General features: G+C 66.1%; 56 protein-coding genes and 1 tRNA gene (2 of these 57 running past the window's edge). 28 read left to right on the top strand and 29 right to left on the bottom strand.

Annotated features, from left to right (window positions below; translation table 11 throughout):
* Both AZ34_RS07375 and AZ34_RS07370 read right to left on the bottom strand, forming a co-directional pair.
* Nucleotides 1-1887: the 5' portion of an FAD-binding monooxygenase gene (locus AZ34_RS07375; RefSeq protein ID WP_035606554.1), read on the bottom strand. The gene continues 39 nt to the left of window position 1, outside the view; 1887 of the gene's 1926 nt are visible here — the first part of the coding sequence; the start codon lies at nt 1885-1887; the stop codon falls past the left edge of the window.
* A gap of 189 nt (nt 1888-2076) precedes the next feature.
* Nucleotides 2077-2544 carry a MarR family winged helix-turn-helix transcriptional regulator gene (locus AZ34_RS07370; RefSeq protein WP_231495484.1) on the bottom strand — a complete coding sequence of 156 codons (468 nt, stop codon included), beginning with the start codon at nt 2542-2544 and terminating at the stop codon, nt 2077-2079.
* Between the two features lie 180 nt (nt 2545-2724).
* On the opposite strand from AZ34_RS07370, the gene AZ34_RS07365 reads away from it, so the two are divergent.
* The 3 genes from AZ34_RS07365 to AZ34_RS07355 are packed head-to-tail and all read left to right on the top strand — an operon-like array spanning nt 2725 to nt 5880.
* Nucleotides 2725-4419 (top strand): DNA-3-methyladenine glycosylase 2 family protein, encoded by a 1695-nt coding sequence (locus AZ34_RS07365; protein ID WP_231495483.1) that lies wholly within the window; start codon nt 2725-2727, stop codon nt 4417-4419.
* Nucleotides 4416-5000, top strand: coding sequence for a methylated-DNA--[protein]-cysteine S-methyltransferase (locus AZ34_RS07360; RefSeq protein ID WP_035606548.1), 585 nt, complete (start codon nt 4416-4418; stop codon nt 4998-5000). The genes AZ34_RS07365 and AZ34_RS07360 overlap by 4 nt, the downstream gene beginning before the upstream one ends.
* Nucleotides 4987-5880, top strand: coding sequence for a DMT family transporter (locus AZ34_RS07355; protein WP_035606544.1), 894 nt, complete (start codon nt 4987-4989; stop codon nt 5878-5880). Before AZ34_RS07360 ends, AZ34_RS07355 begins: the two co-directional genes overlap by 14 nt.
* A 42-nt stretch (nt 5881-5922) precedes the next feature.
* On the opposite strand, the gene AZ34_RS07350 is transcribed toward AZ34_RS07355, so the two are convergent.
* From AZ34_RS07350 to cysS, 13 genes are all read right to left on the bottom strand, one after another.
* Nucleotides 5923-7281, bottom strand: a complete 1359-nt coding sequence (locus AZ34_RS07350; RefSeq protein ID WP_051509603.1) for an HsdM family class I SAM-dependent methyltransferase — start codon at nt 7279-7281, stop codon at nt 5923-5925.
* Nucleotides 7282-7296: 15 nt separating this feature from the next.
* Entirely contained in the window at nt 7297-7401 is a 105-nt protein-coding gene (locus tag AZ34_RS18665) for a type I restriction-modification system subunit M N-terminal domain-containing protein (RefSeq protein WP_231495482.1), read from the bottom strand.
* Entirely contained in the window at nt 7398-8066 is a 669-nt protein-coding gene (locus AZ34_RS07345) for a hypothetical protein (protein ID WP_051509602.1), read from the bottom strand. The genes AZ34_RS18665 and AZ34_RS07345 overlap by 4 nt, the downstream gene beginning before the upstream one ends.
* 13 nt (nt 8067-8079) lie before the next feature.
* Nucleotides 8080-8763, bottom strand: a complete 684-nt coding sequence (locus AZ34_RS07340; protein WP_035606538.1) for a hypothetical protein — start codon at nt 8761-8763, stop codon at nt 8080-8082.
* A 110-nt stretch (nt 8764-8873) separates the two neighbouring features.
* On the bottom strand, nt 8874-9737 hold the full coding sequence (locus AZ34_RS07335) for a GIY-YIG nuclease family protein (protein ID WP_035606536.1): 864 nt from the start codon (nt 9735-9737) through the stop codon (nt 8874-8876).
* Entirely contained in the window at nt 9734-10750 is a 1017-nt protein-coding gene (locus AZ34_RS07330) for a hypothetical protein (RefSeq protein WP_155831742.1), read from the bottom strand. Before AZ34_RS07330 ends, AZ34_RS07335 begins: the two co-directional genes overlap by 4 nt.
* 2 nt (nt 10751-10752) lie before the next feature.
* Nucleotides 10753-11094, bottom strand: coding sequence for a hypothetical protein (locus AZ34_RS07325; RefSeq protein WP_035606531.1), 342 nt, complete (start codon nt 11092-11094; stop codon nt 10753-10755).
* A gap of 85 nt (nt 11095-11179) precedes the next feature.
* Nucleotides 11180-11273, bottom strand: a tRNA-Ser gene (locus tag AZ34_RS07320).
* Nucleotides 11274-11345: 72 nt separating this feature from the next.
* The gene (locus tag AZ34_RS07315; RefSeq protein ID WP_035606528.1) at nt 11346-12614 is read right to left on the bottom strand and encodes an aspartate kinase; all 1269 of its coding nucleotides are present in this window, start codon (nt 12612-12614) and stop codon (nt 11346-11348) included.
* A gap of 118 nt (nt 12615-12732) precedes the next feature.
* Nucleotides 12733-13776, bottom strand: a complete 1044-nt coding sequence (tilS, locus tag AZ34_RS07310; protein WP_051509600.1) for a tRNA lysidine(34) synthetase TilS — start codon at nt 13774-13776, stop codon at nt 12733-12735.
* On the bottom strand, nt 13742-14716 hold the full coding sequence (locus AZ34_RS07305) for an acetyl-CoA carboxylase carboxyltransferase subunit alpha (protein WP_035606525.1): 975 nt from the start codon (nt 14714-14716) through the stop codon (nt 13742-13744). Before AZ34_RS07305 ends, tilS begins: the two co-directional genes overlap by 35 nt.
* A gap of 131 nt (nt 14717-14847) precedes the next feature.
* Nucleotides 14848-15579: a DNA-3-methyladenine glycosylase family protein gene (locus tag AZ34_RS07300; protein WP_231495481.1), complete on the bottom strand. Its 732-nt coding sequence runs from the start codon at nt 15577-15579 to the stop codon at nt 14848-14850.
* Nucleotides 15576-16985 carry a cysteine--tRNA ligase gene (gene cysS, locus AZ34_RS07295; protein WP_035606522.1) on the bottom strand — a complete coding sequence of 470 codons (1410 nt, stop codon included), beginning with the start codon at nt 16983-16985 and terminating at the stop codon, nt 15576-15578. The genes AZ34_RS07300 and cysS overlap by 4 nt, the downstream gene beginning before the upstream one ends.
* A 179-nt stretch (nt 16986-17164) precedes the next feature.
* On the opposite strand from cysS, the gene AZ34_RS07290 reads away from it, so the two are divergent.
* The 6 genes from AZ34_RS07290 (at nt 17165) to AZ34_RS07265 (ending at nt 22847) form a co-directional block, all read left to right on the top strand.
* Nucleotides 17165-17764: a tetratricopeptide repeat protein gene (locus AZ34_RS07290; protein WP_035606519.1), complete on the top strand. Its 600-nt coding sequence runs from the start codon at nt 17165-17167 to the stop codon at nt 17762-17764.
* Nucleotides 17765-17797: 33 nt separating this feature from the next.
* Entirely contained in the window at nt 17798-19072 is a 1275-nt protein-coding gene (locus AZ34_RS07285; RefSeq protein ID WP_081767121.1) for a tetratricopeptide repeat protein, read from the top strand.
* Between the two features lie 31 nt (nt 19073-19103).
* Complete coding sequence (locus tag AZ34_RS07280) at nt 19104-20435, top strand: L,D-transpeptidase family protein (protein ID WP_035606516.1); 1332 nt, start codon at nt 19104-19106, stop codon at nt 20433-20435.
* Nucleotides 20436-20581: 146 nt separating this feature from the next.
* Complete coding sequence (locus AZ34_RS07275; RefSeq protein ID WP_035611132.1) at nt 20582-21088, top strand: peptidylprolyl isomerase; 507 nt, start codon at nt 20582-20584, stop codon at nt 21086-21088.
* 6 nt (nt 21089-21094) lie between these two features.
* The gene (locus AZ34_RS07270; RefSeq protein ID WP_035606513.1) at nt 21095-22003 is read left to right on the top strand and encodes a UDP-2,3-diacylglucosamine diphosphatase; all 909 of its coding nucleotides are present in this window, start codon (nt 21095-21097) and stop codon (nt 22001-22003) included.
* 1 nt (nt 22004) lies between these two features.
* Entirely contained in the window at nt 22005-22847 is an 843-nt protein-coding gene (locus tag AZ34_RS07265; RefSeq protein WP_035606510.1) for a zinc-dependent peptidase, read from the top strand.
* 59 nt (nt 22848-22906) lie between these two features.
* On the opposite strand, the gene AZ34_RS07260 is transcribed toward AZ34_RS07265, so the two are convergent.
* Complete coding sequence (locus AZ34_RS07260) at nt 22907-23872, bottom strand: LysR family transcriptional regulator (RefSeq protein WP_035606507.1); 966 nt, start codon at nt 23870-23872, stop codon at nt 22907-22909.
* 97 nt (nt 23873-23969) lie between these two features.
* Here AZ34_RS07260 and AZ34_RS07255 point away from each other — a divergent pair, with 97 nt between their 5' ends.
* Complete coding sequence (locus AZ34_RS07255; protein ID WP_035606504.1) at nt 23970-25187, top strand: MFS transporter; 1218 nt, start codon at nt 23970-23972, stop codon at nt 25185-25187.
* 81 nt (nt 25188-25268) lie between these two features.
* Here the strand turns inward: AZ34_RS07255 and AZ34_RS07250 are convergent, their stop codons facing one another.
* The 3 genes from AZ34_RS07250 to AZ34_RS07240 form a co-directional block, all read right to left on the bottom strand.
* Entirely contained in the window at nt 25269-27014 is a 1746-nt protein-coding gene (locus AZ34_RS07250) for a GspE/PulE family protein (RefSeq protein WP_197026511.1), read from the bottom strand.
* Nucleotides 27007-27231, bottom strand: coding sequence for a hypothetical protein (locus tag AZ34_RS18660; protein ID WP_231495479.1), 225 nt, complete (start codon nt 27229-27231; stop codon nt 27007-27009). The genes AZ34_RS07250 and AZ34_RS18660 overlap by 8 nt, the downstream gene beginning before the upstream one ends.
* A 141-nt stretch (nt 27232-27372) precedes the next feature.
* Entirely contained in the window at nt 27373-29736 is a 2364-nt protein-coding gene (locus AZ34_RS07240; protein ID WP_081767119.1) for a DUF349 domain-containing protein, read from the bottom strand.
* A gap of 713 nt (nt 29737-30449) precedes the next feature.
* Between AZ34_RS07240 and AZ34_RS07235 the strand changes: the two genes are divergently transcribed.
* The 3 genes from AZ34_RS07235 (at nt 30450) to nrdR (ending at nt 33465) form a co-directional block, all read left to right on the top strand.
* A complete protein-coding gene (locus tag AZ34_RS07235; protein ID WP_035606498.1) occupies nt 30450-31283 on the top strand; it encodes a lytic transglycosylase domain-containing protein in 834 nt (277 codons plus the stop codon).
* 277 nt (nt 31284-31560) lie between these two features.
* Entirely contained in the window at nt 31561-32805 is a 1245-nt protein-coding gene (gene glyA / locus AZ34_RS07230; RefSeq protein ID WP_035606494.1) for a serine hydroxymethyltransferase, read from the top strand.
* A gap of 210 nt (nt 32806-33015) precedes the next feature.
* Complete coding sequence (gene nrdR / locus AZ34_RS07225; protein ID WP_035606490.1) at nt 33016-33465, top strand: transcriptional regulator NrdR; 450 nt, start codon at nt 33016-33018, stop codon at nt 33463-33465.
* Between the two features lie 43 nt (nt 33466-33508).
* On the opposite strand, the gene AZ34_RS07220 is transcribed toward nrdR, so the two are convergent.
* The 5 genes from AZ34_RS07220 to AZ34_RS17575 all read right to left on the bottom strand — a co-directional run bounded on the left by AZ34_RS07220 (nt 33509) and on the right by AZ34_RS17575 (nt 36838).
* Complete coding sequence (locus AZ34_RS07220) at nt 33509-33994, bottom strand: type IV pilin protein (RefSeq protein ID WP_081767312.1); 486 nt, start codon at nt 33992-33994, stop codon at nt 33509-33511.
* A 39-nt stretch (nt 33995-34033) separates the two neighbouring features.
* Nucleotides 34034-34669, bottom strand: a complete 636-nt coding sequence (locus AZ34_RS07215; protein ID WP_035606487.1) for a hypothetical protein — start codon at nt 34667-34669, stop codon at nt 34034-34036.
* 86 nt (nt 34670-34755) lie between these two features.
* Nucleotides 34756-35706, bottom strand: a complete 951-nt coding sequence (locus AZ34_RS07210; RefSeq protein WP_231495478.1) for a PilW family protein — start codon at nt 35704-35706, stop codon at nt 34756-34758.
* Nucleotides 35679-36347 carry a prepilin-type N-terminal cleavage/methylation domain-containing protein gene (locus AZ34_RS07205; RefSeq protein ID WP_081767117.1) on the bottom strand — a complete coding sequence of 223 codons (669 nt, stop codon included), beginning with the start codon at nt 36345-36347 and terminating at the stop codon, nt 35679-35681. The genes AZ34_RS07210 and AZ34_RS07205 overlap by 28 nt, the downstream gene beginning before the upstream one ends.
* Entirely contained in the window at nt 36338-36838 is a 501-nt protein-coding gene (locus tag AZ34_RS17575; RefSeq protein ID WP_051509596.1) for a GspH/FimT family protein, read from the bottom strand. The genes AZ34_RS07205 and AZ34_RS17575 overlap by 10 nt, the downstream gene beginning before the upstream one ends.
* A gap of 253 nt (nt 36839-37091) precedes the next feature.
* Between AZ34_RS17575 and ribD the strand changes: the two genes are divergently transcribed.
* Both ribD and mgrA read left to right on the top strand, forming a co-directional pair.
* Nucleotides 37092-38225: a bifunctional diaminohydroxyphosphoribosylaminopyrimidine deaminase/5-amino-6-(5-phosphoribosylamino)uracil reductase RibD gene (gene ribD, locus AZ34_RS07195; protein ID WP_035606478.1), complete on the top strand. Its 1134-nt coding sequence runs from the start codon at nt 37092-37094 to the stop codon at nt 38223-38225.
* Between the two features lie 86 nt (nt 38226-38311).
* Nucleotides 38312-39352, top strand: coding sequence for an L-glyceraldehyde 3-phosphate reductase (gene mgrA, locus AZ34_RS07190; protein ID WP_035606475.1), 1041 nt, complete (start codon nt 38312-38314; stop codon nt 39350-39352).
* Nucleotides 39353-39398: 46 nt separating this feature from the next.
* On the opposite strand, the gene AZ34_RS07185 is transcribed toward mgrA, so the two are convergent.
* On the bottom strand, nt 39399-40277 hold the full coding sequence (locus tag AZ34_RS07185; protein ID WP_035606472.1) for an aldo/keto reductase family oxidoreductase: 879 nt from the start codon (nt 40275-40277) through the stop codon (nt 39399-39401).
* 64 nt (nt 40278-40341) lie between these two features.
* Here AZ34_RS07185 and AZ34_RS07180 point away from each other — a divergent pair, with 64 nt between their 5' ends.
* From AZ34_RS07180 to tolA, 13 genes are all read left to right on the top strand, one after another.
* A complete protein-coding gene (locus AZ34_RS07180) occupies nt 40342-41019 on the top strand; it encodes a TetR/AcrR family transcriptional regulator (RefSeq protein ID WP_231495477.1) in 678 nt (225 codons plus the stop codon).
* A gap of 183 nt (nt 41020-41202) precedes the next feature.
* Nucleotides 41203-41769: a DUF4256 domain-containing protein gene (locus tag AZ34_RS07175; RefSeq protein WP_035606466.1), complete on the top strand. Its 567-nt coding sequence runs from the start codon at nt 41203-41205 to the stop codon at nt 41767-41769.
* Nucleotides 41770-41922: 153 nt separating this feature from the next.
* Nucleotides 41923-42510, top strand: a complete 588-nt coding sequence (locus AZ34_RS07170; protein WP_035606463.1) for a TetR/AcrR family transcriptional regulator — start codon at nt 41923-41925, stop codon at nt 42508-42510.
* 89 nt (nt 42511-42599) lie between these two features.
* Entirely contained in the window at nt 42600-43115 is a 516-nt protein-coding gene (locus AZ34_RS07165) for a hypothetical protein (RefSeq protein WP_035606460.1), read from the top strand.
* An 83-nt stretch (nt 43116-43198) separates the two neighbouring features.
* A complete protein-coding gene (locus tag AZ34_RS07160) occupies nt 43199-43846 on the top strand; it encodes a riboflavin synthase (protein WP_035606457.1) in 648 nt (215 codons plus the stop codon).
* Nucleotides 43843-44961 carry a bifunctional 3,4-dihydroxy-2-butanone-4-phosphate synthase/GTP cyclohydrolase II gene (gene ribBA, locus AZ34_RS07155; protein WP_035606452.1) on the top strand — a complete coding sequence of 373 codons (1119 nt, stop codon included), beginning with the start codon at nt 43843-43845 and terminating at the stop codon, nt 44959-44961. The genes AZ34_RS07160 and ribBA overlap by 4 nt, the downstream gene beginning before the upstream one ends.
* A gap of 63 nt (nt 44962-45024) precedes the next feature.
* On the top strand, nt 45025-45498 hold the full coding sequence (ribH, locus tag AZ34_RS07150; RefSeq protein ID WP_035606450.1) for a 6,7-dimethyl-8-ribityllumazine synthase: 474 nt from the start codon (nt 45025-45027) through the stop codon (nt 45496-45498).
* The gene (nusB, locus tag AZ34_RS07145; protein ID WP_035606447.1) at nt 45498-46061 is read left to right on the top strand and encodes a transcription antitermination factor NusB; all 564 of its coding nucleotides are present in this window, start codon (nt 45498-45500) and stop codon (nt 46059-46061) included. Before ribH ends, nusB begins: the two co-directional genes overlap by 1 nt.
* A 29-nt stretch (nt 46062-46090) precedes the next feature.
* Complete coding sequence (locus tag AZ34_RS07140; protein ID WP_035606444.1) at nt 46091-47320, top strand: pyridoxal phosphate-dependent aminotransferase; 1230 nt, start codon at nt 46091-46093, stop codon at nt 47318-47320.
* Nucleotides 47317-47763 carry a tol-pal system-associated acyl-CoA thioesterase gene (ybgC, locus tag AZ34_RS07135; RefSeq protein WP_035606441.1) on the top strand — a complete coding sequence of 149 codons (447 nt, stop codon included), beginning with the start codon at nt 47317-47319 and terminating at the stop codon, nt 47761-47763. Before AZ34_RS07140 ends, ybgC begins: the two co-directional genes overlap by 4 nt.
* A gap of 15 nt (nt 47764-47778) precedes the next feature.
* Complete coding sequence (tolQ, locus tag AZ34_RS07130; RefSeq protein ID WP_035606438.1) at nt 47779-48474, top strand: protein TolQ; 696 nt, start codon at nt 47779-47781, stop codon at nt 48472-48474.
* A gap of 21 nt (nt 48475-48495) precedes the next feature.
* Nucleotides 48496-48930 carry an ExbD/TolR family protein gene (locus tag AZ34_RS07125; protein WP_035606435.1) on the top strand — a complete coding sequence of 145 codons (435 nt, stop codon included), beginning with the start codon at nt 48496-48498 and terminating at the stop codon, nt 48928-48930.
* A gap of 60 nt (nt 48931-48990) precedes the next feature.
* Nucleotides 48991-49896: a cell envelope integrity protein TolA gene (gene tolA / locus AZ34_RS07120; protein WP_331280900.1), complete on the top strand. Its 906-nt coding sequence runs from the start codon at nt 48991-48993 to the stop codon at nt 49894-49896.
* A 57-nt stretch (nt 49897-49953) separates the two neighbouring features.
* Here tolA and AZ34_RS07115 read toward each other — a convergent pair whose 3' ends face one another.
* From AZ34_RS07115 to AZ34_RS07100, 4 genes are all read right to left on the bottom strand, one after another.
* Nucleotides 49954-50676, bottom strand: coding sequence for an alpha/beta fold hydrolase (locus tag AZ34_RS07115; RefSeq protein WP_035606432.1), 723 nt, complete (start codon nt 50674-50676; stop codon nt 49954-49956).
* A 118-nt stretch (nt 50677-50794) separates the two neighbouring features.
* Nucleotides 50795-53203, bottom strand: coding sequence for a TIM-barrel domain-containing protein (locus AZ34_RS07110; RefSeq protein WP_035606428.1), 2409 nt, complete (start codon nt 53201-53203; stop codon nt 50795-50797).
* 123 nt (nt 53204-53326) lie between these two features.
* A complete protein-coding gene (locus AZ34_RS07105; protein WP_035606426.1) occupies nt 53327-54634 on the bottom strand; it encodes a TRAP transporter large permease in 1308 nt (435 codons plus the stop codon).
* A gap of 15 nt (nt 54635-54649) precedes the next feature.
* On the bottom strand, nt 54650-55152 hold the 3' portion of the coding sequence (locus AZ34_RS07100; RefSeq protein ID WP_035611118.1) for a TRAP transporter small permease. It continues 25 nt past the right edge of the window; the window shows 503 of its 528 coding nt (coding positions 26-528); the start codon falls outside the window, past its right edge; its stop codon occupies nt 54650-54652.

Here is a 55152-nt window from a genome sequence, read left to right as displayed (position 1 = left end):
CAGCGCCTGATGCGCCGCCAGCGGCAGGACCAGCGCGATGTACTGGTCCGGGCGCACCACCACCAGGGCGCCCTGCGCGCGGTCCACGCCGCGCAAGTCAAAGATGTCGGGCGCTGGCTTGCCTGGCTTGATCTGGGCGCTGAACACCTTTTCATAGTCGCGCAAACCATGGCGGCCCTTGCGCGGCCACAGAAGCGCGGGCATGGTCTCGATGGCCAGGTCGCGGTGGCTGGGCTGGAAGATGGCACGCAGGTCGAACACCGCGTCCGGGTCCTGGCCGGCGGGGGTGAACTTTCGCACGGGTGAATCGGGCGAGGTCTCCAGAAAACGGCAGAGCGCGCGCACGCCCATGCGCTCGTCCACAGCGTCGTTCTGCCCTGCGAAAGCGTAGAGACGCCAACGCCCGTCGGCTTTGCCGGCATGGCCCAGGTGCACCACCTTGGCATCCGTGATGCGCAGCACCTCGGCGGAGTGGAAACGCGTGCCCACCTCGAAGCCCGTGGCCAGAGCCTGGTGCCTGCCATCACCACAGATCAGCGAGGGGCTGTACTTCGTACCCATGCCAGCGGTGAAGCGCAGGTGTTGCTCAAAATACTTCTGGAACTCCTTGGGGTCCACGCCGCCCCCGCTGCCTTCGCTTGGTTTGTCGCTGATCATCTTGGCCCACTCGCGGTCGAAGTCGATCAGTTGCTGCCCGACGGTCTGCCGCTCGGCGTTGTAGCTGTGCAGCAGCGAGGGCGGGCACAGGCCGCGCAACACGGCAGCCAGCTTCCAGCCCAGGTTGAACGTGTCCTGCATCGAGAAGTTCATGCCCTGGCCCGCCTTGGGGCTGTGAGTGTGGCAAGCGTCGCCCGCGATGAACACGCGTGGCAATTGCTTTGCCTCGCGCCCCGCCGGCACGTCGTCGTATTTGTCGCAGATGCGGTGACCAATCTCGTACACCGACCACCAGGCGACCTCCTTCACCTCCAGCGTGTGCGGCTGGAAGATGCGCTGGGCCGTGCCGATCAGCTGCTCCATGCTGATCTGCCGCTGCGCCACGCGCTCGTCCTCGCCCAGCTTGTCCATCGCCACATAAAAGCGCACCAGATGCCCGCCCTCGCGCGGGATGATCATCAAGCTGCCTTCGCGCGACTGGATCGCCACCTTGTGGCGGATGTCGGGAAAGTCCGTCACGGGCAACACGTCCATCACACCCCAGGCTTGGTGCGCGGCCTCGCCCACCAGCTCACGACCGATGGCCGCACGGGTGGCGCTGCGCGCGCCGTCGCAACCCACCACATAACGGGCGCGCACCGTCTCGCGTTGACCCGCGTGCGCGGCATCGATACGCTCCAGCGTGACGGTCACCGGGTAGTCCGCCGCCGTGGGGTCCACTTGCACGTCCAAGAGCTTGCGGCCGTAGTGCGGCTCCAGTCGGCTGGGGGAATGGCGCATGGTCTCCAGGTAGAAGTCGTGCACACGCGCCTGGTTCAGCACCACATGCGGAAACTCTGACAGACCGTCCTCGGTGTCTTGCACTCGACCGTGGCGCACGATGTGCTCCGGCTTTTTCTCGTCTGGCTTCCAGAACGTCACCTCGTTGATCCAGCACGCCTCTTTCAGCACCCGCTCAGCGAAGTTGAAGGCCTCGAACATTTCCATGGTGCGGCAGGCAATGCCGTCGGCCTGCCCCTTCTCCAGCGGGCCCTCCTTCTGCTCGACGATGGCGGTGCGTATCTCCGGAAAGGCCGCCAGCTGCGTGGCCAGCGTCAGCCCCGCCGGGCCGCAGCCCACGATGAGCACGTCCACCTGCGCGGGCACGGCGTCGGCGTGTGGCAAGGCCAGGGGCGAAGCGGGATGGATGTGAGGGTCACCGGCGCGAAAGCCGTCGAGGTGGAATTGCATGGCGGATCTCCAGACAGGCCCGAGCTGACTCGGGCAATTTAATATGTATGCATACTATATGCATGCATCTTAATTGCCGTCAAGAGGGCCATCCAGGACCTTGAATCACGCTCGGGTATGACTGCCCGGCGGCAGCGGACCGCAGGGCCGAGCGGCAGAAGCGGCCGTAGCGCGGCCAGAAGGAAGCGCTCAGTCCCGCGCCGGTGTGCTGCTGAGCTCGGCCTGGGCCTCGATGATCAGCGCCATCAAGCGCATCAGCTCCTGACGCTCAGCGGCCGACAGCGGCTCCAGCAAGCGTTCCTGCGTCGTGAGCACGCGCGGGATCACGGCCTTGAGGATGCGCAAGCCCTCGTCCGTCGGGCTGATCAGACGCACGCGGCGGTCTTGCGGGCTCATGCTGCGCAGCACCAGGCCACGCGCCTCCAACCGGTCGATCACCCCGCCGATGGTGGCCGCGTCGTAGCTGATGGACTGCGCCAGCGTTTTTTGGTCGATGCCCGGCTGCTGGCAAATGGCATGCAAGGCCGAGTACTGCACCGGCGTGAGTCCCAGCTCCGCCACCTCCTGGTTGAACAAGGCCACGGCCAACTGCTGCAGCCGCCGCGCCAGGTGGCCGGGCAGGGACCGTGGGTCCAGACTTTTCCATTGCGGGCTCATGTGGGCGTAAGCAGGAGACGGAGGTGAAGGGTTTGAACGCGCTGATGCAGGCATGGCGGCATGCGTCCAGACAGCGTGGTTGATTCTAGTGGCGCGGGTTCACGCAACACGCCGGCGTTCAGCAGCAACATGTCCGAAAACGGCGAGTCCAGTCCTAGCCAACTGCCTATGATCCAGCCCATGGACACCGCACTCGACCCCGAACACTGCTACCCGGCCTTGCTCGCGCGGGATGCCCGGTTCGACGGTGTCTGGTTCGTCGCGGTCCGCACCACCGGCGTTTACTGCCGACCGATCTGCCGCGTGCGCCCGCCCAAGCGCGAGAACTGCAGCTTCTTCCCGACCGCCGCGCTCGCGGAAGCGGCGCATTTCCGACCCTGCCTGAAATGCCGGCCCGAACTGGCGCCACTCGCCCGCCGCTGGAGCGCGATGGACGCGACCGACGTGTTGGCACGCGAAGCCGCGCGCTGGCTGGACGAATGCGCACCCGAATCCGCGTCACTGCCCGCACTGTCGGCCCATCTCGGTGTCAGCGAACGGCACGTGCGCCGCGTCTTCACCGCCGTGCACGGTGTTGGTCCGCTGCAGTACCTGCAGACTCGCCGGCTGCTGCTCGCCAAGCATCTGTTGACCGACACGCTGATGCCTGTCTCCGAAGTGGCGTTGGCCGCTGGCTTTGGCAGCCTGCGTCGCTTCAACGCGGCCTTCGTCGAGCACTACCAGCTCAACCCAAGTGCGCTGCGACGCCACGGGGTCAACTCCGCGGCCCCCCCTGTGCCGGACACCACCGAACTGCGGCTGGACCTGCGTCCGCCCTTGCTCGGTCGCGCGCTGCTGCAATTCCTGGCAGCGCGCGCGGTGCCGGGTGTCGAACGGGTCGATGTCGAGGCGATGACCGTGCTGCGCAGCGTGCGCCTGAGCCGCCCCAACGCCGAGGACTTGCTGGGTTGGGTGCAGGTTCGGCTGCCACCGGACGAGGCGGAACGACCACAGCTGCGGGTGCGGCTGAGCGCATCCTTGTGGCCCGCCATCGCCACGCTGATGCCCCGGCTGCGCCGCTGGCTGGACTTGGACGCCGATCCGGCCGCGATCGCCGCCGCGCTCCGCAAGGAGTTCGGTGACGCAGCGACGGGCCTGCGGCTGCCCGGCACCTTGGACCGCTTCGAACTCGCCGTCCGCGCGGTGCTGGGCCAGCAAGTGACCGTGGCCGCGGCCCGCACACTCGCCACGCGACTGATCGCGCGCTTCGGTGAACCTTTGCCCGAGGATCTCCGCGCGCCCGACGGCGTGACCCACGCCTTCCCGCCGCCGCAACGACTCGCCGCCGCGACGGTGGATGACCTCGCCTCGCTGGGCCTGCCGGGGCGGCGCGCCCAGGCGCTGATCTTGCTGGCGCAACAGTGGCCGACGCTGGCATTTGCCCAGGGGCGCGGCGAGGTGGCCTCGGCCATCGCCGAACTCACCGAGTTGCCCGGCCTCGGCCCCTGGACCGCGCACTACATGCTGATGCGCGGCTGGAGCTGGCCCGACGCTTTTCCGCCCGCGGACGTGGTGCTGAAGCAATGCATGGAACATCGCGCCAATCGACCGCTCAAGCCCACGGAAGTGGCCGCCGCCGCACAAGCGTTCGCACCCTACCGCAGCTACGCGGTGCTGCAACTGTGGCGCGAGGCGGCGCAAGCCGCCAGCCTGCGCAGCGCCGAAGGTGCCTCTGGGCGCGACACCGGACACAAGGTCACGTACACGGTCCAACGCACGGGGAAAAGCACCGTCAAGGGCAAGGTCCAACATGCACCTCAAGTTGCGACGAGACGCACGACCGATCAGAAGCGCCGCGACCGATCCACCCCCCACCCGCCTGGAGCCGCCTCATGAAGCACCTCTGCCACACCACCCTGGACACGCCGCTGGGCACCGTGCTGATCGCACGCAACGCGGAAGGCCTGTCTGGCCTCTGGTTCGAGGGCCAGAAGTACCATCCCGGCACGCTGACGGCACCGCGACGCGACGATGACGCGCTGTTGACAGAAGCTGTCATCCATTTGTGCGATTATTTCGCTGGCAAGCCCTTGCGCGTGCTGCCGGTGTCGCCCTCAGGCACGCCATTTCAGCAAGCCGTTTGGCGCGCCTTGCTTACCATCCCGGCAGGCACGACGCTGAGCTACGGCGAACTGGCCCGACGGGCCGGCCGACCGGACGCGGTGCGCGCGGTGGCCGCGGCGGTAGGGCGCAATCCCGTGTCGGTGATCATTCCCTGCCATCGGGTGCTGGGCGCCGACGGTGCGCTGACCGGTTATGCCGGTGGCCTGCCCCGCAAGCAGGCGCTGCTGAGGCTGGAAGGCGCATGTCGCGAGACCACGGCAAGCGCTCCGGTCACCGCAACAGCTTCCAGCGCACGATCCCGGACGGCCCTGTCGTCGTCCCTGAACTTTGGAGCATTTTTTGAAGCAACGTGATGTGTTGGAGTTGATGGTGCTGGCCGCCATCTGGGGGGCGTCTTTTTTGTTCATGCGGGTGGCCGCGCCGGAGTTCGGCCCCGTCGCCACCGCCGCAGTGCGGGTGGCCGGTGCGTCCTTGCTCCTGCTGCCGCTGATGGCCTTGCGGGAAGGGCTCACGGACCTGCGCGTCCACTGGAAGGGCCTGCTGCTGGTCGGCTTCTTGAACGGCGCCCTCCCGTTTGCGCTGTTCAGCTTCGCGGCCTTGTCCATCAACGCGGGTCTGTCCAGCATCCTCAACGCCACCACGCCGATGTGGGGTGCGCTGGTCGCCTGGGCCTGGTTCGGGCAGCGACTGGACGCATCGCGCCTGGTCGGTTTGGCGCTCGGCTTTGGCGGCGTGGTGCTGCTGGCCTGGGACAAGGCCTCGTTCACGCCTGGCGGCGGCGGCTTGGCCATCCTGGCCTGCCTGACCGCGACACTCTGTTATGGCATCGCCGCCAGCGCCACCAAGCGCTACCTGGGCGCGGCCAGCCCGCTCGCCGTCGCGACTGGTAGCCAGTTCTTCGCCGCCTTGCTGCTGGCCCTGCCCGCGCTCGCGCAGCAGCCGGCCACCCTGCCCAGCGCCAAAGCCTGGGTCGCGGTCACGCTGCTGGCCTTGCTCTGCACCAGCGTCGCCTACATCCTGTTCTTCCGCTTGATGAAGCGGGTCGGACCGACCAATACCATCTCGGTAACCTTCCTGATCCCAGTGTTCGCGCTGCTGTGGGGCTGGCTGCTGCTGGACGAAACCGTGAACCTGGCGATGGCGCTGGGCTGCGGCGTCGTACTGCTGGGCACCGCGCTGGCGGTGGGGGTGATCAGGCTACCGATGATCGGGGCGGCGCCGGCCGCGAAGTAAGGACCACGCGCACCTCGGCGTTCAGCCTTCGGTGGTTTCGGACTACAGGTCGCCTGCGATCAAACGGAACTGCTCCAGGGCTGCCTGCAGGTCTTCGACGATCTCTTGGGCGATCACCTCGGGCGGCGGCAGGTTGTCGCTGTCGGCCAGTGATTCGTCCTTGAGCCAGAAGATGTCCAGACTGGCCTTGTCACGCGCCACCAGCTCGTCGTAGCTGTAGGCACGCCAGCGCCCGTCCGGGTTCTCGGCGCTCCAAGTGGGCTTGCGCTTCTGGCGCTTGCCCACGTTGTAGAGATCCACAAACTCGTCCAGATCGGCACGCTGCAACGGGCTGGTCTTGAGCGTGAAATGCTTGTTGGTGCGCAGGTCGTAGATCCACAGCTGCTTCGTCCACGGCGTCTCGCTGGCCGGCTTCTTGTCAAAGAACAGCACATTGGCCTTCACGCCCTGGGCATAGAACAGGCCCGTCGGCAGGCGCAGCAGCGTATGCAAATCGCACTCATGCAGCAGCTTGCGGCGGATGGTCTCCCCCGCGCCACCTTCAAACAATACGTTGTCAGGCAGCACCACCGCCGCGCGTCCATGGGTCGCAAGCAGGGTTTTGATGTGCTGCACGAAATTCAACTGTTTGTTGCTCGTAGTGGCCAAGAAATCGTCGCGCTCGATGGTGTCTTTCTCGGTGCTGGTGCGACCATCTTCACCCACGATCACCGTGCTGCTTTTCTTGCCAAAAGGCGGGTTGGCCAGCACCACGTCAAAGCGCTCACCCGGATCAGTGGCCAGGGCATCACCCACCACCACCGGCACCGATTTCTCCGAGCCGATGCCGTGCAGCAACAGGTTCATCGCGCAAATGCGCGCCGTGGCCTGCACCAGCTCGTAGCCGGTGAAGGTCTTTTCCTTGAGGTGCTTGAGCTGGTCGCGCGTGAGGTTCTTGTTGTGCGCCACCATGTAGTTGTGCGCGGCGAACAGAAAGCCGCCCGTGCCGCAGGCCGGGTCGGTGATGCGCTCGCCCGGCTGCGGCGCGATGCAGTCCACCATGGCCTGGATCAGTGCGCGCGGCGTGAAGTACTGCCCCGCGCCGCTCTTGGTGTCCTGCGCGTTCTTTTCCAGCAGGCCCTCGTAGGCGTCGCCCTTCACGTCGACGCCGAGGATGGTCCAGGTCTCGCTGTCGATCAGGTCCACGATCACACGACGCAGCTTGGCAGGGTCCTGAAACTTGTTCTGCGCCTTGCCGAAGATCAGGCCCAGCGTCCCTTTCTGCTGTCCCAAAGCCTCCAGCACATGGCGGTAGTGGTCAAACAGATCATCGCCGTCCTTGGCCAACAGCGAGGGCCAGGAGTACGCGCCCGGCACGATGCTGGCCTGGTTGTGCGGCGGCTGGGCGCGCTCGTCGGCCATCTTGAGGAAGAGCAGTTAGGTCAGCTGCTCCACATAGTCGCCATAGCTCATGCCGTCGTCGCGCAGCACGTTGCAGTAGTTCCAGAGTTTCTGGACCAGGGTATTGGTCGTGGCGTTCATAGTGTTCTCAGTTTGGCGAATTGTTGCAGTCGTGCGCGCACCAGCGGCTCGCGGTTGGGCTGACTCAAGAGACCGCCCAGTGCGTTGCCGAAATCCGGGTGGTCAAAAAGTCTGAGGACACATGCCGCCACATGATTGCGAACATCCTCAGCTGAAGCAGATAGCTCCGCGACCAGCTCCGCTCTTCCTTCCACCACGGTGAGTATGTCTTCCAGATCGTGGCTGGCATACACGTCATTGTTGCCGCGGTCGTTAAAGGCTTCAAACTTGGTTGCCAAGAAGTAGGGAGCTGCGAGGTGCCGCAGCTTCATTCCCGGCGCAAGCTCGGCTTGTACAGCGGCGTCGAACCCTGGGCGGTACCAGCGGTTGGCGAAGCCCAGCACCTTTTCATCCAACGGCACCAGGTCCAGCTGCATGCGGTTCCAGTACCAGCGAAATAGCGGCGTGTTGTCTGCCATCGTTTGTTTGAAGCCGCGCTGCATCAACTCTGCTGCCAAGGCGTGGTAGCCCACCAGTGTCGCAACCTCCACGATGGCGTCTACATCTTCCGTGGCTCGCACATTGAGTAGCGCAGGGTCATTGATCAACAAACCCGTGGCACAGCCCCCCACAAAAACCACCCGGTCACACAGCGGCCCCAAGGCCTGTGCCATGCCCATCAACATGGCAAGGTTCGGATTAGCCATACATGGGGCCCTTTACCTTTTTTGGTGCCGCTGGATCGATGAGCGCCTGCAGTCGCTCCAGCGCCATGCCGCGCTCGCGGGCACGGCCTACGCGAATGGCATCAAACAAGGCCAGCATTTCGTAGAGCCTCGCGTCCTGCATGGCGGCAAAGGGCACGCTGGGGTGCAGCGGCTCTACCCCAACGCCCCGCACAGTGCCATTGGGGTGCGGCCATACGTAGTCTTCAGAGCCCGGCGCGAATACACCCGCAAAGGCTGGCGCACTGTGGCTGGTAGGCACCCCTATGGTCGATGGCGTCTTGTCTGCGGCAAAGGCGTACCTGGCACCGTGCAGCGCAAACTCCGCCAACTGCTTTGAATGGGGGCGCACCGGGTTGTCCGCCGTGGCGAGTTGACCCTGCGCAACCTGGCTGCTTGTCGCCGCGACACGCGAGCGCTTTTGCCGGGCAACGCGGTAAATGGCTGTTGGCTCCTGCACGGCGAGAGCGGCCTGCGCCGAGTCCAATGCCTGGTAGTTTTGCGCCAGCAGCCCCGCCTGCAAGCCCCTCTTGACGCAGGCGTGCGCCTCAGACGCGCTCAGGCCCAATTCCTGCGCCAGCCGCGCATACGTCCAGCGCTGATCACCCCAGGCAACGAGCTTGAGGGCCACCAGGAAGTCTTGAGGTTTGAGCTGCATTTACATTCAATATTCGCGATTTGCGAATATTGAATGTAAATCAAATCCAGCCGGCACGCAAGCACGCGGGGCGAGATCGGCTCATTTCCGCAACTCGGCCAGGGGCACTGTCATTGGCTGGCCTCCGCCTCCTGCAGCTCCTTCAGCGTCCGCCCTTGGGCGTCTTTCCATTCGATGCGGCCATTGGCACTGCGCCCCAAGACCACCGCTGCCGCAGTACTGGGGGAACTGAAGGGATAGTCTTGCGTGAAGCGGTAGCCTGCAACGTCCTGCGCCAAGACGCCGTTGGCGATCAGCTCCTGCCGCAAGTCATACATGCCGCGCACATGCTGCTGCATGGACGGCACTGCCTCAGGCACCGCCTGCGAGCCCGCCTTGACCACAAAGCCCTGACTGGCTTCGTAGCCCGTGGCCGCTACCCCCTTGCCCTTGCATGTCAGCACAGGTGCCATAGGCGCCTGCACCTTGGTCGCCTGCTCAAACGCATGTACACCCAGCACCGGCAGCATGCCCAGCATGTTGTCCAGGAAGACCTGCATGTCAGCCCGGTCCGCCTCGCTCAAGCTCGGCTCCATCGGCTGGTTGGCGTTATCGAGTGGCAGGCGCTTGGCGGCTTTGGCCAAGCGGATCAGGTTGGACTCCAGAAACTGAGCATGCGCCTTGTTCAACTGCCCCGGCGTCGCGACAAAGCAGACGGCACGGGTCCAGAAGTCCTTCTGCGCGTAATGGCTCTCCAGGCGCGGACGAATGGGGTCGCCTTCGCCCACGTAAAGCATGTCACCTTCGCCATCTTCGCGTGGCCCGAGCAACAAGTACACGCCGGTCTGGCTCAGCTCGGGCCGTAGCTTGACTTGCGGTAGCAAGGCACGCGGGAACATGAGTGCCTTGCCAACCCAGTTGGAGCGCTCAACCAAGCGCAGGCCATCGGGGTCACCGTCGGCGACGAAGATGCGTAGGGAGAAAGGGACAATCAAGCGGATTCCTCACCGGAGGCAGGCGAGTCGGGTAACTGCAATGGCAACTGCTCCTCGGGCCGTTGTTGCACTGTCTGCGGCGTCCTCACTTCATGCACCTTCGTGACTACGTAGCCTGCAACCTCGACGTCACCGATGTCATCTTCGCGTTGGTGTATCTCGAAATCACAAATCAACGTCGTGCCGTTTTGAAACTGAACTTTCTGGCTTGCGACCTCACTTCGAAACGCTTGATCTCGCAACTCAAAACTAACAACCTTTTTATCGAATATTCCTCTCCACTTGATTGCCCCCGAGCGAAGGACCGGCGACACGATTTCCAATGAAATTCTTTCGTGTATCAGCGGTTCCAGATCCGACTTGGCAATCACATATGAGGAAAAATTTCCTCTTGGAACTCGCAGTTCCATAACTTTTTTTCCATGGGAAGGGGAAAAGCCAACGGCCTCAATCCTTGCGTCAACGAGAAGCGCTTCGTAATAATTGGACCTTCGCCGAGCGACTCTCTTCCTTGTCAGTAGCGCTTGGGCGATTTCATCTGCCGTGGGAGGAAACTCAAGCTCAAGCACTTTGCTCTTGTTTTCCACGCCCTTCTCTTTTTCGGTCGACCGCCCAGCTGCCGCATCCTCCTTTTCTTTGATTTCCAGCTTGATCTTTTGAAGATTCAGCTCGTTGAGCGCAGTTTGTTGCTTGGATTGCTTAATTTTTTCGATGTAGAAGGGTGCGCCAAGCAAGGGACTCAGTAAAGCCATTACCGCTGCGATCTGCTCTGTGTTCTGAAAAATCAGGTTTAGATACTCTTCGAGACCACCTTCCCCGTAAGCGCGAGTCTCCACTTGAATCGGCAACCCGAGCACAACACTCACTTCCTTTAGCAACGCGAGTAACTCGCCTTCGGCCCGATTTCTGACCATGGCATCCATTCGGTGCATGCCGCCATGCAGGTGGTAGTGAACCTTGAACTCTCCTGACTCACTAGCACTGGCGCTACTGTTGTTGGGGTCTATCGTCACATTCACTCCCTGTCGCAATAAGAAGTTCGCAACTTTGAGGCTCGAGATATCGCCACGGAGCTGAAGCCGGACATCGAGACGAATAGCACCGATTGCAGCTCAACGCCCGTCAGCGTTACCGCCTCCTTCTTCTTGGCCTCGATCACGCCGCAGGCCTTACCGTTCACATACAGCAGGTAGTCCGCGTAGCCATAACCGGCATTGAGGGGGAATTCGCGGATGGCGACGCCCTTGACCTGCCCAGGATCGGCATGGATGTCGGCATCCGCCAGGTTGCAGACCAACCAGCCCGCTTGCGCGAGCAGTTCGTCGATGCGTAGCCTGGCTTTCTGTTCTGGCGTCATGCGGTGTCCCTGGGCGGGCATTCTAGAGGGGCATGAAACCAGACCTCGGAAAAAACGAAGCCCCGCACAGGGCGGGGCTTGTTCTTGGCGGAGACGGAGGGATTCGAACCCTCGATGCAAGTTTTAGCTCACATACTCCCTTAGCAGGGGAGCACCTTCGGCCTCTCGGTCACGTCTCCAAAGGATGCGCGGGATTATCGCATGAATCACCGCGCCGTCCGGCTAAAAAACAGGACGGCGCGGGGGCCGTTTCAGGCGGCGGGCTGGTCCAGGTCGAAGGCCTTGTGCAAGGCGCGCACGGCCAGTTCCATGTACTTCTCGTCGATCACGACGGAGGTCTTGATTTCGCTGGTGGAGATCATCTGGATGTTGATGCCTTCCTCGCTGAGCGAGCGGAACATCTTGCTGGCGATGCCCACGTGGCTGCGCATGCCGATGCCGACGATGCTGACCTTGCAGATCTTGGTGTCGCCCTGCACTTCGGCGGCGCCCAGCGTCGGCAGCACTTTGTCCTTGAGCAGGTCGATGGCCTTGGCGTAGTCGTTGCGGTTGACGGTGAAGCTGAAGTCCGTCTTGCCGTCCTTGGCGATGTTCTGGATGATGACGTCCACTTCGATGTTGGCGTCGGCCACGGCGCCCAGGATCTGGTAGGCGATGCCCGGTTTGTCGGGCACGCCCAGGATGGAGATCTTGGCCTCGTCGCGGTTGAACGCGATGCCGGAAACAACGGCTTGTTCCATGTGTTCGTCTTCCTCGAAAGTGATCAACGTGCCGGACTTGGCTTCTTCGTTGAGGTCGATGTCCCAGGGGGTGAAGCTGGAGAGCACGCGCAGCGGTACCTTGTACTTGCCCGCGAACTCGACCGAGCGGATTTGCAGCACCTTGGAGCCCATGGAGGCCATCTCGAGCATTTCCTCGAAGCTCACGGTGTGCAGACGACGCGCCTCGGGCACGATGCGCGGGTCGGTGGTGTAGACGCCGTCCACGTCGGTGTAGATCAGGCACTCTGCGGCCTTGAGCGCGGCGGCCACGGCCACGGCCGAGGTATCGCTGCCGCCCCGGCCCAGCGTGGTGACGTGGCCCAGGCCGTCAATGCCCTGGAAGCCGGTGATGATGACCACCTTGCCGGCGGCCAGATCGGCGCGCACGCGCTGGTCGTCGATGCTTTCGATGCGGGCCTTGGTGTAGGCGCTGTCGGTCTTGATCGGCACCTGCCAGCCGGCGTAGCTCACGGCCTGCAGCCCCTCGGCCTGCAGCGCGATGGCCAGCAGGGCGGAAGACGCCTGTTCGCCGGTGGCGGCCAGCATGTCGAGTTCACGACCGTAGGCGTCATTGGTCTTGGCGGGCGCCAGTTCCTTGGCCAGGCCGAGCAGGCGGTTGGTCTCGCCGCTCATGGCGCTGGGCACCACCACCATTTGATGACCGGCGCGCGCCCACTTGGCCACACGCTTGGCGACGTTGCGGATGCGCTCGGTCGAGCCCATGGACGTGCCGCCGTATTTGTGAACGATCAGTGCCATTGAAAAAGAATGGGCCGCCGCGAAACGCAACAGCCCGTGTTCGTCAAGAAGTGTTGAGAGGGGTGTCCGGCCTGCCCTGGCGCCGCGCATGCACAAAGGCACGGGGCACACGAAGAGGTCAAGCCGGGCGATTGTACCAAGCCAGAATCTCGCCCCGACGCTCCACCCGGCCCGCGCCCACCTTGAGCTGGATGTGGTGGCCGCGCGTGGCGCAGGCGGCAATCTGGTCCAGCAGTTCCTCCAGTTGGGCTGCGCTCGCGTTGGCAGAGCCGCTCCGCGGGTCGTCCGCCACATGCGCCTGCCGCAACCAGTGGCGCAGCAAATTGGCCTGCCGGTCGCGGCTCAGGGCGCGCAGCGCGGCAATGCGTGGGCCTTGCTCGGGAGCAGAACCAACCCCGGTGGTCTTCATGTCCTGCGCGGCCAGTTGCTCCAACAGTCGCTGGGCTTGCGCCGCATGCGCGGCGCTGCGCGCGAAGGTGGCACGGAACTGGGGAAACACCTCGCCCAGCACGGGCAACAGGCGGGCGCGGATGCGGTTGCGGGTGTAGCGTTCGTCGGCGTTGCTGGGGTCTTCGACCCAGCCCTCGCCCGCCTTCAGACCGCACGCGTGCAACCAGGCGCGCAGTTCGGCGCCGGGCACCTCCAGCAGAGGACGGTGCCAACGCAGTCCACCACGCTCCCAGGCTTCGGGCATGGAAGCCAGCCCCGGCAGGCCAGCGCCGCGTGACAGCGCGAGCAGCAAGGTCTCCACCTGGTCGTCGGCATGCTGGGCCAGGGCGACATCGCGCACCCCGGCTGTCAGGGCCGCTTCGCGCAAGGCCGCGTAACGCGCGCCGCGCGCGGCGTCTTCAGGGCTCTGGCCGGATGCGTGGCGCGCGTCCACGCGCAGCACATGCAGGGGGATGTTCAGTTCTGTGCAAGTGCTGCGTGCCTGCGCATCGAACCCATCGGCCGCCGCTTGCAAGCCGTGGTGCACGTGGAGGGCCTGCACCTGGCCCGGCCAGCGTTCGGCGCAAGCGAGCAGCAAGGCCGTGGAATCGGCGCCGCCACTGAAAGCCACGGCCAGGGGCAGGCCCGGCTGGAAACGCGCGATGGCCCGCGTGAAAGCAGGCGCCGCGCCGGGAGGATTACTTGGCGCTCTTGGTGTCGGTGTAGCGGCCATAGCTCTGCAGGCGCTCGTAACGGCGGTCCAGCAGTTCCTTGACCTTGAGGTCGGCCACCTGACGGTAGGACTCAACCAGCGCGCGCTTCAGGAAAGCCGCCATCTGCTTGGGGTCGCGGTGCGCGCCGCCCACCGGCTCATTCACGATCTTGTCGACCAGACCCAGGGCCTTGAGGCGGTGCGCGGTGATGCCCAGGGCCTCGGCTGCTTCCTCGGCGCGCTCGGCCGTCTTCCAAAGGATGGAGGCACAGCCTTCGGGGCTGATGACGGAGTAAACCGAGTACTGCAGCATCAACACCTGGTCAGCCACCGAGATGGCCAGCGCGCCGCCAGAGCCACCCTCGCCGATGATGGTGGTGATGATGGGCACTTCGAGCTGCGCCATCTCGAAGATGTTGCGACCGATGGCCTCGGACTGGCCACGCTCCTCGGCATCGATGCCAGGGTAGGCGCCGGGCGTGTCGACGAAGGTGAAGACCGGCAGGCCGAATTTCTCGGCCGTTTTCATCAGACGCAGGGCCTTGCGGTAGCCCTCGGGCTTGCTCATGCCGAAGTTGCGCAGGCCACGCTCCTTGGTATCACGGCCCTTCTGCTGGCCGAGCACCATGCAGGGCGTGCCGTTGAAGCGGGCCAGACCACCGACGATGGAGAGGTCGTCCGCGAAATGGCGGTCACCGTGCATCTCGACGAAGTCGGTGAAGATCTCGTTCACGTAGTCCAGCGTGTAGGGACGCTCGGGATGGCGGGCGATCTTGGTGACCTGCCAGGCGTTGAGGTCGCTGTAGACGTCTTTGGTCAGCTGCAAGCTCTTCTTGCCCAGTTGCTCGATTTCCGCGCTGATGTCCACGGCGGACTCGGTCTGCACGTAGCGCAGCTCTTCGATCTTGGCTTCGAGTTCGGCGATCGGTTGCTCGAAGTCGAGGAATGTTTTCTTGGCCATCTGTGACCTCCAATAAGAACGGACGCGTCAGCCACAGCCACCGGGACAGGCCGCACGCGCTTTCGTTTCGATTTCCGGTTCGGGTTGTTGTTCAAATCATCGACCCACCAGGGCATGGTGACGGCGGTCCGTCAGTAGGCCACGGGCAGGGGGTCGAGAGAGCGCCAAATATACCAAGTCGCCACGCTGCAGAACGGGGCCCAGGCTGCGGCCACCTCCCGGGCGTCGCTGCGGCTGACCGCCTCGCCGGAGAAATAGTTACGACTGATACCGTTGAGCAATCCGATATCGTCCAACGGCAGCACGTTCGGTCGCATCAGGTGAAAAATCAGGAACATTTCCGCCGTCCAGCGGCCGATGCCCCGGATGCCCACCAGCTCGGCAATGATGGCTTCGTCGTCCATTGCCTTCCAGTCCGCGACACGGATGGCGCCGCTGTCGAAATGCAGCGCCAAGTCCACCAGGTACTCCACCTTGCGGGCTGACAGACCGGCAGCGCGCATGTCGTCCACCTTCAGCTTGAGCACATTGCCCGGCGTCATGCGCCGGGGCAGCGCCGCGAAGCGTTCCCACACGGACTGTGCGGCCTTGACCGAAATCTGCTGACCCACGATGCTGCGTGCCAGCGTGACGAAGGCGTCGCCGCGTGTCTCCAGACAAGCGCCACCATGCTGGGGGATGATGCGCTTCATCACCCGGTCCTTCTTCATCAGGTGCTTGCAGGCCTCGTCCCAATAGACCGGCGTGGCGATTTGCACCGCTTCGGAACCCGTGGTAGCCGCCACCGAGGACGCGAAGGCCGAGGCGGATTTATTGTGGGTATCCGGCTCGTCGATCTGCTTGGCCTTGGGCGCGGCGCTCATGCCGCCACCTCCCAAGTCGTTCCGGTGGGTGAATCTTTGAGCACGATGCCTTGGGCCAGAAGTTCCTGCCGGATGCGATCGGCCTCGGCGTAGTTCTTCGCGGCCTTGGCGGCGGCGCGCTGTGCGATCAAGGTTTCGATGGCGCCGCCATCCAGCGCGGTGCGGGCGCCAGACTGCAGAAAGGCGGCCGGGTCCTCCTGCAGCAGCCCCAGGCAACCGCCGAGCGCCTTCAACAACGCCGCGAGGCGGGCCGAGCCTGTCTTATTGACCTCGCTGGCCAGGTCGAACAGCACGGCGACCGCTTCGGGCGTGCCGAAGTCCTCGTCCATCGCGGCCTTGAAGCGGGCCGCATGGCCCTCCGTCCAGTCCACCGTCTGCGGTGCCATGGGCGCGGGTGGCGTGGCTTGCAAGGCGGTGTACAGCCGCTTCAAGGCGCTGCGGGCGTCATCCAGGTGCGCGTCGCTGTAGTTCAGCGGGCTGCGGTAATGCGCGCGCAGGATGAAGAAGCGCACCGTTTGGGCGTCGTACTTCTCCAGGACTTCGCGGATGGTGAAGAAGTTGCCCAGGCTCTTGGACATCTTTTCGTTGTCCACGCGCACGAAACCGTTGTGCATCCAGTAGCGCGCCATGGCCTGGCCTTGCTGGGGCGTGCCGATCTTGGCGCCTTCGCTCTGGGCGATTTCGTTTTCGTGGTGGGGAAACTGTAGATCCGCCCCACCGCCGTGGATGTCGAAACTCTCGCCCAGCAGGGCGCAGCTCATGGCCGAGCATTCGATGTGCCAGCCGGGGCGACCCAGGCCGTAGGGACTCTGCCACTGGGCTTCGGCGGGCTCGTCCGCCTTGGCGGACTTCCAAAGCACGAAGTCCAGCGGATCCTGCTTGCCGTCGGCCACGGCCACGCGCTCACCCGCGCGCAGTTCGTCCAGCGACTTGCCCGACAGCTTGCCGTAACCCGGGAACTTGCGCACGGCGTAATTCACATCGCCATTCGGCGAGGGGTAGGCCAGGCCCTGGCGCTCCAGCTGGCCGATCAGGCCCAGCATTTGGGGCACGTAGTCCATGGCGCGCGGCTCATGGGTGGGCCGCTCGATGCCCAGGGCGTCCGCGTCCTGATGCAGGGCCGCGATCATGCGATCGGTCAGACTGCGGATGGTTTCGCCGTTCTTGAGCGCGCGCTGGATGATCTTGTCGTCGATGTCGGTGATGTTGCGCACATAGGTGACGCGCCAGCCGCTGGCCTGGAGCCAGCGCTGCACCACGTCGAACGCCACCATGGCGCGCGCATGCCCCAGATGGCAAAAGTCATAGACCGTCATGCCGCACACATACATGCGGACATGGCCAGGTTCCAGCGAGGCAAAAGGCTCCAGCGCACGCGACAGCGTGTTGTAGATGCGGAGAGTCATGGGCGCAATCAAAAAAACCGGCGCTGCGCTTCACATAGAGACTGCGTGAAGCTGTGCCGGCTCAATCGGGGGGAGTGGGGAAGCGCAGCGCGGATGCGCGGCACTACAATGGCCGGCAGTATAAAGCCCCGGCACGGCGGCGCAGCGCATGATTTTCCAGGCCCGAGCCGCGAATCGCGATGGCACCGTCCAGCCCCCTTGCCTACTTCGTGCCCAACCTCGTGTTTTCCCTGTCCTCCGTGCTGCATTCCGCCGTTCACGCCTCGCGCCCCCCCCTGATCGGCCTGCTCATGGGCCTGTGCATCGGCCTGACGCTGGCGCTCGCTCCGGCCCCGGCGCGCGCCGATGCCTACGACGAAGTCAACCAAAAGCTGCGCGCCGGACGCCATGCCGAGGCCCAGGTTCAAGCCGAGCGCTATCTGCAGGGCAAGCCCCGCGACCCGCAGATGCGCTACCTGCTGGGCCTGGTGCAGCGCGCCAGCGGCAAGCCGGACGCGGCGATGGAAACTTTCACCCGGCTCATCACCGAATACCCTGAACTGCCGGAACCGCACAACGCCCTGGCCTCGCTGTACGCCGCGCGCGGTGACTACGAACAGGCCCGGCTTTCCCTGGAACGTGCCATCCGCGCCCGTCCCGATTACGCGACCGCGCTCGAGAACCTGGGTGATCTGCAACTGCGCCTGGCCGAGCAAGCCTATTGCCAAGCACTGAAGAGCAACGCGCGCAACGATGCACTGCGGGCCCGCGTTCAGGCCCTCGGCTTGCAGTGCCCGTAAAAACAACCACGAACAACGATCCGTCGCATTGCCATGCCTACACACCGCCGTATCACCTGCGCCATTCCGTCCGCGCCCTCACACTGGAGCGGGCGCTTGCTGGTCACGCTGGTCCTGGCCTGTGGCCTAGGCTGGTCCGCAGTCCAGGCACAGGGCACCGGGGCGGACATCCCCGCCCTTATCACCGCCGGGCAATGGGCGCAGGCACGCAGCGCGGTGGACCAGCAGCTGCAATCTCGCCCCAAAGATGCTCAGCTGCTGCTGTACAAAGGCGTGATCCAGCGCGAGAGCGGTCAGCTGCGTGAAGCCCAGGCCACCTTCACGCAATTGACCATCGACCACCCCAAGATGCCGGAAGCCTGGAACAACCTGGCTGCGATTCACGCGGCGCAGGGTCAATTCGAACAGGCCCGCGTGGCACTGGAAAAAGCCCTGCACACCCACCCCAGCTACGCCACGGCCTACGGCAACCTGGGCGCGGTCTACGCCCGCTTGGCGAGCCAAGCGTATAGCCGCGCCCTACTGATCGACGCCGAGGGCGCCGTGCCCAATGCCAAGCCCAGTCCGCAACAACAGGCCGCCAACGACGCGCTGAAGCTGTCGCTGCAGCAGCCCATGCAATTGGCCTTGCTGCGTGAAGTCCGCGAACTGCCAGCCGCGCCGCTGCCGGCCCCCGCGCCTACCCCCGCGCCGCCGGTGATGGTCGCGGCCTCACCGTCCACACCGCCCGCGCCATCCGGCCCGCCTGTTTCTTCCGCCGCCACCGCGCCCCAGGCAGCTGCAGCGGCCCCCACACCCGTGACGCCCCTGCCCCCCGCGGTGGCGGCAACACCTGCGCCCGTTACCGCCTCGCCCACGCCGGCCCCGACACCAGCAGCGCCGCCCGCCGCTGCGGTCGCCCCCCCCGCCCCGCCACAAACCGCCGCCTCCGTCCCGGCGACGCCCAACGCGAACGCCAGCGCCAGTGCGAGCGAAGAGGATGCCGTTGGCCAGGCCGTGCGCGCCTGGGCGCAGGCCTGGTCGGACCGCGACATGGGCCGTTACCTCGCCGCCTACGCGGCTGACTTTGACACCGGCGGACAAAGCCGGTCGGCCTGGGAACAAGGTCGACGCGCGCGCATCGTGGGCAAAAAGCAGATCACCGTGGACATCCAGAATCTGCGCATCACGGTGTCCGGTTCACGCGCGGTCGCCCGATTTCTGCAAGACTACAAGGCCGACACACTGGCCGTCGTCAACGGCAAGACCCTGGAGCTGACCCGCACGGCCGACCGCTGGTTGATCGTCCGGGAAAGCGCAGGCAATTGAACGGCCGGCCCACCCGCGTGCAAGGAACATCATGAAGCGTGCCGTCCCTACACTGCCCCGCTCACTGTCCCGCGTATGGCCCCAGATCGCACTGATGCTGCTGGCCGCCTTGGGGCTCTCCATGCCGCAGCAGGCGCGCTCACAAGCTGGGGCGGTCCAGACCGTGGCCTCGATTGCCCCGGCATTGGTGCTGGCCTCCGCCGGTTCGCAGCTTTCACCCGAAGCGCGGCTGGTCGAGATCTACCGCCTCGTGGGCACGGGACGGCTGGGCGAGGCCCGCGAAGCCGCACGCCTGCTCGCCCAGGACCATCCGAACTTCCAACTGGCCCAGCTGGTCTATGGCGATCTGCTCCTGGCCCAGGCCCAGGCGCTGAACGGCTTGGGCAACGCCCCCGAGCTGCTGATGAGCACGGGCGTGGGCGCGCAGGCCCTGGCCGAGCTGCGCCATGAATCCGACATGCGCCTGGCCGCGCTGCGCGAGCGTCCGCCCGCGGGCGCCATTCCCACGCAGTTCCTGGCGCTGGCGCCGAACGTGCGACATGCGATCGCGGTCGATGCCTCGCGCGCGCGGCTCTACCTGTTCGAGAACCAGGCCTTGCCGAACGAGGGCGCCCGGCTGCGCCTGATCGCCGACTATTACGTTTCGGTCGGCAAGTACGGCATCGAAAAGACCGTGGAAGGCGACGCGCGCACGCCCCTGGGGGTGTACTTCACGCTACACCGCTTGAACAAGCGCGCCTTGCCCAACTTCTACGGCGCCGGCGCCCTGCCCATCAACTACCCCAACATCCTGGACCGACGACGCGGCAAAACCGGCAGTGGCATCTGGCTGCATGGCACGCCGCCCAACCAGTTCTCGCGCGCACCCTTGGCCACCAACGGCTGCGTGGTGCTGTCCGACCCCGACCTGGAGCATGTGCTGCGTACGGTGGCTCCGAGCACCACGCCGGTGGTCATCGCCTCGCGCCTGGAGTGGGCGCAGCCGCCGCAGCTGCAAGCCGAGCGTCAATCATTCGAGGCGGTGCTGACCGCCTGGCGCCAGGCCAAGACCAGCGGCGACCTGCAGCAGATGCTGCGCTTCTACGCCGAGGACTTCACCGGTTTTCGCGGCCGCACGCTGCGCGAATGGGAACTGGTGCTGCGCGTCGAACTCGCGCGCGACGCTGGCCGCGCGATCGCGCTGCAAAATCTCTCCTACCTGCGCTGGACGGACGAGGATGACACCATGATCGTCACCTTCGAAGAAACCGCCGCCCCCGGCCAGGATGCACGCCCCGGAGCGCCCAAGGCTCAGCTCAAGCGCCAGTACTGGAGCCGCCAGGGCGAGGAATGGAAGATCATTTTTGAAGGAAGCCTTGGATGAACCCGCGTCGCCCCGTCTTGCGCCAACTCCTCACCTGGACCTGCGCCCTCACCCTCGGCGCCGGCCTCGCCTCGCAGGCGGTCTGGGCACAGACCCCGTCCGTCAAGCCCGCCAGCCCTGTCAACAAAACCAAAGGAAAGACCTCCATGAGCCACCCTCAAGTCGAACTCACCATCACCGGCTACGGCGTCATCAAGCTGGAACTTGACGCCGAAAAAGCCCCCAAGTCCGTCGAGAACTTCCTGGACTACGTCAAGAGCGGTCACTACAACGGTACCGTCTTCCACCGCGTCATTCCCGGCTTCATGATCCAGGGCGGCGGCTTCGCGCCGGGCATGAACCAAAAACCCACCGAGCCGCCCATTGAAAACGAAGCCAGCAACGGCTTGAAGAACGACAAGTACACCATTGCCATGGCGCGCACGAACGACCCGCATTCGGCCACGGCGCAGTTCTTCATCAACGTCGCCAGCAACGAATTCCTCAACCACAAGGCCCCCTCGGGCCAGGGCTGGGGTTACGCGGTCTTCGGCAAGGTGATCGCCGGCCAGGACGTGGTGGACAAGATCGCGGGCGTCAAGACCGGCACGCGCGGCTTCCATGGCGACGTACCCAAGGAAGACGTGGTGATCGAAAAAGCCACCGCCCTGTGATCTGACGTGAACATCCCCGCGCCTTCGCTCGCCGAGGTCACAGCGCCGGCGCAGTGGCGAGTCGTTGATTTCATCTCCGACCTGCACCTGCAGGCCAGCGAACCCCGGACGGTTCAGGCCTGGAAACACTACCTGGCGCACACGCAGGCCGACGCCATCTTCCTGCTGGGTGATGTGTTCGAGGTCTGGGTCGGCGACGATGCGCTGGACGAACCGGCGGGTGACTCCGCCGCCGAGGAAGCGGCGTTCGAGCGCGACTGCATCGCCGCCCTGCAAGCAAGCGCCAAGCAAGGGCGGGCCTTGTACTTTCTGCATGGCAACCGGGACTTCCTCTTGGGTGCGCAAGCCGCGCAGCGCGCGGGCATGAGCCTGCTGGCCGATCCGTCCGTGCTGGTCTTCGGTCAGGCACATGGGCTCCCGACTCGCTGGCTGCTCAGCCACGGCGACGCTCTCTGCCTGGACGACCGCGACTACCAGGCCCTGCGCGCTCAGTTGCGGGCCCCCGAATGGCAGCAGCGCTTTCTGGCCCAGCCCCTGGCCCAGCGTCGCGCCTTCGCACGTGGCCTGCGCGCGCAAAGCGAGGCACGCAAGCAGGCCAGCGCGACCCAGGGGGGCCACGCCAGCGAGACCTATGCCGACGCTGACCCGGCGCTCACCCTGGCTTGGCTACGGACTGCACGGGCAGGCACGCTGATCCACGGGCACACGCACCAGCCTGCCGACCACCGGGTCGAGGGCGAACCGGGCGACGACACGCAAGGGCCGCTCACGCGCATCGTGCTCAGCGACTGGCATCTGGACGGTGCGAACGAGCGCGCCGAAGTCCTGCGCCTGAGCCTGGCCCAGGGGGAGACTGAACCGCGGGTGCAACGACTGCCGCTTGCCGAGGCCCTGGCCACGACGCACGCACGCTGAGATGGGCTGGCCCCGCTCTCTCCTCAAACGCCTGTTCAAGCGCCTCCTCAACCCGGCGGCCGAGCGCCGCCCTCGCCGCCCCATGCCCGACACGTTGTGGCAAAACGCCCTCGCCGCCTGCCCCTGGCTGCAACAACTCAGCGTAGCCGACCGTGCGCGTTTGCGCGAGCTTTGCGCGCTCTTCCTTGAAGACAAGGAGTTTCACGGCGCGCACGACCTGCGGATCACCGACGCCATGGCCGCGCAGATTGCCGTCCAGGCCTGCCTGCCCGTGCTGCATTTCGGCGCGGGCAGCCTGCCCCTGCGCTGGTACGACGACTTCGTGACCATCGTTGTGCAGCCCGAGGGGGTGGTCGCGCCGCGCACCTTGATGGACGAACATGGGGTGGTGCATGAGTACCAGGAAGAGCTGGCGGGCGAGGCCATGCCCGAGGGTCCGGTCATGCTCAGTTGGCAGGACGTGCGCACGGCCTCGGACGCCGAGGCCATCGCCCAGGGCTACAACGTGGTGATTCACGAATTCGTGCACAAGCTGGACCTGCGCGATGGCGAAGCCGATGGCTGCCCGCCTCTGCCGCCAGACTTCCTGGGCCTGTCGCCGCGCGCCGCGCACGCGCACTGGCGAGACACGCTGCAAGCCGCGTACGACGACTTCAAGGAGGCGTGCATCAAAGCCGAACGTTTCAGCGCGCCCGAAACCTGGCTGGACCCTTACGGCGCAGAGCACATCTCCGAGTTCTTCGCCGTGGCCAGCGAAGGGTATTTCGTGAACCGGGCCCGTTTCACGCAAGAACATCCAAGCCTCTTGGCCCTGTTCGACGCCTTCTACCGCCCGGGGGCCTAGCCAAGTTGGAAGGCCTCGGGCCTCAGGTGCTCCTGATGCTTGGCTGGGCCCACCCGCGCTCACGCCATGGCCTCGCCCCCAACCGAGCCGCCGTGGAGCCGATTGAGCGCCGCCGGCCCGCTGACACGCATGATGTCGATGAAACTGCGCAGGCGAGCCGGATGCAGACGCGCCTGCGGATAGACCAGATGCACCGGGAGCGGATCGGCCCGCCACTGTGGTACGACATGCAGGAGCCGCCCGGCACGCAGATCCTCCTGCAGGGCCCACGCCGAGCCCACCGCCAAGCCCAGCCCTTCCACTGCGGCGGTGCGCAAAGCGTGGAGGCCATCGGTGGACAAGCGCGGCTGGATGTCGATGCGGGCGACCTCGGCTGAGCCTGCATGGGTCAGGCTGATTTCGGTGCGGTAGAAGGTGCGCAGCGCCAACCAGGGCAGGCGAGTCAGTTCGGCCGGGTGGGTAGGCAAGGCCCCCTCGAACAGAGATGGCGCGCCCACCACGATGCGAGGCACCTCGCCCATGGGCAGGGCCACCACCGAAGGGTCCTGCACACCCCCAACGCGGATGGCGCAATCCACGCCCTCGGCAATGAAGTCGGGCATGCGGTCATGCAGCAGCCACTCCACCCGCATCTTGGGGTAACGACGCAGGTAGTCCGCCAGAGGTTCGACCAGTTGCTGCTGCCCGAAGGCGTGCGGGGCGACCACGCGCAGGGTGCCGGCCGGCTCCTCGCCCGCACCACGGGTTTCGCTCTCGAAAGCCTGCCAGCTGGAGATCAGGTCCTTGGCCCGCGCGTAGCAGCGCTGGCCGTCCTCGGTCAGGCGCATGGCGTGGGTGGTGCGCTGCAGCAGGCGCACGCCCATGGCGCGCTCCAGGGCCTGCAAGCGCCGGCTGACGGTGGGTTGCGTGCTGCCCAGTTGCTCGGCTGCCGCCGACAGACTGCCGGCCTCGACGATGCGCACAAAGGTTTCGATCAGCAGCATCCGGTCGGTGCCGGGTGGCAGCGCAGTTTCTACCGTATTCATACGTTAATCGTATAACCAATCTTCCACATCGGCCCTAACCAAACTTTTATTTAAGGTAAAAAATCATGGCACTCCGAAAAACAACTGGAAAACCCTGATGAATACCATTCAATCAACGTATGCAACACAGGATGACGGTCTCTCCTCGGCCCTGGTCTTCTTGCTGGCCCTGGGCGCCGGCCTGGCGGCGGCCTCCATTTATTACAGCCAGCCCCTGCTCGGTGTCCTGGGTGCCGATTTGCAGACCTCGGCTGAGGCCGTCGGCTGGGTACCCACACTGACCCAGCTCGGTTATGCCCTGGGCATCCTGTTGCTCGCGCCGCTGGGCGACCGCTACGACCGCCGGCGCGTCATCGTTGTCAAGGCCGGGTTGCTCGGCGCCGCCCTGCTGCTGTCCAGCCTGGCGCCCACGCTGGGCGTACTGTTGGTGGCCAGCCTGGCGCTGGGCCTGGTGGCCACCCTGGCGCAAGACATCGTGCCCGCTGCAGCCACGCTCGCGCCCGATGCGCGGCGTGGCCGGGTCGTCGGCACGGTCATGACCGGTCTCTTGCTGGGCATACTGCTGTCTCGGGTGGTCAGCGGCTTCGTGGCCGAACTCTGGGGCTGGCGTGCGGTGTTCGCCGCTGCCGCGGCAGTCGTGCTGCTGCTGGGCCTGGCCCTGTGGCGCGCGCTGCCGCGCTTCACGCCAACCTCCCGTCTGCCCTACGGCCAACTCATCGCCTCGCTGCTGCAGCTGTGGCGGCAATACCCAGAACTGCGGCGCGCGGCCTTGGCCCAGGGCCTGCTTTCGGTGGCCTTCAGCGCCTTCTGGTCCACCTTGGCCCTGATGCTGCATGCCGCCCCTTATCAGTTGGGGACGAGCGCGGCAGGGGCATTCGGCCTGGCCGGCGCGGCGGGGGCCTTGGTCGCGCCCCTGGCGGGACGCTACGCCGATCGGCATGGCCCGGCCCGGGTCAGCCTGATCGGCGCGGCGCTCACCGCCCTGTCGTTCGCTGCCATGCTCTTCGTCCCAGCGCTGTCCACAGGGAACGCGCTGTGGTTGATTGGCGCGAGCACCGTGGGTTTCGACCTGGGCATCCAGGTCTCGCTGATCGCGCACCAGACCATCGTCTACGGGCTGAACCCCGCCGCGCGCAGTCGGCTCAACGCCGTGCTCCTGGCCTGCACCTTCATCGGCATGTCGATGGGAGCCGCGCTGGGCAATGTCTTGCTCGCACAGGCGGGTTGGACCGGCGTGACCGTCTTGGCAGTGTTGGCCGCCCTGGGCGCGCTGGTGCTGCGCCTGCGGGCTCCGACACAGCCCAGCCATGCGTGAACGCCGCATCAACCCGCGCACAGACGTGACGCCTGCCGCACCCGGCGCGGGCAAGCTGCGGGACCGTCCACGGCGAGGGCCTCACCAGGCCGTCGCCTTGTCCACTTCCTCCAGGGTCGTCAGGCCCTGCAGCACCTTGAGCAGGCCATCGTGACGCATGGAGCGAAACCCGTCCTGCAGGGCCGCGCGCTGGATCTCGACCAGGGACTGCTGCCGTGAAATCAGATCGCGGATGGCGTCGGTCAGCACAAAAACTTCGTGGATGCCGATGCGCCCCGCGTAACCACTGCCGTGGCAGCGCGCGCAGCCACGTCCACGGCAGAAGTGGACCGGCGCGTCACCCCGGTTGTGAAACAGAGCCTCCAGCACCTCGGCGTCCGGTTCGTAACGCTCCTTGCAATGCGGGCAGATGCGTCGCACCAGACGCTGTGCCAGCACGCCGATCACCGAGGGCGCCACCAGGAACGGCGCCACGCCGATCTCGACCAGGCGCGTGACGGCCTGCAAGGCGCTGTTGGTGTGCAGGGTGGCCATCACCAGGTGGCCGGTGAGCGCGGCCTGGGTGGCAATGCGCGCGGTTTCCAGGTCACGGATCTCGCCGATCAGCAGCACCTCCGGGTCCTGGCGCAGCACGGCGCGCAGGACCTGCGCGAAATCCAGGCCGATGGCCGCGTGGGTCTGGATCTGGGTGACGCCGTCGATGCGCAGTTCCACCGGGTCCTCCACCGTGACAATGTTGACCTCCGGTCTCTGCAGCCGGGCCAGCGCCGCGTAGAGCGTGGTGGTCTTGCCCGAGCCCGTGGGGCCTGTGACCAGCAGCACACCATGCGGGCGCTGGATCAGTTGCGTCAGCAGGGCGTGGTTGGCGTGGGAAAACCCCAGCTCGTCCAGCGGCGTGACGCGCTGGTCGGACGAACCCACCACACGGATGACCGCCTTCTCTCCAAAGACACTGGGCACGATGGAGAGGCGGAAGTCATGGCTGCGCCCCTTTTGAAGCAGACTGACGCGGCCGTCTTGAGGACGGCGCTTCTCGGCGAAATCCAGTTGAGCGATCAGCTTGAGGTGGGAGAGCAGGGGCGCCAGCAGGTCTTTGTCCAAGGTCAGCCGGGTCTGCAGTAGGCCGTCAATGCGAAAGCGCAGTGCAAGCGCATTCGCCATCGGCTGGATATGGAGATCGCTCGCGCGATGCTTGAGGCTGTAGAGCAGCAAGCCCCGCACCAGTTCCCCCGCGCCAGACACTGCCGCCGCCTGCCCCTGGACACCCGCAGTGGATGCGGTGGCCGAGGCATCGCGCGCGGGGCGGCCGAGCTCCAGGCTGATCTGGCGCGCCAGCGCGGCCAAGCCCGCGCGGCCGGTGTACTGGATTTCAATGCCGTTCTCAATGTCCTGCGCGAAGGCGAAGACGGCTTGCACGGTGTCCACGGTCTGTGCGGACGTCTGGGCTTGCACTGGCAGTCCCGTCGAAACCGCGCGCCTGACCTCATCCACCGCGCTCACGTCCTCGGGCCGCGCCATGGCCACCACCAGCGTCCGTCCAGTAAGTTGGAGAGGCAGGCAGTTCAAGCGGCGCGCGGCGTCCAGCGTGATGCAGGCCAGGGCGTCGGCCTGGACCACGGCCCGGTCCAGCGCAACGGTCTCCTTACCGATGCTGGCTGCGTAGATCTGAGCAAGGCGGGCCTTGAGCGTGGGCGTCTCCAGCGTATGGGCCAGATGGCTGGCGATATCCAGGTGCCGCGCACCGAACATCAACTGAAGGCCATCGACCACCTTCTCACTCGCCAACCCGGCGGCAAGCAGTTCCTGCAGGAAGGACGGCCTAAACACGGCCGTCGTCCGACGACATCCCCGCCGAGTTGGCGTTTTGCGCAAGACTCGGCACACGGCCGAAGTCAACGGTGTGTACCGTCGAGGCGGGCGCGAGCGCATGGCCCGACTCGACCGCCAGCTCCCGCAACATCTGCTGCAGGTCCAAGCGCTGTTCGCGCGGTGCTTGCTGCCTTTGCTCCATCAAGCCCCCTTCGCGTGGAACGATGTTGAACACACTGGCAGGTTAGCACCGCGATTCGGCGCACCGCGTGAAACTGCGGATTCACGGAAGTCATCCACGCCGGCCCCTGGCCAGGCCGCTGGCGTCTGCCGCGGTTCAGCTCAGCCCGGCGACTGGGGCGGCGGCCCGTCCCCCTCAGCCGCGCAACAACGCCTTGAGCGCCTGCTGCAGGCGTCGCGCGGCCTCGGGTGTGTGGGCCGCGCCCAGCACACGGGCCACGTCCTGGCCCCAGGTCTGGGTCGGGGTCGGGTCGTTGCGGCGAGTCAGCAGTTGCAACTGCAAAGCACGGCGCGCCGCCAGATGGTCGGCGGGCGTGGGCACCTCGGCAGCCATTTCCAGCCGCAGCAGCGCTTCAGCACCGTCACCCTGCGCGGGTGATGCGAGCGCCTGACTCCAGAGTGCGCGCGCGCCGGCGCCCACGGCCCGACCCAGCTCCTGGGTGCTGGGCAGTTGCTCGGCGCTGCGTTGCGCCCAGGCGTCCAGCAACTTGCCCAGGGCTTCGCCATGGGCCTGCGCGGCCAGCTTCTTGAGGGCGGCCTGCGCATGTTCCAGCGCGTCGCGCTGGGCGCGGAAGGCGGCGTCACCCAGGCGCGGTTGATGCGCCGTGGACGGCGGACCGCCCCGCGTCGTGTCGCGCAGACCACGCCCTCGCTCGTCGCGGCCCGGACCGGGCTTGCCACGGTCGCCGCGCCCGGCGGGCGCGGCAGGCTCGGACTTGCGCATACCGGGGCGGTCGTCGCCGCGCACCGCCACCACGGGCTTGCGGGGCGTGGCCGGGGCCGGCGTGGCGCTGTCCAGGCTCGCGCCCTGGGTAATTTCCTCGGACGCAGCGCCAGTGCTCGCGTCCGCAGAGGGCGCTGCGAGCGGGGACGACTTGGGATCGGCGCGGCGCGCGGCCTCCAGCGCGGCCATCGCCGCGTGGATGGCCTGCGCGTCATCGCTGGCACTGGCCGCCTGCAGGGCCTGCGCGGCCTCGTAGACCGCGCGGTCGTAAGGGGTCAGAGTCTGCGGGTCGACCGCCTGACGCGCGGCAAAACGCTCACCCTTGCCTTCGCCCGGCCCCCGCGAGGAACGATCGCCCCGTTCATTGCCACGGGCGGGCCGGCGCTCGGCGTCCAGCGCGAAAGCGTCATCAATGGGTTTGCGGAACGCCTCCCACAGTTTCTGTTCCTGGCGGCGGTCCAGCGGCATGGCCTGGGCTTCCGCCTGCCAACGCTGCTGCAGGGCCTTCACCTCGTCGATGCGCAAGGCTGCGCCCGCCGCATGGGCAGCGCTCAATTGCTTGGCTTCCTCCACCAGGGCCTGTCGCCGCTGCAGGCCCGCTTTCTGCGCACGCACCAGCGGGGCGTGGGCGATGTCCCAGGCCGCTTTCCAGCGAGACAACAATTCGGTAAAGGCTTTTTCGCTCAGATGGCCGGCCTCACGCCAACGCTCGCTGAACTGGTGCAGTTCACGGTTGTAGGTTTTCCAATCGGTCTGGACGCTTTCGGCGGCTGGCGCGTCGCCAGGCTGGGTGACCGCACGCGCGGCAGTCCATTGCTTGAGTTCCTCGATCAGGGCCAGCCGCTTGGCCTTGTGCTCGGCGGTTTCGGCCTTGAGCTTGTCCAGCCAGACCTGCACCACTTTATGGGCGGCACCGCACGCATCGTCAAAACGTTTCCACAGCAGTGGATGCGGTGCGCCCGCGCTCAGGTCCAGCTTCTTCCACTGCTCGCGCAAGTTGCGCAGCGCTTCCTGCAGCTTGCGGCCAGCCAGGGCTGGCGTGCCATCACCCTGCAACAGGGCCTCGGCCTTGGTGATCAGATCCAGACGGACCGGGTCGTTCTGCCGCGCCTGCGCGGCGGACAAAGGCGCGGCGGCCGCCGTGGCGGACTGGACATCGGCGCCCCCCGCAGCACCAGGTTCGCCCCGGGCCTGGCGCAGTTCCTCGGCCCAGACGGGCACCTGCGGCAAGGGCGCGCTGGCGTCTTCCGCCGCCAGGCGGGCCTGCGCCAAGGCAGCACTGAAGGCTTCCCAGACCAGCCCGAGCTGCGCGCGCGCGGCGTCCAGCTGCGCGGCGATGCGCGAACCGGCACTGGCTGCCGCGCCACTGGCTGCATCAGCGCCCTGGGCGACGCTGGGCCATTCGCGTGCCTGAAACAGCGCACCGGCCTCGGTCAACCAGCGCGCGACGTCGGCACCCAGGCTTTCCGAACCCGCCTGCGCCTCGCGCCAAGGCTTGGTGGACAGGGATTCGATGCGTTGGACCAGCAGCACCGCCGCCTCGCGCTCCACCTGCGCACGGTGTTGCAAATCCTCGACGGCCTGGACCCGCTCGGCCAGGCGAGAACGGAATGCGGCCAGGGGTTCGCGGCTCAGGGGGGCGCCCGCCTTGGCAGCCTCGCGCGGCCAAGCCTGGGCCTCGGCCAGATTGAGATGCGGCGCGTCCAGCAAGGCTTGTGCCTTGTCGATCCAGGGCTGGCTGACCTGGGGGTCCTGAGGAGCAGAGGTAGATGACATATCAAATGGGAATCGAAAAAACAAAAACCTGCCGCGCAGGTTTTTTCAGAACCCGGATTGTCGCCGCCCGCGCGCTGGTTTGCGCGGATAAAGCTGCGTCATCCATGGGAAACCCGTAGATCGACGGGTGTTACAGCTGCCCCCAAAAAGCACGAGCGAGCACCAGATGGCCGGTGCAAGCCAGCCAGGGCTCGGCTTGGTCACATGGAACTTGAGGTTTTTTTTGTGCCGAGTCGCGCCAAACCCACAGTTTTGCCCCCACAGCGGCACCGTTACAAACCCCGGCTCAGCTCATCAAGTACCTTTCATTAAAAAGCCAATGCGTTGATTTTCAATGATTTTCATGGAATTTAAGTACTGAATACCGTTGCCGCTATCACGGCCATAGCCCAACCATATGGATGGAAAAACATGCCGCCCCCATTACAATTCGTTGCTTTGACGGGGCGCCACCGCGCGGCCCCGCACCCCGAGGTTGCGATTTGCGCCTTCTTCCCTGTCAGTGGGAATACCCCGGGGCTCCGCTGCCGATACCGGCTACATCGGATCAGAAGCGCGGGCATGCACTAAAGGATGCTCGCGTGACCGATGACGTACCAACCCAGACGCGGCTCAGACCCGCACGACACCCGTCTGCCAGGACCCGCGCACGCCGCGGTCGGCATGGCACGGTGTTGTGCAATCCGTTCGAGCCGCGCGAGATGAGGATTGCTATGACAGCGCTTGATGACATGGGCGACCACTTGCGGAAGATGCCGCGCCGCCTTACCCAGTTCTTGTATTCCATGGCCCACAATGGCTTTGCCCTGCTGGGTCTGGGTGTGATTCTTTTCCTGCTCGCCTTGGCCGCACATTCCGGCTGGCGCAAGGCTGGCGAGGAACAGCTCATGGGCTGGTTGCAGATCCGACAGTTCGGCGCGCCGCTCGAGGAACCCAGCCCCCTGGTCACCGTGGGTCGGGCCACCGCCACCGATCCCCAGACCCTCAGCGCCCAGCAGGCCGCCGTCACCGAATGGCTGAGCCGCCGCTACCGCATCGCGCCCCAGCCTCTGTCTGCACTGGTGCTGGAGGCCTATCAGATCGGCCACAAGTACAAGCTGGACCCTTTGCTCCTGCTGTCGGTGATGGCCATCGAATCCGGCTTCAACCCCTTCGCCCAGAGCCCGGTCGGCGCCCAGGGCCTGATGCAGGTCATGACGCACCTGCACAGCGAGAAATACGAACCCTTCGGCGGCCAGTTGGCGGCTTTTGATCCGCTGACCAATCTGTACGTGGGCGCGCGCGTGCTGCGCGAGTACATCATGCGCGCAGGCTCGATCGAAGGCGGCCTGCGCCGTTACGTGGGCGCGGCCAACCTACCCAGCGATGGTGGTTACGTGGCCAAGGTCCTGAGCGAGCATCGCCTGCTGACCATCGTTGCCCACCGCGCACAGCCGGTGCCCGACGTGCCCAAGCCGTCCGTGCGCGCCCGCACGATGCAAGTCACACAGTCCGGCGCCGAGGCTCCACAGGCGAGCAAGCAGACCGTCGCGCTGCTCGGCAACTGAACCCTGGCCGGCGCTGGGCTACACTAGCCGGGCACGCGACTGGCGATAGGCCCGCCGCCCGGGAAAACACCCGCTTTTCACCGGCCGGCGTGGCTGACGTGGGCCACCACCGGGGAGCGTGCCGCGCGGCATGACGCCGGCCTCCCGGCCGGTCGGCAACCGACGCGTTTTGCCGTGCGCCTGGGCAGCCTTTCCGCTTGCATCGCGTCCTGCGTGGCGCGACCGCAGGGGGAACAGGCCCGCGTCACCACCCGCTCCACCTGCACACTTGCACGCCATGTACAACCGCAACATCCTCGTCGAACAAGCCGACCCCGAACTCTTTGCAGCGATCCAGGCCGAAAACAAGCGCCAGGAAGAGCACATCGAGCTGATCGCCAGCGAAAACTACGCCTCGCCCGCCGTCATGTGGGCCCAGGGCACGCAACTGACCAACAAGTACGCTGAAGGCTATCCCGGCAAGCGTTATTACGGTGGTTGCGAATTCGTGGACTTGGCCGAGCAACTGGCCATCGACCGCGTGAAGCAGATCTTCGGCGCCGACGCCGCCAACGTGCAGCCGCACTGCGGCGCATCTGCCAACGAAGCGGTGTTTCTGGCCTTCCTCAAACCCGGCGACACCATCATGGGCATGAGCCTGGCCGAAGGCGGCCACCTGACGCACGGCATGCCGCTCAACATGTCGGGCAAGTGGTTCAACGTGGTCAGCTACGGCCTGAACGCGCAGGAAGCCATCGACTACGAGGCGATGGAAGCCAAGGCCCGTGAACACAAGCCCAAGCTCATCATCGCCGGGGCTTCGGCCTACAGCCTGCACATCGATTTCGCGCGTTTCGCCAAGATCGCCAAGGAAGTCGGCGCGATCTTCATGGTGGACATGGCGCACTACGCGGGCCTGATCGCCGCGGGCGTCTATCCCAACCCGGTGCCGCATGCCGACGTGGTGACCAGCACCACCCACAAGAGCCTGCGCGGCCCGCGCGGCGGCTTCATCCTGATGAAGCCCGAGCACGAGAAGGCCATCAACAGCGCCATCTTCCCCGGCCTGCAAGGCGGCCCGCTGATGCATGTGATCGCAGCCAAGGCCGTGGCCTTCAAGGAAGCGCTGGAGCCGGCCTTCAAGGCCTACCAGCAGCAGGTGGTGAAAAACGCGCAGATCGTGGCCGAAACGCTGACCCAGCGCGGCTTGCGCATCGTCAGCGGCGGCACGCAGAGCCACGTCATGCTGGTGGACCTGCGCGCCAAGGGCATCACCGGCAAGGAAGCTGAAGGCCTGCTGGGCGCCGCCCACATGACCATCAACAAGAACGCGATCCCCAACGACCCGGAGAAACCGATGGTGACCAGCGGCGTGCGCATCGGCACGCCCGCGATGACCACGCGCGGCTTCAAGGACGAGGAAGCGCGCATGACGGCCAACCTGGTGGCCGACGTGCTGGACAACCCGCGCGATGAAGCCAACATCGCCGCCGTGCGTGCCAAGGTCAACGCACTCACGGCCAGGTTCCCTGTCTACAAATGAAGCCCCCCCTGAGGCGCTGCGCGCCCCGACACCCATTGCCAGAGGCAATGGTTCTTCGGGTTGTCCAAGCCTACGCAGGCAGGCTTGGAGCCGCAACCCTCAGCCCCCTGAACGCCAACCTGCGGTGGCAGGGGGGACGCACCCAGTGGACCGGCAAAGCCGGTTCCACGGGTGCTCGCGCATAAAAACCTCAGCTCAACGGCAAACACCATGAAATGCCCCTTCTGCAGTCACCCCGAAACCCAGGTCGTCGAGACCCGGATTTCGGAAGACGGGGATTTCATCCGCCGCCGCCGCCAGTGCGGACACTGCGAGAAGCGCTTCACCACCTACGAACGGCCGGAAGTCAACTTCCCAGCCGTGGTCAAGAAGGACGGGCGACGCATCGAGTACGAGCGCGGCAAGCTGATGGCCTCGCTGCAGCTGGCCCTGCGCAAGCGCCCGGTCAGCACCGAGCAGATCGACAGCGCCATCGAACGCATCGAGGAAAAGCTGCTCAACCTGGGGCTGCGTGAAGTGCCGTCCGCGCGCATCGGTGAACTGGTGATGCGCGAGCTGAAGAAACTCGACAAGGTGGCCTACGTGCGATTCGCCAGCGTCTACCGCAGCTTCGAGGACATCGACGAGTTCAAAACCCTGGTCGAGGAATTCCGGCGCTGAAGCACGCGTGCCCGAGCCTGGTGCGACCCGGCAAAACCAGCACTCAACGCCAGCAATCTGGCACCGACAGCGCCGTACCCGTGCGCCCCTTGAGGCCCGTGTGCTTCAGGGTCAGGCTGCCGCAGGCCTCGTCCCAACCCGGCGCAGGCGTGGCGGTGAGTGTGTAGGCATCGGCCTGGGCCTCGCTCACGCTCAATTGGTAACGCGCGGCCTCGACGGTCGCGCCCTCGGGCACGGTGCGCAGACGCCGTGGCAAGGTCGGCGGCTGGTCGGCCTGCGTGGTGTAGCGCTGGTAGGCCGCGTAGTAGCGCTCCATGTACTGCTGCGCGTCCTGCAAGGCCGCGCGCGCCTCGGCCCGGTGGGCCCGGCGCACATGCTGGGTGTAGGCCGGGTAGGCGACAGCGGCCAGGATGCCGACGATGAGCACCACGACCATCAATTCGATCAGCGTGTAGCCCCAAGCCCGTGCCCACGGCCCGGACCATCGGAACGACAGGGACCTGGAACGGTGTCGTTGAGCGTGCCGCATGCCTACCTGCTGGTGCTTCATGATGCTGACCGTGATGCCTCAGGGCAGCGGCGGTTGCAGGATGCGCCGCCAAAGCCGATCCACGATGGGACGCCTCGCCGAGGCATCGCCCGCAGGCACGAGTTCGCCCAGCAGGACCATCGATTGCAGCCAGACCACGGCACCGCTGGCGGGAAGTGCCGTCGGGTCCACGCCCGCTGCAGTGGGATAGGCCGGGCTGAAGCCCCGCGCAGTGATCACATGCACCAGTGCGCCATCGGCCAGTTCCTGAAGTTCCACCATGCATTCGGGGCGCCGTCCCGGTGCGGATCCAGACAAGGGCAAATCGGCCAGTTCCTGCGGCAGCACAACCCGTCCGCTGGCCGGCCCCCCCATGCCGGTCCAGTTCGCGCCCAGGCGCCAGGCTGGTGCTGCGTCCCAGGCAATGCGCGCGAGCCCGGCTTGCGCCAGCATCGGGTCGCGCAAGAAGGCGCCCGGGGCCAGGCCAGCCTCGCTGCCATCCGGCTTGCGCAATTCAGCCTCGCAGTGGCGCAGGGCAAGTTCGGCCTGCTGCTGGGCCAGCTGCTGCTGCCGCAGGTTGTGCGCGAAACGCTCCCCGGATGCTGAGTCGCGCAACACCGCAGCGGCCGACAAACCCAGGATCAGCAAGAGCACCAGCACCACCAGCAAGGTCACCCCACGCTCACGCCACCCGCATGGTCCCGCGGGCCACGGGTGCGGCATGCGCTGGCCACTGAATCCAGCGGCTCGGATGCGCGGCCTCACCAGGCCATCCTCGCGCGCAGGGTCGCGGTCGTGAAATAGGCCCGGCGCGGATGCCGGTCGTCGGCGCGGGCCGGCACGCCCTCGCAATCCTGATAGTCCAAGGCGTCATCCTCGCCCAGCACCGCCTCGCTGCCCCGCATGAGCAGGCACAGGCGCACGCTGAGCACGCGGTTCCAATCGCTCACGGCCTCGGCGCCAACATGACGCGCCACGCGCCGGGGCTCGGCGGCGTCGGCCTCACCGTACCAGAGTCGCAAGGCTTCGACGTTGTCCACCAGGGGCTGACCCGGCGCGCCTTGCGCACTCGCGCAGTACAGCTCGGAGCGGCCCGAACTGCCCATGGACAGGTAATAGCGGTTGCGGGTCAGGTAGTAGCTCAGCGCCTGGCCTGTGTCCGCGTCGATCGTCAAGGTGCTCGCGCTCAGGCCGCTGCCGATGCAGTCCGACGGCAGACCGGCGGACGTGGGCGAGCTGTTGACAAGGTCAGCTTCGTAGCTGATCTCCACCACGTCGTTGCGCGGCCCCGCCGCGGGCGCACAGACGGTCGCATCCCAGGCTGCAGCCTGGCTGCGGTGGCTGTTGTCGATGAGCCCATAGGCACAGCCAAAGACGGGCCGATCCATGACGGTGCGCGCCAAGGCAGTGGCTGGACCGCCCGGCTCCGTGACCTGCAGGCGATAGGGGCGCGCATAACCGGCTTGCTGCAGCTCGCGCGCCAACAAGGTCAGGCCGATCTGGGCGCCTTCGTTCATGTCCGCCAGCGTGGCCTGCAGGCGCCCGGTGCGTCCGGTCACCACATAAGCTGTCAAGCCCGCGCCAACCACCACCAGGCCGAGCGAGAGGGCCACCATCAGTTCCAGCAGGGTGAAGCCGCCTTGCACTTCGCCTCGAACCGGATCAGACCCGCCACCGCGCCGCATCACAGCCCAACCCGCAGATGCACGCACCGGACCCCTCGGTCCTCGCCCTGGCCCCATCCTTCGGGACATTCGCCTGGTGGGATCGGTAGGCCCTCGGATGCCTCGGCTTCCTCGACCGCGACGCGCGCCGTTTCCCGCCAAGCCACCCAGAGGTCCATGATCGCCCGCGCCGGGTCGCGCTGGGCATACACCGCCCCCGATGGCAACTGGCGACGCACGGCCTGGCGCCACTGCGCGAGATCCAAGGCTGCGATCTGCGCCGCCGTGCAGAGGCTCGTTGCGCTGGTACAGGATTCGACCGGGCCCTCCACCGCGCCCTGCTGGCGCAGGAAGTCCAGCGTGTAGTCGTAGTCCCCAGCCCAGAAGCCGGTCGCCGGCAGCGGTGGGGTCGGGTCAGCTCCAGCGTCCTCCCCTGGAGCCGACGACGCCTGCGACTCGCCCGTGCGGCCCAGGTTGGCGCGCAGACGTTCACCCATGTCCGCCGCAAGCAGCACGGCCGTGGCCCGGTGGCGGCTCATCTGGCTGTAACGCAAGGCAGCGGCGTGGGCGGCGACCAGGGCGTACAACGCGAAGGACAGCAGGGCCATGGCGACCAGCACCTCCACCAGAGTCCCGCCTCGCTGGCCCGGGCAAGACCGGACTCGATGGCGTCGCGGCCTCAGCTGCATTTCAAGGTTCCCGGGGGGCGGGTGCCGGCCCGCCCCTGATTGGACACACAGACGATGCGCACCCCCGCGCCAGCAACTGAAGCCACCGGCGTGAAAGTGAAGGTACGGCCCGCCGCGCGTGCCCAACCGGTGGCTTCGTAGACCACGGCGGCTCGTACGGCCGAGGTGCTGAGTGAGGCCAGATAGGCGGGCGCGGCCTGCACCCGCAGCACGCGCTCCCCGGCGTCGACCACGCCGTCGCCATCGACGTCGGTGAACACGATCCAGCCGGCCGCCCAGTCCGGCGTGGCCAGGCAGGACGCGCCGTCGCGCGAGCTGCAGACACTGACCCGGGCGGAGCGCATCAGGGCCTCGGACCGCGCGTAGCGCAGGTCCCCGACCAGGGCGTCCACGGCGGCCTGCACGCCGCGTTGCAGCAAGAAGCGTTGGTAGGCAGGCGCCGCCAGGGTCGCCAACAGCGCAGCCATCGCCAAGGCCAGCATCAACTCCATCAGGGCGAAGCCCCTGACACGGTGGCGCGGGAGTCCACAAACTGGGCAGATGGATCGAAGCGCGGGCATGGCGGCAGACTAACCACACTGTCTGAACCTCGTAAGTCGCTGCACGGGGACAAAAGCCGGATTCCGGCAGTGCGCAAATGCGCGGCAGTGCTGTTCGTCATCTTGTCCTCCCCATCGAACGCTTGCGTTTGCGTTTGGGTTTGGGTTTTGGTTTGCGTCTGGGTCCTGGGCTTAGACTCGCCCCATGTCTTTGCCCGTCCCCATGCAACGCGCGCTTGCCCTGGCTGAACAGGGCCTCTACCTCACCTCGCCCAACCCACGCGTGGGCTGCGTCATCGTGGGCACCGATGGCCAGTTGCTGGGCGCAGGCCACACCCAGCGCGCGGGTGGGCCGCACGCGGAGGTGATGGCGCTGCGCGACGCACAGGCGCGCGGCCACGACGTGCGCGGCGCCACCGCCTACGTGACGCTGGAGCCCTGCGCGCACCAGGGCCGTACCGGCCCCTGCTGCGAGGCGCTCGCCGCGGCCGGCATCGGCAAGGTCGTCGCCTCGCTCGAAGACCCCAACCCCCAGGTCGCGGGTCTAGGATTCTCCCGCCTGCGGGCAGCCGGCGTGGCGGTGGAGGTCGGCCCCGGCGCGGCCGAGTCGCGCGAACTCAACCTGGGTTTCTTCAGCCGCATGCAACGCCGCCGGCCGTGGGTGCGTTTGAAGATCGCCGCCTCGCTCGATGGCCAGACCGCCCTGGCCAACGGCGTCAGCCAGTGGATCACCAGCCCCGAAGCCCGGGCCGATGGCCACGCCTGGCGCGCACGAGCCTGCGCCATCCTCACCGGCATCGGTACCGTGCGCGAAGACAATCCGCGCCTGGATGTGCGTCTGGTGGAAACACCGCGCCAGCCCCGCCTGGTGGTGGTCGACAGCCGCCTCGAAACACCGCTGGATGCCGCCCTGTTCGAGCCCCGGCGCGACACCGCCCCGGGCCGCGCCGCCCAGCCCTTGCTGATCTACACCGCCGTGGCCGACACCGCACGGCAAGCAGCCCTGGAAGCGCGGGGCGCCACCGTCATGCAGTTGCCGAATGAAGCAGGCAAGGTAGACCTGAGCGCCCTGCTGCGCGACCTGGCCACGCAGCGCGAAATCAACGAGTTGCATGTCGAAGCCGGCCACCAGCTCAATGGCTCCTTGCTGCGCGAGGGCCTGGTTGACGAACTGCTGGTCTACCTCGCGCCCAAGCTGTTGGGCGCGGGACGAGGCATGGCCCGCATCGGTCCCCTGAGCACGTTGGACGACGCCGTCGCGCTGGACTATCGGGAAACGGTGACGGTCGGCCCCGACCTGCGCGTGCTGGCCCGCCTGCCGGGACACGACCGGTTCTGAGCGCGCGTCCGGCCTATAGACCCGCCTGCCCAAACGCTAACATCTTCCCTCCTGCTTCAGCCGCATCACTCCGCAAGGAAACCCTCATGACCTTTGTTGCCGACCCTTCCCGTTACGACGGCCGCATGCCCTACCGCCGCGTGGGCCACAGCGGCCTGGTGCTGCCCGCCATTTCGCTGGGCCTGTGGCAGAACTTTGGCGGCGTTGATCGCTTCGAGACCGGCCGCGCCATCCTGCGCCGGGCCTTCGACCGGGGCGTGACCCATTTCGATCTCGCGAACAACTATGGCCCGCCGGCTGGCTCGGCGGAGGAGCACTTCGGCCGCTGGCTCGCGGCGGACTTCGCGCCGCATCGTGACGAGCTGATCATCTCGACCAAGGCCGGCTGGGCCATGTGGCCCGGCCCCTACGGCGGTCCCACGGGCACGCGCAAGCACCTCATCGCCAGCTGCGACCAGAGCCTCAAGCGCATGGGGCTGGACTACGTGGACATCTTCTACTCGCACCGCGTGGACCCGAACACGCCACTGGACGAAACCATGCACGCGCTGGTGCAACTGCACAAACAGGGCAAGGCACTCTACGTGGGCATTTCGTCCTACTCGCCCGAACTCACCCGCGAGGCCGCGAAGATCCTTGCCGACGAAAAAGTCCCGCTTTTGATCCACCAGCCGAATTACTCCATGCTCAACCGCAGCATCGAGCAGGGCCTGCTCGACACCCTGGGGGAACTCGGCGTCGGCTGCATCGCCTTCTCGCCGCTGGCCCAGGGCCTGCTCACCAGCAAGTACCTCCAAGGCGTGCCCGAGGACGCACGCGCCACCCGTGGCGGGTCCTTGAAACAAGGCATGTTGAGCGAGGAGAACCTGCGGCACATCCAGGCGCTCAATGGCATCGCGACCCGACGCGGGCAGACCCTGGCGCAGATGGCGATCGCCTGGGTCTTGCGTGACGCGCGGGTCAGCTCGGCCCTGATAGGCGCGCGTACCGTGGAACAGCTCGACGACTCGCTGGATGCCCTGAAGAACCTGGCCTTCAGCCCGGAAGAACTGGCCGCCATCGAACCGCATGCGCGCGATGGCGGCGTGGATCTCTGGAAGGTGTCATCCAGCATCGGCAAGCGCTGAGGATTAAACAACCTCCCAGCCCACGCGACAACTTACTGTCGATGGCTTATTGCTGTTTGGCCGCTCCAATCCCATCCAGAGCCTGAATCGCCTCGGCAGCCAGCGTCAGGCCGACGCTGGCGATGTTCTGCTCCAGGTGCTTCACCGAGGACGTTCCGGGAATCAGCAGGATGTTGGGCGAACGTTGCAACAGCCACGCCAGCGCGACCTGCATCGGCGTCGCCTCGTGCTGGGCCGCCACATCGTTCAGGATCGACGATTGCAGCGGCGAGAACCCACCCAGCGGGAAAAACGGCACGTAGGCAATGCCCGCCTGCGCCAGGCTGTCCACCAACGCGTCGTTCTCGCGATGCGCCAGGTTGTACATGTTCTGCACGCACACGATGTCCGTCATGCTCCTGGCCTGCGCCACTTGCGCAGGTGTGGCATTGCTCAGGCCGATGTGGCGAATCAGACCTTGGTCCCGCAGCGCGACCAGCGGGGCCAGCAGTGGTTCGACGTCCCCTTCGGCGGGAGCCGCCACGTTGAACATCAGCCGCAGGTTCACCACGTCCAGCACGTCCAGGCCGAGGTTGCGCAGGTTGTCGTGAACGGCGGACTGCAGCTCATGCGGCGATGTGGCCGGGAGCCACGCGGCATCCTCACCGCGCTTGGCGCCCACCTTGGTGACGATGACCAAGTCATCGCGGTAGGGATGCAAGGCCTCACGAATGATCTGGTTGGTCACGTGGGGCCCGTAAAAATCGCTGGTGTCCAGATGGTTGATGCCGCTTTCGATGGCCGCGCGCAACACGGCCAGCGCCGCGGCACGGTCCTTGGGCGGGCCGAACACATGAGGACCGGCCAATTGCATGGCGCCATATCCCATGCGATGGACCGCGAGGCTGCCGAATTTGAAGGCGCCGGCGCGAGAGGCTGCTGTCATTGCGAAACTCCTGAATCTGTTGAAGTGAAGAAAGTCTTGTGCATCAAGTGTCACGATAATATGAATGATTATTCAGATTGAAAATTCGCATATGAGTGCCCGCCCAGGAACATCCCTGAAGCCCCGCAAACAGCCGCGTCAAGCGCGTTCGCAAGCCACCGTGGACGCGATCTTCGACGCCACTATTCAGGTTTTGCTGGCCGATGGACTGCAGAAACTGACGACCATTCGGGTCGCGGAACGGGCCGGGGCGTCGGTGGGCACGCTGTATCAGTACTACCCGCACAAGCAGGCGCTGCTGTATGCCGTGCTCGAGCGGCACCTGGGACGGATCGGAGCCACCCTGGAAGAAGCGGCAGCATCGGTGCACGGCGAGCCGCTGGCGAAGATGGTGGCCGTCGTCGTGCGCGCGTTCGTCAAGGCAAAGACGGCAGACATGGAAGAAGGACGCGCGCTGTATGCGGTTGTGGGAGAGCTGGATTGCCGACCTTTGATCGCGCTGGCGCAACAGCGCGGTCGAAGCGCACTGGCGGCCATGCTGGCCACGGCGACGGATGCCTGGTTCGATGATCTGCCCACGGTGACGTACATGTTCAGCACGGCGATGATGGGAGCGATGCAAGCAGTGATGGAGGGCACTGCGCCAGCGAAATTGACGCGGGCCTTGCCAGGGCAGTTGGAATCCTTGTGCCTGGGGTATCTGGAACGTGCAAGCACTCCGCCTAGCCGGACTTCGCGGTGAACAGTGTCACGCCTTCGCTCATGTTGTTGGAATGGTCTCGCCAGCGATCAAGTACTCGGTTCCCGTGATGGCCCCAGCACGCATCAAGGCAAGAAAGGCGATGAGGTGCGCCACCTCTGCGGGTTTGGACGGTTCACGGTCTTCCATGGAAAATGGCTGTGCGGAAATTTTCTGACCACAACCATGCCCAAAAACCCAACCCTGACTGCGCCGCAGCGCGATGCCCTGCTCAAGACGCTCAAGACCCGCTTCGAGCACAACACGAAACGCCACGCCAACCTGGCCTGGACCGAGGTGCAGGCCAGGTTGGAAGTGCGGGCCGACAAGCTGAAGTCGCTCGCCGAAATGGAGGAGACCGGCGGCGAACCAGACGTGGTTGGCCAAGACAAGAAAACGGGCGAGTTCATCTTCTTCGACTGCGCGCCCGAGAGCCCGACGGGCCGCCGCAGCGTGTGCTTTGACCGCGCCGGTCTGGAGTCCCGCAAGGGCAACGCGCCGCCCGCGGACACAGCCATCGACATGGCCACGGCCATGGGCATCGAGCTGCTGACGGAAGCTGAGTACCGCGAGCTGCAGACGCTGGGCGAATTCGACCTGAAGACTTCCAGCTGGGTGCAGACGCCGGCCCGCATCCGCCAGCTCGGCGGCGCATTGTTCTGCGACCGCCGTTACGACACGGTCTTCACCTACCACAACGGCGCGCAGTCCTATTACGCAGCGCGGGGGTTTCGGGGCGTGCTGAAGGTCTGAGGACCATAAGCGTGCGCTTGGCAGCGCTGCGCCGGGCCGGGCCGGCACCTACCGCGCGTTGGCTCGCCATCCAGCCGAATCAGGCCGCTTGACAAGAAACCTACCAACTAGTAGGATAATACCCATTCTGCAAAGCGCATACCGCCCTATCCCATGTCTTCAGAACTGTCCCCCAAGGCCGCCGAAATCATCGCGCACACGCGCTCGCTGCTGGTTGCCGGGGGCTACAACAGCTTCAGCTACGCCGACCTGGCCGCGCGCGTGAACATCGCCAAGGCCAGCATCCACCACCATTTCCCCAGCAAGACGGTGCTGGTGCAGACCGTCGTTTTGCAGTACCGCCAGGAAGTCCAGGCCAGCCTCTCGATGCTGGAAGGCCGGTTCGACGACCCCTTGTCCGAGCTCAACGCCTACGCGGATTACTGGGCCGGCTGCATCCGCAGTGGCGAACACCCCTTCTGCATCTGCGCCATGCTGGCGACCGAGTTGCCGACCATCCCGGCTGAAGTCGCCACCGAGGTCCAGGCCCACTTCCATGACCTGAGCACTTGGCTGACTGGCGTGCTGCAACGCGGCGCGACGCGCGGCCAGTTCCACTTGCTCAACAGCCCGGCCGTCTCCGCGCTGGCCTTCATCGCGACGGTGCATGGCGCGATGCTGGTCGCCCGCGCCCTGGACGACCCGCAGTCCTTCACGGCCATCGTGCAGCCGGCCATCCTCAAACTCACCCAGCCCGCCTGATACCAGGCATCTTCCCCAGCGGCACAGGCCGCTTTTCTTTCACCCCCGTAGACTACCTACTAGTAGATTCAAAACCATCGAGAGCCAACATGCCGCATCCCCTTTCCATCCTGGGCATTGCCCACACCCTGATCAGCCTCGCCCCCGTCGTCGCGGGCCTGTACGGCTTCATACACTGGGGCCGCATCGAACCCGGCACCCGGTCCGGTCGGGTCTACCTGGTCGGTCTGGCGCTGTCGGTGTTCACCGCCTTTGGTTTGTCGAGCACCGGCGGCGTCAACCCGGGCCATGTGCTGGGCGTGCTGGCGCTGCTGGCAGCCTTTGGTGGTGCCTGGCTTGCGCCGCGGTTGCGCTTTTTCGGTCGCCTCATCCCCTATCTGCAGGCTTTCGGCCTGTCCTTCAGCTTCTTCCTGTTGCTGGTGCCGGGCATCAACGAAACGCTGACTCGCCTGCCCACCGCGCGGCCGCTGGCCGCCGGCCCGGAAGACCCCGTGGTGCAGACTGCGCTGCTGGCCTGGCTGCTGATCTTCATCGTCGGTTTCGTGCTGCAAAGCCGTACGATCTGGACTGGCCGCCGCACCCAAGACTCCGCCAAACCCGCTTGAACACGGTCCCCTGGTCCGCGCCCTGGGGTCAAACAGGCGCGCGTCCGACCCGGGCGGCCCGGTTCTGCGAAAATAGCGCCCCTATGTTCACCGGCATCATCACCGGCGTGGGGCGCATCGTCGCCAGCCACGACCTCGGCAGTTCTTTGCAGCACGGCAAGCGCCTGACCATCGCCTGCCCGCCTGACACATCTCCCCCCGATTACCTGGACGACGTCGGCCTGGGCGACAGCATCGCGCTCAACGGCGCCTGCATGACGGTCACCACGCTGGACTCGTCGCGCCGGCAGTTCACCATCGACATTTCCGCCGAATCCCTGGCCAAGACCACGGGGTTGAGCGAGGGCCAGACCGTCAACCTTGAAAAAGCCCTGCGCGCGGGCGACCGCCTGGGCGGGCACATCGTCTCGGGCCATGTGGACGGCGTGGGCACGGTCAGCCACTTCGCCCAGGTCGGCGAAAGCTGGGAGCTGCGCATCCGCATTCCCCAAGAACTGGCCCGCTACCTCGCTTACAAGGGTTCGATCACCGTCAACGGCGTGAGCCTGACGGTGAACCAGGTCGTGGACCAGCCCGCCGCCTCGGGCGGCGGCTGCGAGATCAGCATCAACCTCATCCCGCACACCGTGCAAAACACGTCCCTGGGCCTGCTCAAGGCCGGCTCGGGGGTGAACCTGGAAATCGACACCGTCGCCCGCTACGTCGAGCGCATGTTGAAAGCAAACTCATGAACACCAAGCCATCGCCCGTTCCCATCTCGCCCGTCGAGGACATCGTGGCCGAGATGCGCGCCGGCCGCATGGTCATCCTCGTGGACGAGGAAGACCGCGAGAACGAAGGCGACATCGTCATCGCCGCCGACCACGTCACGGCCGAAGCCATCAACTTCATGGCCAAGCACGCGCGTGGCCTGATCTGCCTGACCCTGACGCGCGAGCGCTGCGAGCACCTGCGCCTGCCGCCCATGGCGGCGCGCAACGGCGCGCAGCATGGCACGGCCTTCACCGTCAGCATCGAAGCGGCCACGGGCGTGAGCACCGGCATTTCGGCCGCCGACCGCGCCCGCACCGTGCAGGCTGCGGTGGCCCGCGACGCCAAGCCCGAGGACCTGGTGCAGCCCGGTCACATCTTCCCGCTGCAGGCCGTGGACGGCGGCGTGCTGATGCGCGCTGGCCATACCGAAGCCGGTTGCGACCTGGCCGCCATGGCGGGCTGCTCGCCGGCCGCCGTGATCTGCGAGGTCATGAAGGACGACGGCACCATGGCCCGCCTGCCGGACCTGCAGCTCTTCGCCGCCGAGCACGGCCTGAAGATCGGCACCATCGCCGACCTGATTGAGTACCGCAGTCGCACCGAGTCTCTGATCGAAAAGGTCGCGAGCCGTCCGCTCAAGACCGCATACGGCGAGTTCACCGCGCATGCCTACCGCGACAAGCCCAGCAAGGGCCTGCACCTGGCGCTGACCATGGGCCTGGACATGCCGGAGCGCAGGGAGCAAGACCCCGTACTCACCCGCGTGCACGAACCGCTGTCCCTGCTGGACGCACTGGAAGTAGGCCGTGCACGCCATTCCTGGAGCCTGGACGCCAGCCTGGCCCGGGTCGCGCGCGAGGGCTGCGGCATCGTGGTGCTGCTCAATTGCGGTGAAAACGCCAGCGACTTGCTGGCTCAATTCACGGGCAGCGCCCCGGCGCCACGCAGCACGGTGGACCTGCGCACCTACGGCATCGGCGCGCAGATCCTGCGCGAGCACCGGGTCCAGCGCATGCGGCTGCTGGGTCAGTCCCGCCGCCTGCCCAGCGTGGTCGGTTACGGGCTGGAGATCGTCGAGTACATCTCGCCCTGATCGCGATCCCCACTGACACGCCACGCTGCCCCAACCTCTCATCCACTTTCGAAGGAATCCCCCATGTTCGGCGCCAACCAAGGACAACTCCAAGCCGGCGACGCCCGCCTCGACGGCAGCGACCTCGCCATCGGTATCGTGCAGGCCCGCTTCAACCAGGAGGTGACCGACGCCCTGGCGGCCGCCTGCCGCGCCGAGCTGCTCGCGCTGGGCGTGCAGGAGCGCAACATCGACCACTTCTTCGTGCCCGGCGCGCTGGAAGTGCCCAGCGCCCTGCAGGCCCTGGCCGAGAAGACGCATTACGACGCGCTGGTCGCCCTGGGCTGCATCATCCGTGGCGAGACCTACCACTTCGAGTTGGTGGCCAATGAATCCGGCGCGGGCGTCACCCGCGTCGCGCTGGACTACCAGACCCCGATCGCCAACGCCATACTCACGGTCGAGAACATGGCCCAGGCCGTCGCCCGCCAGAGCGAGAAAGGCCGCGACGCGGCCCGCACCGCCGTGGAAATGGCCAACCTGCTGAACAACATCTGATGAACGAACCCGACGCCAAGCCCGCCCCCACGCCCGGCACCGAAGCCGACGCCCCGAAGACCGCGGAGGCCACGGCAAGCCACGCACCGGGCAAGGCCGTGCACAAGCCGAGCCGGTCCCTGTCCGGCCGCAGCCGCTCGCGCGAGTTCGCGCTGCAGGCGCTTTACCAGCATCTGGTGGGCCGCAACCCCACGGCCGACATCGACGCCTTCACGCGCGACCTGACCGGCTTCCACAAGGCCGACGCCGCGCATTACGACGCGCTGCTGCACGGCTGCGTGAGCGAGGCCGAGGCGCTGGACCAGCTCATCCTGCCCCTGCTGGACCGCAAGCTGGCCGAGATCTCGCCCATCGAGCGCGCCATCATGTGGATGGGCGCCTACGAATTCCAGCACTGCGTGGACGTGCCCTGGCGCGTGGTGCTCAACGAGTACATCGAACTCACCAAGTCCTTCGGCGGCACGGACGGCCACAAGTACGTCAACGCGGTGCTCAACGGACTGGCGCCGACGCTGCGCGCGGCCGAGGTCGCGGCGGACAAGGCCTCGGGCAAGGCCCGCTGAGCCAGCGCTGCAAGTCAGGCCCCGCCCGCATGAGAATCGCCGAACGCGCCCGCAAGATCGCCCCCTTCTACGTCATGGAGGTGGCCAAGGCCGCCGCCGCCCTGGCTCGCACCGCTGCAGCGGGTCGCGAGCCCATGATCTACCTCAATATCGGCGAGCCGGACTACACCGCGCCGCCGCTGGTGCGTGAGGCCGCGGAGCGCGCCATCCGCGACGGCCGCAGCCAGTACACCGACGCGACGGGCCTGCCGTTGCTGCGCGAGCACATCAGCAACTGGTATGCGCAGCGCTTCGGCCTGGACATCGCGCCGGAACGCATCGTGGTCACGGCGGGTGCTTCCGCAGCGCTGCAACTGGCCTGCCTGGCACTGATCGAGGCCGGCGACGAAATCCTGATGCCCGACCCGAGCTACCCCTGCAACCGGCAGTTCGTGCAGGCGGCCGATGGCGTGGCCAAGCTCATCCCCAGCGGCCCGGCCGAGCGCTTCCAGCTCAGTGCCGAGCAGGTGCGTGCGCACTGGAACGACAGCACGCGTGGCGGAACCGTCAAAACACGCGGTGTGCTGCTGGCCTCGCCCTCCAACCCCACAGGCACCTCGATTGACCCGGCGGAGTTGCGCCGCATCGCCGAGGTCGTGCGCGACCATGAAGGCATCACCCTGCTGGACGAGATCTACCTGGGCCTGAGCCACGACGAACGTTATGGCCAGAGCGCGCTGGGCCTGAAGGGTTCGGACGGCAGTGCGCTGGGCGACAACATCATCTCCATCAACAGCTTCAGCAAGTACTTCAACATGACGGGCTGGCGCCTGGGCTGGCTGGTGGTGCCGCAGATGCTGGTGCCGGTGGTCGAGCGGCTGGCGCAAAACCTCTACATCTGCCCCAGCACCATCGCCCAGCACGCGGCCCTGGCCTGTTTCGAGCCCGAGAGCTTGGCGGAGTACGAGCGCCGCCGCGCCGAGTTCAAGGCGCGGCGCGACTATTTCATCCCCGCGCTCAACGCCCTGGGCCTGACCGTGCCCGTGATGCCCGACGGCGCCTTCTACGCATGGGCCGATTGCACCCAGGCCTGTCAAAAGCTGCAAGTCAAGGACAGCTGGGACCTGAGCTTCGCGCTGATGGAGCGCGCCCACCTGGCCGTGGCGCCGGGGCGCGACTTCGGCCAGACCGACACCGGCCGTTACATCCGTTTCTCCACCGCCAACGCCCTGCCCCAACTGCAGGAAGCCGTGGCGCGCCTGCGCCAGTTGCTGGGATGAGCGAGCGCACGCACCCAGCCACCTTCACCTGGCCCGTGCGCGTGTACTGGGAAGACACGGACGCGGGCGGCATCGTCTTCTACGCCAACTACCTGAAGTTCTTCGAGCGCGCGCGCACCGAATGGCTGCGCGCCCTGGGCATCGACCAGCATGCGCTGCGCGAAACGACCGGTGGCATGTTCGTCGTCAGCGCGGCTGACATCCGCTACCACCGCCCGGCTCGGCTGGACGATGTCCTTGCGGTGAGTGCCGAGTTGAGCGCCAGCAGCCGCGCATCCCTCACAATCGCGCAAACCGCGACGCTGGGAGAGCATTTGCTCTGCCAGGGCAATGTGCACATCGCCTGGGTGGATGCGGTCACGCTGCACCCGGCGCGTCTGCCCGAGGCCGTGCTGCGCGCCCTGCCCGCCCTGCCCGCCCTGCCGCCAGGAAATTCACCGTAGGAAGCCCCTGAAACCATGAGCCAAGACTTCTCCATCATTCAACTTGTGCTGCACGCCAGCTGGGTCGTGCAGGCCGTCATGCTGATCCTGCTGTGCGGCTCCGTTGCCAGCTGGGCCGCCATCTTCAGCAAGTACTTCGGTCTGAAGAAGGTGCGCGCCAGCAACGAGAAGTTCGAGCAGGACTTCTGGTCCGGCGCCAACCTCAACACCCTGTACGCCCAGGCCGCGCAGAAAAGCGACAGCGGCCCGATGGAGCGCATCTTCGTCGCCGGCCTGCGCGAGTACCAGAAGCTGCGCGAGCGTCGGGTGACCGACACCTCCGCCTTGCTCGACGGCGCGCGCCGTGCCATGCGCGCGAGCATGCAACGCGAGATGGATGGGGTGGAATCCAATCTGTCCTTCCTTGCCACGGTGGGCTCCGTCTCGCCTTACATCGGCCTGTTCGGCACGGTCTGGGGCATCATGCATGCCTTCACGGGCTTGGCCTCCATGCAGCAGGTGACCCTGGCCACGGTGGCCCCCGGCATCGCCGAAGCCCTGGTGGCCACGGCCATCGGCCTGTTCGCCGCCATCCCGGCCGTGATCGCCTACAACCGATTCGCGCGCGACATCGACCGCGTGGCCAACGCCGTGGAGACCTTCATCGAGGAGTTCTCCAACATCCTGCAACGCAACATCAGCGGCCAGCAGGCCCCGGCGCAGACGCGCTGAAGACCAGGAAGGGAATCCAGCATGCCCGGCGTAGCCCACCGCGGACGCGGACGACGCACCATCAATGAAATCAACATGGTGCCCTTCATCGACGTGATGCTGGTGCTGCTCATCATCTTCATGGTGACGGCCCCGCTGATCACGCCCAGCGTGGTCGCCCTGCCCAGCGTGAGCAGGGCCGCGCCTTCGCCCACCCAGGTCATCGAGGTCATCGTCAACAAGGACGAAACCTTGCGCCTGCGCATCCGGGACGACACGCGCACCGTGCGGCTGGACGAGCTGGCCGCGAATGTGCTGAGCGCGCAAGGCCAGGTCCAGGGTACGGAGAGCGGCAACAGCGCCGTCGTCATCAGCGCCGACAAGAACGTGAAGTACGAGGCCGTGGTCAAGGTCATGGACACCTTGCAACGCGCCGGCGTGCAGCGCGTGGGCCTCTCGGTGCAAACCGCCCGCTGAGGCGGTGTTTTTCTGCCCGCCCCGCCCCCTTTTAACCATCCCCTCGCATCCCGACCCAGCGTGAACGCCCCCTCCGCCTTCCAAGCCAGCGCCTTGCCTCCCACTGCCCGCCCCGGCGACGGTAGCCCGCGTCCGCGCGGCATCGACAAACGCGCCCTGGCCCTGGCCCTGCTGGTCCACGTCCTGCTCGTGGCCGCGCTGACCTGGGGTGTGGGTTGGAAACGCGACACCTCGCTGGCCGTGGAAGCGGAGCTTTGGGCCGCGGTGCCGCAGGAAATGGCGCCCGTGGCACAACCTGCACCGCCCGACCCCCCACCGCCCACGCCGCCGGAGCCAAAACCCGAGCCCACGCCCGCACCGGTGGAACCGCCACCCCCGCCCCCCCCGAGCGCGCAGGCTCAGGCACAGCGGGAGGCCGAGATCAACCTGGAGCGTGAACGCGAAGAGCAGGCCCGCAAGGCCGAGGTCGAACGCAAGGCACGCTTGGAGCGCGAGCAGAAGCAGCGCGAACAGAAGGAACGCGAACGCAAGCTGGCGGAGGAAAAACGCCGCAAGGAAGAAGCCGAACGCCGCGAGCGCGAGGCCACCGAGCTGCGTGAGCAACTGCGCCAGGAGAACATCCGCCGCATGGCCGGCCTGGCAGAAGCCACGCCCCAGCCCAATGCGGCGGGCCAGGCCACGCGCACGGCGGGGCCCTCGGCCAACTACGCCGGCCGCATCCGCGCGCGCATCAAGCCCAATATTGTCTTCCCCGACAACCTGAGCGACCCCAACATCAGCGCGGAAGTGAAAGTCACCACCGCGCCCGACGGCGCCGTGACCAGCCGCACGCTCACCAAGAGCAGCGGTAACCGGCTGTGGGACGAGGCCGTGCTGCGCGCCATCGACAAGACGGCCATCCTGCCCAAGGACACCGATGGCAAGGTGCCACCTGAGTTCATCTTTAGTTTCAGGCCCAGGGACTGAGCGCCTCGCTGACATTGCGCCGCTCAGGCACGAGGCATTGGGGTCAGGGCGGTGGACCTAGATCTTCAGCCACTGCGCGAACGCCCGGTTCACCGCCTCCGGCTGCTCCAGGGTGGTCATGTGCCCACTGTGCTCAACGAGCACCAGCTTCGCGCCCGTGATCGCGGCGGCCATGGCCTCGTGCTGGGCCGGGCCGCTCCAGGCATCTTCGCGGCCCGTCAATACCAGCGTGGGGCATTGAATCTTCGGCAGCAGGGGCGTGGCGTCCAGGCGGTTGAGCAGCGCATTGATCTGCGCGGCGTACTGCGCCGCGCTGCCCCGGTCGAACATGTCCAGCACCTCCTCGAACAAGGGCGAACCGATGCGGTCCGGGTGCACCATGCCCTTGGCCCATTCCCGCGCCATCGCACGCATGCCCTGCTCGCGTGCGATCTTCAGCAAGGCCAAACGGCCCGCCTTCTCCTTCTCGCCGGCCTCACCCGCTGCCAGCGGATGCGTACCCGTGTCCAGCAAGGCCAGGTGGGTCACGCGCTGTGGGGCCAGGCGCATCACCTCCAGCGCCACGCGGCCGCCCATGGAATGGCCGGCCAGGGCGAACCGCTCGGTCGGCGCCTCGGCCAGGGCCTGCTCGGCCATGGCGGTCAATGAATCACGCAGGCCCCAGGCGGGCACCACGCAGTTCACTTGCTTCTTGAGCGCGGCCACTTGCGGCGCCCAGACTGCGGCGTCGCAGTTCAGGCCGGGCAGGAGCATCAGGGTGGGCAGGGAGGAAGGCGTCATGCGTGTCTCTCGTCGGGATGTTCTGGATGCAAGCCCATCACTCAGTAGGCTGAGCGCAGTTTAGCCGGGCGACCTGCAAGAACTCGCACCCAATGTCACGCCCAGCCTCAGACCCAACTCAACCCAGGCGCACAAGCACTTCACGCCATTGCACGCCAGCCTGGTCAGCGATGATCTGACCCGAGGGCGTTGTGACGCGGCGCACATCGCGGGCCGGCAACAGCAGGGTGATCTCGTCCGCCTGCGGAGGGCAGGCACCCGCGGCCTTTACCTCCACCTGCAAGGCGTGTGCATCCGCGCGGATCTCGACCTGCCACTCGCCATGCTGCCCTTCGTGCACGGCGGCGCTTGCACCGTCGTCTTCAAAGCAGTCATAACGCAGCTGACCGCCCTCGGGGGCGACAAAGAGCGCGAAGCCGCGCTGGTCCGCTGCTTGCGCGAAATGCTGTTCGGCCAGGTTCAGCGGCAGGATGCTGCCTTCGCGCACCAGCAGCGGCGGGCGGTCCCAGGGCGCAGGCAAGACGATGGTTTGCCCGCCCTCGTGGCGGTCCCCACTCCAGTAATCCACCCAGCAAGCGCCCTTGGGCAGATAGACCTCGCGGTCGCGCTGGCCGGGCTCGACCACGGAAGCCACCAAGAGCTGGGCGCCGAGCAGCATGTCGTCGTTCTCCTCGAAGCACCGCGGGTCCTGCGGAAAATCGTGGAGCGTGGGGCGGATCATCGGCTCGTAGTGGCGGTGCGAGCGCCACAACAAGTCGTACAGGTAAGGCATCAGTCGGTAGCGCAGACGGATGAGTTCGCGGATCTGCGGCGTGATCTGCGGGTACATCCAGGGCTCGTTGACCGTCTTGTCGTCGTTCCAGGAGTGGATGGAGAAACGCGGCAGGAAGATGCCGTGCTGCACCCAGCGCAGAAAGAGTTCAGGCTCCGGCGCGGGGCCCGCGAAACCGCCGATGTCATGGCCGGTGTTGGACACCCCGCTGAGCGCCAGGCCCATGGCCATCTTGATGTTGTAGCGCAGGGTCTCCCAGGAGGTGTAGTTGTCACCCGACCAGGTCTGCACATAACGCTGCATGCCCGCGGCCCCCGAGCGCGAAATCAGGAAAGGCCGTTGGCCAGGCGCATGCGCGCGCTGCGCCTCGAACGAGGCCTTGATCATCAGCAGGGTTTGCAGCGGGCGGGCCTGGGTGGCGGGCCACGGGCTGCCAAAGCCGTGGGCCAGCGGCTTGTCGCTCCAGATCTCGAACTCGTTGTTGTCGTTCCAGGTAGAGGCGATGCCGTAGTCCAGCAATGCGTCGGTCACGCGCGCTTGCCACCAGGCGTAGGTGGCCGGGTTGGTGAAATCGAGGTAGGCGCCGGTTTCGTCCCAGAACTGCACCTGGGCCGGTGTGCCATCGGGTTCGCGCACAAAGAGGCCGGCCGCCTCGGCCTCGGCATAACGCGGGTGATCGCGCAGCAGGCAGGGTTTGATGTTGGCGCAGAGCTTCACGCCGTGCTGGAGGTAGTGTTCGACAAAGGCTTTCGGATCGGGAAACTTGTCGCGGTTCCAGTTGAAGACGTAGCGCTTGTCGCCGATCGAGGTGTAGCCAGACGAAAGGTGGAAGGAGTCGCACAGGATGTCGTGCTGGCTGCAGCCATCGAGGAACTCGTTCATGCGCTCCTGGGCATTGGGCGCGTCGGTGTAGGTCATGGTGGAGCCGGAATAGCCCAGGCCCCACTTCGGCGAGAACACCGGACGGCCGGTCAGCCAGGTGTAGCGCCGGGTCACGTCGGCGGGCACGGCGCCCGCGATGAAGTAGAGATCCAGGTCGCCATGCTCGGCCACGAAGTAGCGGTAGTGGCCGTGGTAGTTGTCCAGCTCCCGCCCCATGTCGAAGCGGCATTCCGACAGCGTGTCGTAGAACAGACCAAAGGCCACGCCCGGTTTTTTCTTCCAGGTGATGTAGAACGGGATGTGCTTGTAGAGCGGATCGCTCGTGCGGGCGTTGTAGCCCATGGGGTCCACATTGCACATGCGGTAGCTCTGACCCATGCGGTTCGATTCGCCCGCGCGCTCGCCCAGGCCAAAATACATCTCGTCGGGCTCGCGTTGGAGGTAGTGATAGACCTTGTTGTCCCACCAGCCAAAGTTGTAGGCCTGGGTGGGGCGGTCACTGGCCACGGGGCACCAACGGCCCTCGACCCGCGTCTCCCAGTCGCAATGCAAGCCGCTCAAACGGATGCGCAGGCGGATGCTCGCCGTCGTCAGTTGCAGTACCCCTGGCTCATCCTGGTCCAGCGCGAACTTCGGCAACGAAAAGCCTGAAACGTCAAAACGATCCCGCCCCTCGCGCGGCACGTCATCGGCGCCCGGCGCAATCGCCCAGGTGCGGGGAAAACGCAGCGCGCCGTCCGGCAGCACCATCACGCGCACGATGTCGTCTTCCAGCACGAAGACATGGGCCTGGTGCCCCTCCTTGCTTTGCAGATGCAGGTGATGACCGTCCACGCGGCTGAGCGCGAAAACAGGGGGATTCGACACGGACATTTCTCATACTCCAGACAACACCGGGCCCACCGGGCCAGGCTCTGGCGCGGTCAGCCCTGGGCCCGTCACACGACGGGACCCTGGGGGAAAACAACAGAATCGGCTTGAGCGGCGGCGGCGGGGTCAACCGGTCTTACCAAGCAGCACACTCGGCAGCCAGGTCGACAAGGCGGGGATGAAGGTCACCAACAACAAGCCGACGGCCTGCAGCGCGAACAAGGGCATCAAGGGTCGCGTCATTTGCGCCAGCGTCACCTGGGCCACACGCGATGACACAAACAAAGTGCTGCCTACGGGCGGCGTGGTGATGCCGATGCAGAGGTTGTAAACAATGATGATGCCGAAGTGCACGGGCGAGATGCCCAAGGCCATGGCGGCGGGCAAGAAGATGGGGGTGAAGATCAGCAGCGCCGGGGTGATGTCCAGGAAGGTTCCGATCAACAGCAACAGACCGTTGAACAGCAGCATCAACACATAGGGGTTGCTGGAAAATTCAATGATGGCGTCCGACAGCATGCGCGCGGCGCCGCTGGAAGCCAGCAGCCAGGCCATGGTCATGGAAACACCGACCATCAGCATCACGATGGCCGAGCCCACGGCCGCATCCAGGGTGCTCTTGATCAGCGCACGGTTGTCCAGCGTCCTGTAAAAAAAGCGCCCGAGGATGAAGGTGTAGAGCGCCGCGATTCCTGCGGCCTCCGTGGCGGTGAAGACACCACCCACAATGCCGCCCATCACGATCACGATCAGCAGCAGGGCCGGAATGGCCCGCAAGGAGATCTGCAGCGATTCTTTCGGGGTGTAGCGGTACACCTCTTTTGGGAACTCACCCCGCGCGGCCTTCACGGCGATCCAGACCATGGCCATGGCTACCATCAGGATGCCGGGGATGTAACCCGCCACGAACAGCACATCGACCGGCGTGCCGCCCGAGATCAGCGAATACACAATCAGCGCCCCCGAGGGCGGGATTAACAAACCCGCCGGTGAGCTGATGGCGTTCACCGCGGCGCAGAAAGGCATGTTGTAGCCCGCCGCGCGCTGTTGCGGCGTCAGCGTGGAACCCACAGCCGCCGCGCTGGCCACCGCCGAGCCTGAAATCGAACCGAACAAGGCATTGGCCACACAGGAGATGTGGGCCAGCGAGCCCGGCAGGCGCCCGACCACCACCCGCGCGAAGTCAATCAGGCGCAAGGCGATGCCGCCGGTGTTCATGATGTTGCCCGCGAGGATGAACAGGGGAATCGCCACAAGCGTGAAGCTGTCCAGGCTCGAGGTCATGCGCTGGGCGGACACCACGAGGGCCTGGGTGGCATCGGGAAGAAAGGCAAACAGTGCGACCAGCGTGGACACACCGATCGCGAAGCTCACGGGGACGCCCCAGAGCAGCAGGATCGTGAAGACGATCGTCAAGATGATGATTGCAGTCATGACTAGCTCGGAGATTCAATCCGCCAAATGCGCAGCGGTCGCGGCGGCGTCCGCGTTCTGCGGCTGCAATTGATCCGGAGCCAGCAGGATGAGGATTTGGTAGTACACGATGAGGGCACCCGAGATCGGAATGCAGAGATAGACATAGCCCATGGGCCACTCCAAAGTCGCGGTGAGCTGCTCGAACTCCAGCGCGCGCAGCACCAGCAAGCCCCCGCCGTAGCACATCACCGAGGCCGCGAACGCCAGCACGATCAAGGCCACCGAACGCACATGCCACCTCAAACGGGCGCCGCTCAGGCTGTCGGGCAGCATGGTGTAAGCCATGTGTTCAATCTTGCCGGCGGCATAAGCCGCCCCCAGCAGGCTCAACCAGATCATCGCGTAGCGCGAGACTTCTTCGGTGAAGATGGCAGGGTCTCCAAGCACGTAGCGCGTGAACACCTGGATGATCACGCAAGCAAACAGGACGGAAAAAAGCAGCACCAGCAGGACTTCCAGCCCCCGGTCCAGCACGC

Origin of the sequence: Hylemonella gracilis str. Niagara R (genome assembly GCF_000600295.1) — a bacterium.
GTDB lineage: Bacteria > Pseudomonadota > Gammaproteobacteria > Burkholderiales > Burkholderiaceae_C > Hylemonella > Hylemonella gracilis_A.
Note: the sequence above shows the minus strand (reverse complement) of the source record. Positions and strands in the feature narration are given on the sequence as shown.

Excerpts from the sequence above, each read along its gene's own strand:
- AZ34_RS07370 (WP_231495484.1), bottom strand. The coding sequence starts at position 2,544 with ATGAGCCCGCAATGGAAAAGTCTGGACCCACGGTCCCTGCCCGGCCAC.
- AZ34_RS07365 (WP_231495483.1), top strand. The coding sequence starts at position 2,725 with ATGGACACCGCACTCGACCCCGAACACTGCTACCCGGCCTTGCTCGCG.
- AZ34_RS07360 (WP_035606548.1), top strand. The coding sequence starts at position 4,416 with ATGAAGCACCTCTGCCACACCACCCTGGACACGCCGCTGGGCACCGTG.
- AZ34_RS07350 (WP_051509603.1), bottom strand. The coding sequence starts at position 7,281 with ATGGCCGACGAGCGCGCCCAGCCGCCGCACAACCAGGCCAGCATCGTG.
- AZ34_RS18665 (WP_231495482.1), bottom strand. The coding sequence starts at position 7,401 with ATGAACGCCACGACCAATACCCTGGTCCAGAAACTCTGGAACTACTGC.
- AZ34_RS07345 (WP_051509602.1), bottom strand. The coding sequence starts at position 8,066 with ATGTTGATGGGCATGGCACAGGCCTTGGGGCCGCTGTGTGACCGGGTG.
- AZ34_RS07340 (WP_035606538.1), bottom strand. The coding sequence starts at position 8,763 with ATGCAGCTCAAACCTCAAGACTTCCTGGTGGCCCTCAAGCTCGTTGCC.
- AZ34_RS07325 (WP_035606531.1), bottom strand. The coding sequence starts at position 11,094 with ATGACGCCAGAACAGAAAGCCAGGCTACGCATCGACGAACTGCTCGCG.
- AZ34_RS07315 (WP_035606528.1), bottom strand. The coding sequence starts at position 12,614 with ATGGCACTGATCGTTCACAAATACGGCGGCACGTCCATGGGCTCGACC.
- tilS (WP_051509600.1), bottom strand. The coding sequence starts at position 13,776 with ATGGCCGCTACACCGACACCAAGAGCGCCAAGTAATCCTCCCGGCGCG.
- AZ34_RS07305 (WP_035606525.1), bottom strand. The coding sequence starts at position 14,716 with ATGGCCAAGAAAACATTCCTCGACTTCGAGCAACCGATCGCCGAACTC.
- AZ34_RS07300 (WP_231495481.1), bottom strand. The coding sequence starts at position 15,579 with ATGAGCGCCGCGCCCAAGGCCAAGCAGATCGACGAGCCGGATACCCAC.
- cysS (WP_035606522.1), bottom strand. The coding sequence starts at position 16,985 with ATGACTCTCCGCATCTACAACACGCTGTCGCGTGCGCTGGAGCCTTTT.
- AZ34_RS07290 (WP_035606519.1), top strand. The coding sequence starts at position 17,165 with ATGGCACCGTCCAGCCCCCTTGCCTACTTCGTGCCCAACCTCGTGTTT.
- AZ34_RS07285 (WP_081767121.1), top strand. The coding sequence starts at position 17,798 with ATGCCTACACACCGCCGTATCACCTGCGCCATTCCGTCCGCGCCCTCA.
- AZ34_RS07280 (WP_035606516.1), top strand. The coding sequence starts at position 19,104 with ATGAAGCGTGCCGTCCCTACACTGCCCCGCTCACTGTCCCGCGTATGG.
- AZ34_RS07275 (WP_035611132.1), top strand. The coding sequence starts at position 20,582 with ATGAGCCACCCTCAAGTCGAACTCACCATCACCGGCTACGGCGTCATC.
- AZ34_RS07265 (WP_035606510.1), top strand. The coding sequence starts at position 22,005 with ATGGGCTGGCCCCGCTCTCTCCTCAAACGCCTGTTCAAGCGCCTCCTC.
- AZ34_RS07260 (WP_035606507.1), bottom strand. The coding sequence starts at position 23,872 with ATGAATACGGTAGAAACTGCGCTGCCACCCGGCACCGACCGGATGCTG.
- AZ34_RS07255 (WP_035606504.1), top strand. The coding sequence starts at position 23,970 with ATGAATACCATTCAATCAACGTATGCAACACAGGATGACGGTCTCTCC.
- AZ34_RS07240 (WP_081767119.1), bottom strand. The coding sequence starts at position 29,736 with ATGTCATCTACCTCTGCTCCTCAGGACCCCCAGGTCAGCCAGCCCTGG.
- AZ34_RS07235 (WP_035606498.1), top strand. The coding sequence starts at position 30,450 with ATGACAGCGCTTGATGACATGGGCGACCACTTGCGGAAGATGCCGCGC.
- glyA (WP_035606494.1), top strand. The coding sequence starts at position 31,561 with ATGTACAACCGCAACATCCTCGTCGAACAAGCCGACCCCGAACTCTTT.
- nrdR (WP_035606490.1), top strand. The coding sequence starts at position 33,016 with ATGAAATGCCCCTTCTGCAGTCACCCCGAAACCCAGGTCGTCGAGACC.
- AZ34_RS07220 (WP_081767312.1), bottom strand. The coding sequence starts at position 33,994 with ATGCGGCACGCTCAACGACACCGTTCCAGGTCCCTGTCGTTCCGATGG.
- AZ34_RS07205 (WP_081767117.1), bottom strand. The coding sequence starts at position 36,347 with ATGCAGCTGAGGCCGCGACGCCATCGAGTCCGGTCTTGCCCGGGCCAG.
- AZ34_RS17575 (WP_051509596.1), bottom strand. The coding sequence starts at position 36,838 with ATGGAGTTGATGCTGGCCTTGGCGATGGCTGCGCTGTTGGCGACCCTG.
- ribD (WP_035606478.1), top strand. The coding sequence starts at position 37,092 with ATGTCTTTGCCCGTCCCCATGCAACGCGCGCTTGCCCTGGCTGAACAG.
- mgrA (WP_035606475.1), top strand. The coding sequence starts at position 38,312 with ATGACCTTTGTTGCCGACCCTTCCCGTTACGACGGCCGCATGCCCTAC.
- AZ34_RS07185 (WP_035606472.1), bottom strand. The coding sequence starts at position 40,277 with ATGACAGCAGCCTCTCGCGCCGGCGCCTTCAAATTCGGCAGCCTCGCG.
- AZ34_RS07180 (WP_231495477.1), top strand. The coding sequence starts at position 40,342 with ATGATTATTCAGATTGAAAATTCGCATATGAGTGCCCGCCCAGGAACA.
- AZ34_RS07175 (WP_035606466.1), top strand. The coding sequence starts at position 41,203 with ATGCCCAAAAACCCAACCCTGACTGCGCCGCAGCGCGATGCCCTGCTC.
- AZ34_RS07170 (WP_035606463.1), top strand. The coding sequence starts at position 41,923 with ATGTCTTCAGAACTGTCCCCCAAGGCCGCCGAAATCATCGCGCACACG.
- AZ34_RS07165 (WP_035606460.1), top strand. The coding sequence starts at position 42,600 with ATGCCGCATCCCCTTTCCATCCTGGGCATTGCCCACACCCTGATCAGC.
- AZ34_RS07160 (WP_035606457.1), top strand. The coding sequence starts at position 43,199 with ATGTTCACCGGCATCATCACCGGCGTGGGGCGCATCGTCGCCAGCCAC.
- ribBA (WP_035606452.1), top strand. The coding sequence starts at position 43,843 with ATGAACACCAAGCCATCGCCCGTTCCCATCTCGCCCGTCGAGGACATC.
- ribH (WP_035606450.1), top strand. The coding sequence starts at position 45,025 with ATGTTCGGCGCCAACCAAGGACAACTCCAAGCCGGCGACGCCCGCCTC.
- nusB (WP_035606447.1), top strand. The coding sequence starts at position 45,498 with ATGAACGAACCCGACGCCAAGCCCGCCCCCACGCCCGGCACCGAAGCC.
- AZ34_RS07140 (WP_035606444.1), top strand. The coding sequence starts at position 46,091 with ATGAGAATCGCCGAACGCGCCCGCAAGATCGCCCCCTTCTACGTCATG.
- ybgC (WP_035606441.1), top strand. The coding sequence starts at position 47,317 with ATGAGCGAGCGCACGCACCCAGCCACCTTCACCTGGCCCGTGCGCGTG.
- tolQ (WP_035606438.1), top strand. The coding sequence starts at position 47,779 with ATGAGCCAAGACTTCTCCATCATTCAACTTGTGCTGCACGCCAGCTGG.
- AZ34_RS07125 (WP_035606435.1), top strand. The coding sequence starts at position 48,496 with ATGCCCGGCGTAGCCCACCGCGGACGCGGACGACGCACCATCAATGAA.
- AZ34_RS07115 (WP_035606432.1), bottom strand. The coding sequence starts at position 50,676 with ATGACGCCTTCCTCCCTGCCCACCCTGATGCTCCTGCCCGGCCTGAAC.
- AZ34_RS07110 (WP_035606428.1), bottom strand. The coding sequence starts at position 53,203 with ATGTCCGTGTCGAATCCCCCTGTTTTCGCGCTCAGCCGCGTGGACGGT.
- AZ34_RS07105 (WP_035606426.1), bottom strand. The coding sequence starts at position 54,634 with ATGACTGCAATCATCATCTTGACGATCGTCTTCACGATCCTGCTGCTC.